Raw genomic sequence first — 57,671 nt, forward strand, 5'->3', positions numbered from 1 at the left:
CGCGGTGCTGACGCGACGGCGACTTGATCAAGCAGACGGTGGCAGACTGACGGCACATCGAAGCTCCGACTGAGAACGGCGACTTGGCAAGGTCACCCGTCTTCAACCGGAGCTTCGTTGCATCCGTCGCGGCCCCCGAACCGATCGTCACACCCCTGTGACCAGGCACACCATAAGATCACCACGACTTTGAATCAGCCCTGGTGTACGGCTGCGTCACCCCGCTCGAAACCAGAGCCCTGACGACCCACGACCTCACGCCCGCAGCGTAACCACCCCCTGTCCAGGATCAGGGGGGAACTTCACAGTAGACCCTCGGGGGCAGCAGGCCCTCCGTGCAGTCCGAAGACCGCTGGCTGCCCCTCTCCGTTGGTCAGCAGCATTCCCGTATCGTCGTCCATCAGCACGATGTCTTGGCTCGACTGGATGGCCGTGAAACTCCGTCCGCCCCAGCCCTCTTGCGCGCAGAGGCCGTCGAAGCCCTCGGCCACTGAATCGACACTGTCCTCGAGCCGCTGCGCGATCTCCTGGTCGAACGTCGTGATCTTGAGCCCGCCGGGTGTGTGGACCGCGTAGCCCTCCCAGACAAGGTTGTTCGGCGCACTCGCGCTGCCCTCCGGCGACAGGTCGAACTCGACCTTCCAGAACGACGTAGCGTATCGCTCGGGCCGCTGGGCAGTGGCAGTCACATGGAAGGTGCCGGACTGAGCGATCTCGGTGTACTGGGCCAATGCCAGATCCAGCAGGTCGTTGGGGCCGGCCGCCATAATGGTCAGGTTGCCGTCGAGCCGCGGTCCGCCGTTCTTGAACCAGCGCTGCGCGACGATGCGGAAGACATCGCTGCGGTCCTGGGGGGTGAACCGACCGTGCTGGAGGGTGCCCCGGACGCCGTTGAGGGTGACGTCCGCGGTCCTGTCACCGGGCAGGAAGGAGTGGACCGTCACGGAGCACTGCCCCAGCTGGGCCTGCCGGACGTGCCGCGATGCCTCGTCGAACATCGTGAGGAAGTGCTCGCGGTTGACATCGTCCACTAGGATCTTGCGGTTGAACTGCTCGGCAAGGTGAACGGTGAACGCCCCGATCGCGGCGGTTTCTCCGACATAGGGAAGGACCTTCGCGGCCGTCGTGGCCTTGACGTTCGAGCGGACCGTTTCGGCCGCGACCCGCCCCGCTCGGGTTACGAACTTGGCGGCTGCCGCCACCCCTTCTTCCGTGTCCTTGCCTGGCGGCTGCTTGGCCGAGTCGTATTCGTAGAACCGTCCGATGTGCTCGCGGACCCTCCGAGGGTCCTTGGACGCCTCGCTCGCCACGGCACGTCGGGCCAGTTCCTGGACCGTCTCGGAGACGACCACCAGGGCTGCGCTCACCGGTGCGGTGATGGGCATGAGGACACCCGTGGTACCAACGGCGGCCAGGCAGATGCGCATGCCGAGGACCAGTCCTTCCATAGCCACTAGCAGCCCGTTGACCACGGGGAAGGCGGAGGCGAAGTTCCCCCGCATCTGGTCCCGTGCATGGCCGCTTGCCCAGGCCTCGCAGTGCCGGGCCGCGCGGACCACAATGTCGGCGAGCGCTGCGTAGGAGTCGACCAATGCCTCCCATGCCTCTTGGACCTGCCGGGTGTGGGGGGCGCTGCCGCCGGCGGGGCGGATCAGCATGCGGAGGGTGCCCTCGGCAGTCAGGACCTTACCGTAGGCCGTCTCCAGCTCCTGCCGAACCTTTTTCACCTCGTGCCATTCGGCCGCCACATCGACCTTGCCACCCTGCGCGGTCGCGTCGCCGAGTGCTCGGTAGAGGTCCATGAATTTCGGTTTCATCTCCTGGGTATGCGCCGCCAGCCAGGCTTCGATCTGGGTCAGGTGGGTCGCCTGGATGTCGCTGCGGACTGCGGTCTTGGTCCTTTCACCGCTCACCCATTCCTCGAACCGCCGGCGCTGCTCGTCGCGACCGCTGCGCCAAGTGCTGCCGGCGGTCTTCTTGGACCGGATCTCTCGGGCTTTCCATTCGGCCTTGGCGTTCTCCAGATCCGTCCGGAACTGGGCGAGGGCCATGGACCAGAAGGAGTCGAGGGACTTGGAGTCGAACCACTGCCCGTAGCCCTTATTACGGCGCTCGGCGGTCAGCGCGAGGTAGCGCTCGGCCCGGTTGGAGTTGTAGCGGTCGAGCATCCAGCTTGCGAACAGCGTCCGCCATTGGGGCTTGGCGGAAGTGGTGAGTTCCTTGAGGGTAGAGGGTGCCCGGTCGGCAAGGGCAGCCGGGGAGGCCATGTCGCGAAGCCATGAGTAGTTGTCGGGCACGGGAGTCCGCCTTTCGCGATGTAGCGCCGGTAGTTGTTCGTAAGAATCAGGCCGGATCCGTGCCGCTTCCCATCCCTTTCGGCCAGCCTGGTGGGTGGAGATCGGAAAGCCGGGGCTCGGGCCACGCTGTTCCCGGCACTCGGATATGTTCCGGGCGGCACTGGGGCGCCGCGGCAGGATCTTCAGCGCGGCGCCCCGGTGGGGCACCCGGTCATGGGAACGGGCCCCGTGCCTACAGGACGCGGACCGCGCCGGTGGGCGGGGACCACTTCATGCTCTGCTTGGCCACGCCGGTGCGGGGGTTCTGCGCTCCGATGAACTCGCCGTTCCCGACGTACACGGCGACGTGGTATGCGTTCCCGGCGGACCCCCAGTACAGGATGTCGCCGGGCCGCAGGTTGCTGAGCGAGACCTGGGTGCCGCGGGTGGACTGGGCGGCCGCCACCCGGGGTAGCGAGACGCCGACCGAGGCGTACGCGCCGCGCACCAGGCCGGAGCAGTCCCAGGAGTACGGTCCCGAGGCACCCAGGACGTAGCTGTCCCCCCTCGCCGCGCTGGCCCGCATAAATGCGACCACGCGTTCGGCCGCCGAACTGTTAGGCGCGGCCACCGGCTTGGCAGACCTGGCACCAGTCGACTTGACTGCGGACGTCTTCATCGCCTGGGCGGCCGACGGCTTGGGGGCGGCCTTGGGCGTCTTCGTCATCTTGGCTGCGGCTCGGTTCTGGGCCTGGGACCGGGCCGCCCGCTGCCGGTCCGCGGCGCGGGATTCCCGCGCCCGTGCCTGCGCGGCCTCGCGTTCGGCCTCCGCCTTGGCCAATTTCGCTTCCTTGGCCGCCAGCATGGCGGACTGCTTCTTCTGCGCCTGCTGCTGGTAACGCAGAGCCATGGTCAGGACGCTGTCCGAGACCTCCAGACCGGCCGGGACCTCTCCCAGCGAGACGGCCGGCATCTCGATGGTGGATTCCTTCCAGGGGGATCCGGCGGCGTGCGCCTCGACGGTGCCGGTCGTGGCCACGGCTCCGAAGAGTGCGGTCGCCGCTCCGGCGCGCAGGGAGGCCAGGGAGCGCTGAGGGCTTCGGGCCTTTCGATGTCGGCGCTGCCGTCCTGTTCCGGCGTACGGGTCGCCGGGGTGGGTCGTCGATGTTGTTGGGGTCGTGGGTGGGTGAAGGGACATCAGGTTCTCCGATGCGGGGTTCGGGCCGGGTGGTGGCCGTCTATTCCTTGCGTCGCCAGGCGCAGAGTGCGACGACTCCGCCGACGCCCAGGAGGGCGAGGGCCATGATGCTGAGGTTGCGTGCCTGTGATCCGGTCTCGGCGAGGGGGCCGGTACCGTTCTCCTCGCCGGACGGCTGGGTCTCCTCGGGTCCGGGGACCGTCACTTCGGGAGCCGGCTCCGTCTGCGGCGGGCTGGACGGGGTGGCGGGGTGGCTTTCGGAGGGCTCGGGTTCGGGGGTGCCCTCCGGGGGTGCCGGGGCGTCGGCGTCGACCTGTACGGCCGCCGACGCGCAGGTTTCGGACGTGCACGGGCTCGGGTCCTTGACCGCGGAGGTCAGCGCGGTGACCGCGAGGACGAGGTCCTTCTTGTCCTTCGGGCCGACAGCGATGTTGAGGTCGCGTGACTCGCCCAGGCGGATGTTTCCGATCTTCCAGGTGCCGGTCCCCTGGTCGAGGGCGCCGTCGGAGTCGTCCGTCGTCTCCTGCGCGTTGCGCGGGAGGGCGAGGACGGCTTCGGCGGCCTGCGCCGTGGAGGGTCCCTTGTTGGTGACGGTCACGGTGAACGTGGTGCGCTCGTCGGGGGCGACGGATCCGGAACGGGCGGTGACGTCCACGTCGAGGTCGGCGCTCTGGGTCACGGCCACGGCTGCGGAGGCCCGGTGGGCCGGGGCCGGGGGCTCCGAGCCCGGGGTGCCGTTCGGGTCCGGGGTGGTGGCACCGGTGAGGGTGGCCGTGTGGACGAGGTCGGGTACGTCCACGGGTGCGATGCCGGTCAGCTTGAGCTCGGCGGTGGTGCCGGGAGGCAGGGATCCGGCCTTCCAGAGGCCCTGCTCGGGGTCGAAGGTGCCGAAGGCCGTCTCGGCCTTCCGCAGGACCGTCCCGTGGGGGAGGTTGCCGGTCACTTCGACGGAATGGGCCGTGGACGGGCCCGCGTTGGATACCGAGACGGTGTAGCTGATGTCGTCGCCCGGCTCGGCGGTGGCCTTGTCCGCGGCGACGCCCACGGTGAGCGCGGCCTTCTGGGTCGTCTTCACCTCCGTGCGCGCCGTGTTGTTGGCGGTGTTCGGGTCGGGGGTGGCCACGGCGGTCACGGCGGCCTGGTGGACGAGCACGTCGCGGTCCACTGGCACGGTGCCGGTCAGGACCAGCTTCACCGAGGTGCCCGAGGCGATCTCGCCGACCTTCCAGAGGCCGTTCGCCTTGTCGTAGTCGCCGGTGTCGGACTGCCCGGAGTCCAGGCGCATGCCCTCGGCCGTGCTGGTGGTGATCTCCACGCCGCGGGCGCGGGTGGGACCGTTGTTGGTCACGGTGACCGTCTGGGTGATCTCGTCCCCGGGCGCGGGGGAGCCGGCCGGGGCGGAGTCCATGGTGACGGCGAGATCGGCGCTGGTGTCGACGCCCGAGGTGAAGGCGGCGTGGTTGTTGGCCGGGGCCGGGTCGTCGGTCTTGGAAGTGACCGCGGCACGTGCCGTGAGGGTGTCCTCGTCCGTGAGGTCCGAGGGCGCCTTGCCCGTGATCTTGACCGTGGCTTCTGCACCCTTGGCCAGCGAGGGGATCGCGCAGCTCAGGGTGGTGCCGGTGGGCGTGGCGGGGCAGGTCCCGCCGGCCGCGGTGACGGTGGGGGCGGTGAGGCCGTCGGGAAGGGTGATGTCGAGGGTGTTGCCGACCGCCGTGTCCGGACCCCGGTTCCCGACGCGCACCGTGAACTCGGTGGGGGCGCCGGCGACGCTGTGCTCCTGTGCGAAGGAGCCGCTGACTTCGAGGTCGGCCGCGGCGAGCGTGATGGCGGCCGATCCGAGTCCGGCCGACCGTGCCATGCCGGGGAGCCAGTCGTAGCCCAGCCGCGGCTGGAACTGGATCTCCGTGCCGGGTGCGGTCCCGTTCTCGACCTTCACCTGGTAGGAGACCGTGGCCTGCGACCCGGACTCCATCCGGCCGCCGGTGGTGCCGGAGGCGCCCGTTCCCAGGCGGACTTCCAGCACGCCGTCCTTGAGGGTGGCCCGGTTGCCGGCGGACGCGGAGTCGACGGTGACGCTGCCGGGCACCAGCGAGGTGCCGTCGGGCACGGCGGCCCGGTAGACGGCGTTCTCCAGGCGGTCGCCGCCCTGGTGCAGCACCGAGCTGGTCAGGGTGACGGCCGCGCCCCGCTGTACGGCCCGGGTGTCGGCGGAGGTCGATCCGCTGACCTTGGGGGCGGGTTCGAAGCTGACGGAGTCCACGAAGTTGCCCGCGGTCGTCCTGCCGGAGGCGGTCCAGATCGGCCGGAGCAGGATCCGGGTGGTGGTCTGCCCGGCGGGGACCACATAGGTGCCGTACCACTCGCCCCAGGCCTTGCCGTCGGCGATGCGCGGGTCGCCGGGGGTCTTGGCGTTCAGCGGGACCTGCAGGTTGAGGTCGCTCACCGAGGCCTTGCCGACCGCGACGTGCATGGTGTCCACGCCCTGCTGGCCGCGGTGCGCCAGGCGCCAGGCCATCGTCTCGCCGGGTTCGGTGACGATGTCCTGGTGGATCATGTTCGAGCCGGACCCGTTGAGTTCCAGGAACTGGTCGCCGCTGTGGGAGGGAACGGCGGGGCCGGGGTCCCCGCCGGTTTCCCCGCTCTTCCAGAATCCGAATTTCGGATTCGAGTCGACGCTGCTCCAGCCCGGTATTTCACCGACGGGAACCAGTCCGGTCCTTCCGGCGGGCTGCTCGAAACCGCCGTTGATGAGGCGGGCGGCAGCCGCCGTGGAGGTGCCTTCCGGGCCGCCGTCCATACTGGCCATGGCGTACTGGAAGGCAAAGGTGGACACCAGAACACCGGCTGCGCCTGCCGCCAGAGCGGCTGTCCGGCGGGATCTGCGATGCACTCTTTTCGCCATAGAGAATCCTCAGCAAGTTTATATGGGAACGAAATAAATACGTCCACATCATGCGAGAATTTCTCTGAACAATCACTGTCCGGGCGGGCAATCATTCGGCCGTAAAGAATGCGGAACGGTCAGCCGCGCATACGTCCGCCCTCGCCGCCCCGGCCTCTGTTCCCCGAGGGCGTGCCGGACTGCTCACCGCCCTGGGACGGGTCCCCAACCAACGGGTCCTCCGGCGGCGGTGCGGGGTCGGACGGCTCGGGATCGCCCGGGTGCGGGGACCGCACCGGAGGGCTCGTACCGGGGTCGGGCTCGGGGTCGGGGCCGGTTGTGGGGTCGGGGCCGGGGGACGGGTCGGTGGTAGGAGGCGGCGGCGGGCTGGACGGCTGGGTGGGGGTGGGCGCCGGGGACCCCTGGGTCTTCGGGGTCTCCTCCTTCTTGGTGTTCCGCTCCTTCACCGGATCGTCACCGGAGCCTTCGGGGGCCTGGAACTTCTCCACGGGCTCCCCCTTGAGGGCGGCGCTCATGTACTCCGTCCAGACCCGGGCCGGGATGTTTCCACCGCTGGCGGGCTTGCCGCCGAGCGTCTCCATCGCCAGCCGGGCGTGGCTGTCGGGGTCCTCCCGGAACACCCGGACCGACGTGGTCAGCTGCGGGGTGTACCCGACGAACCAGACGGCCTTGCGCTCGTTGGTGGTGCCGGTCTTCCCCGCCGCGGGCCGGCCGAGGCGCTTGACCGTGGGCGCGGTGCCCACGGGGTCCTCGATGACGCCCCGCAGGACGTCCGTCACCGTGTCCGCGGTCTGCGCCGTCAGGACCCGCTTCGATTCCCCCTCGGGAAGGGCTCGGGCGTGGCCGCCCTGCTCGGCCTCGGTGACGAGGACGGGGGTGCGCTGGTTGCCGTGGTCGGCCAGCGTCGCGTAGGCGCCCGCCAGGTCCACGGCGCTGGGCGCGGAGACGCCGAGGGGCAGCGCCGGTACGGCGGTGAGCTCCGGGGTGTCCTCCGGCAGGCCAGCGTCGATCATGGTCTGCCGGACGCGTTCCAGTCCGACGTCCTCGGCGAGCTGGGCGTACGCCGTGTTCACCGATCGGGCGGTGGCCTCGCGCAGGGTGATGGAGCCGTAGGACTTGCCGCCCTGGTTGCCGGGCGAGTACCCGCTGCGCTCGACGCGGGCGCCGTTGTTGCCGTCGTAGCGCGATGCGGGAGTGATCTCGCGGCCGCGGCTGTCCTTTGCGTGGTTCTGGAGGGCCGAGGCCAGGACCAGCGGCTTCAGGGTGGATCCGGCCTGGACGTCCCGCCGGGTGGCGTCGTTGACGAACTGCTTGAGGTAGTTGGGCCCCCCGTAGAGGGCCACGACCTTGCCGCTGCTGTTGTCCACCGAGGCGGCACCGGCGCGGACGTGCTGGTCTCCGGACCGGCTGTCGGGGGCTAGGCGGTCGATCAGTTCCTTGTCCACGGCCTTGACCAGTTCCTGCTGCCGGTTCTTGTCGATCGTCGTCCGGATCGTCCAGCCGCCGGAGGCCAGTTCGGCTTCGGTGATCGGGGTGTGCTCGGTCAGGTAGCGGCGGGCGGCGTCGACGAGGTAGCCGGCCTGGCCGCCCAGCCCCTTGGCGGGTACCGGGTCCCGGGGCTCGGGGAAGCTCAGGCCCGCCCGGTCCGCGGGAGTCAGCCAGCCGCAGTCGACCATGCCGTCGAGGACGTAGTTCCAGCGGGCCAGGACCCTCTCCCTGTTCTGGGGGGACTGCTTGACGTCGTAGCGGCCGGGGGCGTTGAGCAGGGTGGCGAGGTAGGCGCCCTGGGCGGCGTCGAGCCGGTCGGCGGGCACCCCGTAGTAGGCCTCCGAGGCCGCCTGGATCCCGTAGGCGCCGCGTCCGTAGTAGTTGGTGTTGAAGTATCCGGTGAGGATCTCGTCCTTGGACATCTTCTGGTTCACCTTGATGGCGATGAAGAGTTCCTTGACCTTGCGGGTGAGCGTCGTGTCCTGGTTGAGGTAGTAGTTCTTCACGTACTGCTGGGTGATCGTCGATCCGCCCTGCCGGGATCCGCCGGTGAGGTTCGCCGTCACGGCCCGTGCGATGCCCGTGGGGGAGACCGCGGAGTCCGTGTAGAAGGTCCGGTCCTCCGCGGCCAGGGTGGCGTACTGGGCAGCCCGTGAGATTCCGCTGAGGGGCACGCTCTGCCGGTGCACCTCCCCGGTCTGGGCGATCGGGGACCCGTCGCTGTAGAGCCATACGTTGCTTTGGGCCACGGCGGTCTTGTTCGGGTCGGGGATGCCGACGAGCAGGTAGCCCGTTCCGAAGGCACCCATCGTCAGCAGTGTTCCGCCGAGCAGGCTGAACAGGACGGTCTTGCGGCTGGGTATTCGGAGCCGGCGGCGCGCGGCGTACACGCCCGGCTCGGCGGAGGGCCCACCGCTGCGGCGGGGGCGACGGTTCACACGGCGAGCAGACATAGATCCGACGGTAGGAGCTTCGGGCCTAACCGGTGGTTTCCCCTGGCCTAGCGGCTGCGGTGCCGGCCGGCGGTTGCTCCGGACCGGTCCAGGCCGCACGGTCGGAGTCACTCCCCCCTCCCGAAAGGCGGACCGATGTACTACTCCAGCTATCCAACCGACTGGTCTCCCCCGGTACCGTCGCCGACCCGCGAGACTGGTACGCCCCTGTACGACGCGCTGCTGGCCGAATGGGCGGCGTTCGGCCGCTACGGACCGGGCGTCGAGGAACTTCCCTGGCACGCGCAGCCGCGGCCGGCCCTCGAAGCATGGGCGCACCCCGTCGATCCAGCTCTGTGGGGAAGTCCTTCGGGACAGACTGCCGACCCTTACGGGCCCGGATACGGGTCCCATCGGGCAGCGTACCGGGGGTTTTAGGGCTCCGGCAGGGCCCAGTCGTCCTCCCGGCAAGCCGTCGGCGGCAGCCGACCGGCCCCTTTCCGCTCCCCCGGACGTCCCTCCGATCGGCTGATCGGCTGATCGGAACCGCTGCGTAGCGTCGGACGTGGGCATGCAGCGCATCGAACGCGTGCATGGGGCACGGACGCCTTCGGCATCGGCGTTGGGGCCACCCGTCGGGCAAGCGGAAGTGGATCGATCATGCGCTCGGACAAAGATCGCGGGCGGAAGCCGGACGCCTCGGCGCCCGTCGGGGCACGCCGGGACCGGTCCGCCGGGAAGGGCAGTGGGAGCGGAGCCGACTGCGGCGATGCCCCGCAGCGCTGGGCGGGCCTACGCCTGGGAAGCATGCGGGTACGTACCCGGCTGTGTGCCGTGATGGCCATTCCGCTGATCGCGGCGACCGTCCTGGGCGGCATGCGGGTCCAGGACGCCCTGGCGGAGGCCCATCAGTACGAGCGGTTCCACGAGACCGCCGGCCTCACCCGCACCGGTACCGAGCTCATCCAGCAGCTCCAGCGCGAGAGCAACCTGGCCGTCGACCCGGGGGCGCGGAAGGACGCGGGCCCGGCGGCCGTCGAGCAGGTCCGCAGGGACACCTCGGCACTGGCCGCCCGGTTCAACCAGGAGGCCGCGCGGGCGCCGCAGTCCGCACGGATGCGGCGGCATATCGAGTTCATCCACGCGGCCCTCGCGAAGCTGCCGGAGATCCGCGCCATGATCGACAAGGGTATGGACGGTCCGAAGGCGGACAGTGCCTACCTGAGCATGATCATGCCGCTCCTCGGGGTGGACAACGAGCTCGACGGCGAGCTCAACCAGGCCCATTCCCAGGGCTGGGCCCTATTCAGCCTCACACTGAGCAACTCGATGCTCTCCAGCGAGCGTTCGCTGATGGCCCAGGCCGTCAAGTCGGGAACGCTCGGGCCGGACCAGAAGGCCGCCCTACTCGCGACGGTCAAGATCCGTGACTTCACGGCCCAGGAATTCCGCATGGCGGCCGCCGGGCCGGAACTCGCCCGCTACGAGCGGATCGCGAAGGAGCCGTCGACCGTCCAGTCCGAGGCCGCCCTTCAGCAGCTACTGAAGGCCCCGGCCGACCTGAGCAAGACGGACGGGCTACCCGCCAACTGGTACGAGGACATCAATGCCCGGATCACCCAGGTGGACCGGCTCTCCATGGACATGTCGGCACGACTGATCGCCGAGAGCCAGACGAACTACGACACCGCGCAGGACCAGGCCCGCACGGACGGCGCGATCACCGCAGCCCTGCTGCTGTCCGCGCTCGGCCTCGCCTTCGCGGTGTCCCGCGGTATCTCCGCAAACCTGCAGCGGCTGCGTGAGTCGGCCACACAGATGGCCGAGGTGCAGCTGCCGAAGCTGATGCACGAGCTCCAGCACAACCGGCCCGACGAAGTCGACCTGAGCCCGGTGCCAACCGGCGTCACCACGGAGGACGAGATCGGCGAGGTCGCCGAGGCCTTCGACGCCGTCTACCGGGAAGCCGTCCGGCTGGCCGGTGAGCAGGCGCGTCTCCGCGAGTCGGTGAGCGCGCTCTTCCGCAACCTCTCGTACCGCAACCAGTCCCTGGTCCAGCGTCAGCTCTCCCTGCTGACAGCACTGGAACAGAGCGAGAACGACTCCGGTCAGCTCCAGCGGCTCTTCGAGCTCGACCACCTGGCCACCCGGATGCGCCGCAACAGCGAGAACCTGCTGGTGCTGGCCGGCGGCCAGCCCGTGTCCCGGCCGACCCGACCGATGCCCCTGCTGGACGTGCTGCGCACAGCGATGTCCGAGGTGGAGCAGTTCGAGCGGGTCGCGCACATGGCGCTGCCGCCGCTCTGCGTCGCCGGCCGCGCCGCGAGCGACGTGGTCCACCTGGTCTCCGAACTGCTGGAGAACGCGCTCATGTTCTCCAGCCCCCGGTCCGAGGTGCAGGTCAGCGCCCAGCAGCTGCCCGACCAGCGGCTCCTGATGGAGATCCGGGACTTCGGCATCGGGATGGAGGAGGCCCGGCTGACCGAGGCCAACGCCCACTTCACCAACGGCAGCGAACTGGCCCCGGACGCCTCGGAGCAGATGGGTCTGTACGTCGTGGGCCTACTGGCCCTGCGGCACGGCATCGAGGTCAAGCTGCGGGCGTCCCAGCCCGGCACGTCGGCGTTGGTCATCCTTCCCGCCGAGCTGGCCCTTCCGCCGGTCGGTCCCGCCTCCGTCGCGACCGCTCCCGCCTTCTCCGGCACCCCTGTGCTGCCCGCAGCCCCGTCGGCGTCCCCGGACCTGGTGTCGACGGACCGGAGCGGCGGTTCCGGCCCCCTGCCGACGCGGCCCGCACCGGCCGTGCCCTCAGCGCCGGCCGCACCTGTCCCGCCGGTCCCGTCGGCTGCTCAGGTCCCGCCGGTCACCCTCCCCGAGAGCGCCCGGGTGGACACAGTCCCCATCCCCCAGCTGATCACCGATGCCGCCGCCGCTCCCGTGGGCGACGAGGCACCCAAGGACACGGAGTTCGGCGAGCCGGGCGCCTGGTCCGCCACGGCCGTGCCGCCCGCACCCGACCTCCCCCTCCGTGTCCCGATGGCCCACCTGCGGCCCGGAAGCGCGGATGCCATGACGGTGTCCGGCGAACCGCAGGGACCGCCCCCGCAGGACAGCCTCCCGTACGGCGCTCGGTACGACCTCCCTCAGCGGGCCATGCAGTCCGGTCCCGGAGTGGGGACGAGCCAGGCCGACCGGATCCGTGACCGCCTCGGTTCCCTGCACCAGGGAATGGCCCGCGGTGGATCCGAGGAACCCGGTTCCACCGGTGAGATGTACATCCCGAACGGAGTGTCCCGATGAATGAACTGACGGGATCCACGGCCGGGTCCCCTGGTGAGCTCGACTGGCTGGTGGCCCGGTTCATGGAGCGTGTGGTGGGCATCCGGTCCGCCGCGGTCGTCTCATCGGACGGTCTCCTCCTGGCCTGCGGCTCCCGGCTCCCCTCCGATGCCCAGCAGCTCGCAGCGGTGAGTAGCGGGATCGTGGCCCTGAGTCAGGGGGGTGCCCAGATTCTGGACCTGGGGACGGTGCGCCGGACGGTCGTGGACATGTGGCACAGCACTCTGGTGGTGATGTCGGTGTCCGACCGGGCCCTGCTGGCGGTGCTCACGGAGGAAAACTGCGACCTGGGTGTCGCCGGTTACCACATGTCGCGTCTGGCCCGGCAAGCCGGCAACGCGCTCACCCCGGACCTGCGGGGTGCGTCGACCGGCCGCGGCGTCGCCGCCGTAGTGGGGGCGTCGCCGCCGGGGGCGTCCGTACCCGATGCGGCGGGGCCGTGACGGCGCCGGCCGCCTGGGCCCAGGACGAGGCGGTGTTCGGTCCCCGTCCGTACACGCTGACCAGGGGCCGGACTCACGCCAGCTGGGATCTGCGCCTGGAGACATTGGTGCATACGACAGCGGCCGCCTCCGGTGGCTGTGTCTCCCCCGTCCCCGAGCACGAGGCGATCTGCGAGCTCGCCCGGTCACCGCGTTCGGTGGCGGAGCTCTCCGCCCTGCTGCGGATCCCCCTCGGCGTGACACGCGTCCTGGTGTCGGACCTCGCTGACAGCAGCCTGGTCTACGTACACGAAGCCCCGGCCGAACGAGCGGCCACAGATCTGCTGGAGCGGGTCCTGCACGGACTCGACCAGATCTGATGTGCTGTGGAAGGAAACAATCGGATGACTGTCAGCACGAAAAGCGTCGCCTCGGCGAAGATCGTCATTGCGGGCGGCTTCGGTGCCGGCAAGACGACGTTCGTCGGCTCGATCTCGGAGATTAAGCCGCTGCGCACGGAGGCCGTGATGACCTCGGCGTCGGAGGGGGTGGACTCCCTCGCTCACACGCCGAACAAGAACACGACCACCGTGGCCATGGACTTCGGGCGCATCACGATGGCGGACGACCTGGTGCTGTTCCTCTTCGGAACGCCGGGGCAGGACCGTTTCTGGTTCATGTGGGACGACCTGGTGCGCGGTGCGGTGGGCGGGGTGGTCATCGCCGACACCCGTCGGCTGGCCGAGTCGTTCGGTGCGGTCGACTACTTCGAGAACTGCGGGCTGCCGTACGCCGTGGCCCTCAACCCGTTCGGCGGGGACCGCACTCATACGTGCGAGGAGGTGCGCGCGGCGCTGAGCCTCGCTGACTCGGTACCGGTGGCCTATGCCGACGCCCGCAACCGGGCCGAGGTACGGAACATGTTGATCGAGGTCGTGCGGGAAGCGATTCGCTGTCGCGACGCCGCACTGCCCGGCACTGTCGAAGGGACCTGAGATGCACGACCGGATCACTGCGGGAACACCCGACCTCGATGCACTGCTCGCCAGGGCTCCCGGCATGATCAAGGCGGTGCTGGCTGCTCCCGACGGGCTGGTGTCCGCCACCACTCACCGGTTGTCGCCCGAGGCCGCCGACCAGCTGGCGGCGCTGGCCACCGGGCTGTCCTCACTGTCGGGCGGTGCCTGCCAGCTGTTCGGCGGGGGCGGTGTGAGCCAGGTGCTGGTGGAGACCGGCGGTGGCCTGCTCTTCGTGGCCCCCACGGCGACCGGCGGGTCGCTCGCCGTCCTGGCGGAGCCGGACTGCGACGTCGGCTCTGTCGGCTTCGAGATCGCGCTGGAGGCCGAGCGGCTCTCGGCGGGCTGAGGAGGCCCGCCGGAGGTCACCCGATCAGGACCTGGTGGGCGCGCAGCGGGGGCTGCACGGTCCCGTTCGCCGTGGGCACGGGATCGCTGCAGGTGAGTACTTTGTCCTGGGCTCGTACCGCAGGCCGCCCGCCGATCAGGACCGATGCGCTCCCCATGGTCGCGGTCCCGGTGTTCGTCGGCGGGATTTGGAAGACGGTGTTGGGCGGGGGGATGTGGGGCGGCTGGATGGCGACGGTGCTGCCGACCGTCGCCGCCGGACTGCCGCCGATCAGGACCTGCGGGCAGCCGCCGCCGGTGATGGCGGCTGTAAAGGGGAATACCATCATCGTGGGCACCGGTCCGGTCGGTGAGGTCACGAGAACGATGTGCCGGTCGGTACCGGCGACCCGGTCGCCGATACGGGCCGCGGGCTTGCCGGGCACGGTGTTTCCCTCTCTCTGGCTGGGTGGTGGGTCGGGCGTCCGGTCAGGAACCGGCGCGGGTGATCTTCCGGGCGGACAGCTGGACGCCCGGCTTGCACGATCCGGTCTCGCTGGAGCGGCAGTCGACCGCGAAGACGATCCGTTCGCCGGCCTGGAACTCCATCGGGTTGATGTAGTGAACCTGCTGGCTCCCCTTGGCAAGGGGGAAGGTGAGGAACATAGAGCCGTTGCGGCGTATCTCCACCTGGCCGGTCTCGCCCTCGGGGACCTGGAGGATGATGTCGCTGACGCTCATCGTCTGGTCCTTGCCCACCGTGTATGAGGTGACCGTGTAGCGCGGCGTGCTGGATTCCTTGATCTTGGCGTCGCCGAGGCGGATGCTCACGGTCTCGATGTCTACTACATCCGCTGTCCCCGGACCGGTGCCGGTGCCACTGCCGTTGCTGGTGCCGTTCCCCTCATCGGTGTTGCCGCCCGCTCCCTTGCCGCCGTCGGTCCCCCCGGCAGAATCGTTGCCGCCAGTGGAGTCGCCCTCGGTGCTCTTGCCGTCACCGGTGTCGCCGCCCGCTCCCTTGCCGCCGTCGGTCCCCCCGGCAGAATCGTTGCCGCCAGTGGAGCCGTCCCCGGCGGTCTTACCGTTGCCGCCGGCGTTCTTGCCCCCGTCCGGTGCCTCTCCCCCGGCCTGGCCGTTCTCGCCCTGCGTGTCCTCCTCCTTGCTCGTCGCGTTCGACTCGGGGGCGGCGTTGAGGATGGTGGGACCGATCACCAGGACGAGGACGACGGCCGCGGTGAGCAGGGTCAGCACCTTGGGCAGCCAGCGTGGCAGCAGCGGCGGCTGCACCAGGACTCCCTGGGTCTGTGTCCGGGTGCCGTCATCGGTCAGAACGGTGATCTCCACCGGATGGGACTTGGCCGCTCCGGTCAGGAAACGCCGCCGCATCCGCATGCGGACCGGTACGAGGCGGGTGGTGCCGCCCTCGACCGTGAGCCGGGCAGGCGTGAACCCGAAGGTGATCTCACCGCTCTCGTCCCCGCCCATGAGCTGCACGGAGACAGGACCGTTGCCGACGTTGTCGATGGCGAGCCGGCTCCGGGCCGATCGCGCGCCGCGGACCGTACGCGGTACGAGCTCCGCTGTGACCTCCGCGTATGTGCCGACCTCCACCGAACCTTCCTGCACGGTGGAGCCTTCGGTGTCCTCCTGCGCCATGACCCGCACGGCGTAGGTCTTGGTGCCGCCGGACACCGCGGCGGATCGGGGCGGGCGGAAGACCACCTGGGCCACCGCGTCCTCCCCGGGAAAGACATTCACCGAAGCGGGCTCGACACTGATCCAGTCCGTGCCGTCCCCGAGGATGTCGAGGGCGAAGGTGTCCACCACCTGGCCAGTGTTGTAGAGGCGCACCTCGCACACAGCGGTGCCACCGGGCTCTACGAAGATCTCTGATTCGTCCAACGACGCGATGACTCCCATGGACGTACTATCGGGGCCCGTTCGGCCGGCACGCCATAATTGGTCGGGCAAGCGAATGGGCACCTCTCCGATTGATGGCCCGGCTCGCCCCCACGGCACGCCTACGGGGCTAATACTGCCGTCATGGACATTAAGCACTCCCCTCCATCCGGATTCACTCCAGACGTCCAGTTCGAGCTGGACATCACCTCCAACGAGGAGGTACGCGGACTGGTCAGGTTCGAAGGCGACGTTCTCGCCTTCCGGGTCGAACCCCGCCCGAACTCAGCGGCGCTGGAGCTACAGGTCGAACTCCGTGAGTCCCTCGACGGCCTCATGGGCGGGACGCTGCTCGGCGGTACCGGGTCGGTCCGGGTAGCGGACAACGAGACGCAGCCGTCGTGGATCTGTTTCAGCGGATTCGGGTGGGAGGACGAGCGCCGTACCCGGCCTATTTCCACCTGCTTCTACAGTCTCTCGATCAGTGGTGACTCAACCGTCCGCATCCATGTCTGGGGGGAAGAGGTCGAATCCTGAACCGATTGGCCGAAGAGACAACCGAACGTCCCTCCAGGGTTAGCCCCTCGTTAGGGCTGAACGGGCCAAAGTGTGCTGTGTGGCCGGAATTATCCGGCAGTTCCACGCAGTATCAGGAGGTATTCCGATGTCCGACCGGGTCCCGGTTCTCGTCAAAGCTCTCGACACCATCTCCGAGATGGGAGTCATCGCTTCGCTCAAGTCGCGTCCAGAAGTGCAGCTGGTGTCCGCAGAGGAGGCGGACAACGGCACCGTCGCGGTCCTCGTCGTCGAGAAGCTTGACGAGGATGCGGCCGCGCTGTCCCGGTCGGTACGAGGTCAGGGCATGAACCGGCTCGTTCTCGTCTCGTCCCAGCTCGACGACGACAGCGTGCTCGCCGCCGCGGAGGCGGGTATCGGGGCCCTGGCCCGGCGCAGCGAACTCACTCCGGAGGGGCTGGTCCGGACCGTGGTGGCAGCCAGTCACGACGAGGGGGTGGTCCCGCAGGATCTGCTCGGCCGGCTGATGAAGCAGGTGTCCAAGATGCACCACCAGGTCGTCACCCCCCGCGGGCTGCGCTTCACGGGCCTCTCCAATCGGGAGGCCGACGTTCTGCGGCTGGTGGCACAGGGCTTCGACACCCACGAGATCGCGAGCGAGCTGTGCTATTCAGAGCGCACTGTGAAGAACACCCTGCATGCCGTCAACACCCGCTTCCACCTGCGCAACCGGCCCCACGCGGTGGCGTACGCGATCCGGGAGGGGCTGATCTGAGGGGGCCTCACGGTGTGCCGAAGCATGGCCGGCCGTGGGGCGGCCGCCCTCAGATCGCCGAGGGTGCAGGTGCGGGTTCCGCCTGTCCGCCGAGCACCAGGGTGATCTGGGCCCCACCGCTCGGAGAGTTGCCGATCTCCATGCGGCCGCCGGACATGACGGCGGTGCGCCGGGCGATGTCGAGGCCCAGTCCGCTCGAACCTCCGGTGCTGTGACCGCGCTCGACGGCACGGTCGTCGGCGAACCCCGGCCCATCGTCCGCCAGCACCAGCAGGGCGCCGCCGTCGGGTTCGCGGGTGACCGTCAGGTGCATGCCGGTGCCTTCGGGAGTGTGCGCGAACACGTTCTCCAGGAGGGCGTCGATCGCCGCCTCCAGTTCGGGCCGCGGGACGTCGACGCGGCAGGGGTGCGGATCGATCGAGAGCTCGCATGCCCGTCCCTGGTCCTCGGCGAGCGCGGACCAGAAGTCGGCACGTTCCCGCACCACCCGGTCCAGCCGCGTGGTCAGGCCGCCCTGCGCCCCGATGGGGTGACGGGCTTGCCGGATGATCCGGCTCACTTCGTTGTTCAGACCGTCGAGGCCTTTCAGAAGGCGCTTGGACTGGTCGGTGTCGCTGATGTTCTCCGCCTGGAGGACCAGCGAGGTGATGGGCGTACGCAGCCGGTGGGAGAGGTCGGCGACGGCTTCCCGCTCGTTGATGATGAGGGCGTTGATCCGGGCGGCCAGCGTGCTGAGAGCCATGCCCAGACGGACCAGCTCGGGGGGACCGCTGGGTGTGCTGCGGGCCTGGAGGTCGCCGCGGCGCAGCCGATCGGCCACGTCGACGAGGTCGGCGCAAGCCCGGACGACACTGCGGCCCAGGCGGTCCGCGACGAGTACGGCGAGGGCCGGCAGGATCACCACCGCGAAGGAGAGGAGGACCAGCACCTGGCGTATCTGCATGCCCACCCGGCTGCCCGCGATTCCCACGTCGATATGTGCCCAGTGGTGCCGGTCGACGCTCACCCTCGCGCTGGCCAGCCGCTCGTTCCCGCAGGTCCAGCGGACGACCGACTCGTCCTTGGGTTGCGGCGGGGTGCAGCTGGGCGCCTTTCCAAGGCGCTGGCCCGACGGGAGCACCACCGAGGCCGTGGTGAGGCTGTGCTGCTCGGCCAGCCAGGCCTGCAGGGAGTCTGTACCGCTGTCGGCGGACTCCCTGGTCAGGCTGGCCAGGGTCTGGGCCTGGTTCAAGGTGATCTGGTCGGTCTGCGCCATGTAGGCGTGCCGGGCGAAGAAGAGCAGCGGGATGCCGAGCAGCAGCACGGTGAGGAGAGTAGTGGTGGCGCTGACGAACGCCAGTCGGCGCCTCACCGGTCCGGGTCAATCAGCTTCACGCCGACACCCCGGACGCTGTGCAGGTAGTACGGGGTCGCGGCGGTCTCTCCCAGGCGGCGTCGCAGCCATGAGAGGTGCACGTCGATGGTCTTCTCGCTGATGCCGTAGGCGTTCTGCCACAGCTTGGTCAGCAGTTCGTCCTTGCTGACCACGCGTCCGGCGTGTTTGGCGAGGTAGGAGAGCAGCTGGAACTCCTTGGGCCGCATCTCCAGGGGCACGCCGTCGTGCGTCACGATGTGGGCCCGCAGGTCGATGACGAGGCCTCCGACGGTGTGGACGGTCTCCTCGCGGAGTTCGCCGCTGCGTCGTAGCACCGCCCGGATCCGGGCGTCCAGTTGCTCCGCCGAGAAGGGCTTGACCACGTAGTCGTCAGCGCCCAGGTTGAGGGCTCGCACGATGTGGCTCTCGTCGTCCCGAGCGGTGGCCACGAGTACGGGGGTCTGTACGGCCGCGCGGAGCATCTTGAGGACGTCGAGTCCGTCGATGTCCGGCAGGCCGAGGTCGAGAACGACCACTCCGTCGGCCCGTGAGGCTGCCACGCTGAGGCCCTGGGCCCCGGATCCGACGGCGGTCACGTCATACTTCAGCCGCCGAAGCGAGGCCGAGAGGAATTCTCGGATCTCTGTGTTGTCCTCGATGAGAGTGACATGTGTCCAGGCCATTTTTTCTCCGCTGCCGCTCCTGAAAAAACCTTTCATTCCAGCGTGCGCGGGAAGACGGCCGCCGATACCCCGCATACGGCTGCATCATCAGGCTGTGCCACCCTCCTCTGACCGGGGGAGGGACGGCTCGCCCGTTCGGCGTCAAGCCCATGATTCCATTGCCGAGATCTCAATGATCACCCTACAGGGGGCCCAGGGTCACATGAACGGACAGGGGGGTTTTAGGGAAGAATTATCATTGCTCTAGGGTTCAGATAATCAGGCGTTCGGGATACGAATGCGGACGCTTGTTCCTCTGCCCACTTCCGATACGATGCGGAATTCACCGCCGACGCTGTTCACCCGGACCCGCTGCGAGGCCACGCCGATGTGCCCCTCGGTCACCCGTTGGGCCAGGACCGCCGGGCTCACGCCTTTACCGTCGTCCGTGATCTCCAGTTCGGTGCACGCGTCGACCCCTCTCAGGGATACCCGCACCACGCTCGCCTGCGCGTGCCGCACCACGTTGTCGAGGAGTTCCCGGGCCACGCCGAAGAGCAGGTTCTGGTGCACCGGAGGTACCGGTTCGACGTCGGTGACCACTTCGAGGCGGCCACGGTCGGCGGCGTCGCGGGCCAGCGTCTGGAGAGCAGCGCAGAGGCCTGCCTCCTCCAGCACCAAGGGGTGCAGTTCGTAGACCGCCGCGCGGATCTGCCGGGCGATCTCGACGACGGTCGTGTCCAGTTCCGTGAGGGCCCCCTCGGCCCGGTCCCCACCGCCGGCTTCCGCCGCCTCCTCGATGAGGTGGCGGGCGGCGAGGATGTTCTGCAGTGCGCCGTCGTGGAGCTGCTCCGCCAGTTTGCTGCGCTCCCGCTCGGCGGCGTCCATCGACTCGCGCAATAGCTGGGACCGGTCCTCCACGAGGCTCTGGATCCGGACGTCTCGGATCCGGTGGACCAGTGACAGGTAGGCGCACGCGGTGCACACGACGAGGAGTGCTCCGAGCCGGATGAGGAACTCCTGCAACTGGACGGCGGCATCATCGTGGTGCAGGGCCAGGTAGTGAAGGGACACCGCAAGGTAGGCGAGGGCCGTGGCGACGGAGACCGTAATCGTGTAAGCCGGGTACTGCGAGAAGGCCGCCACCACGGGGATCGCGAAGAAGGCCTGGAAGACGATGGAGTACGGTCCGCCCGAAATGACGGTCAGACCGACTAGGGTGACGAGATCGATCAGGACCATGGTCACGGCGAAGACCAGCCGCGCACGGTAGGATCTAACCCACATGGCACTGTTGGAGCGGTAGATGATCGAGGCAACCAGCAGACAGAGCGCATACCCGACCAGGATCCGCACATAGAGCGTCGGGTTCTCTCGCTCAACGGGGACGGCGAGTGCCACGGCGAACACCACGAGCATGGCGGTCCGCAACAGCATGCGGAACCCCTCGCGCCGGTCCTTCTCCCACTGCTCCGGCACGGGCTGCCACTGCACGGAACGTCCCTACGCCAGCAGGCCGCGGCGCATGCCCTCCGCGACCGCAGCTGCCCGGTCGGAGACCCCGAGTTTTTCGTAGAGGTGCTGGGCGTGCGTTTTGACGGTACTTGGCGCGATGAAGAGCTGCTGGGCCACCTGGGGAATGCTGAGGCCCTCGGCAAAAAATTTCAGCACTTCCAGCTCGCGATCACTGAAGGCAGGGCCGGCGGTTTGTGCCCGAATGCGGATCTCATCGGCCACACCGCCCGCGAGTCCGGTCGGAATGACTGTTTCCCCGTTCGCGACCCGACGTACGGCTTCGATGATGTCGACTCGCTTCGCATCTTTGAGAAGGTATCCGGAGGCCCCGTTCTCCAGAGCACGGAATACGAACTCACTGTTATTGTAGGCGCTCAGGATAAGGATGCGAGTGGGAATTTGGTCGCGGATCACCGCGTGAGTCAGCTCGATTCCGTCGACGACCGGCATCTTGTGGTCGACGAGTGCGACATCGGGGTTCAGCTCTTTGATCATCGCGAGGGCTTCTCGGCCGTCCCCTGCCTCACCGACGACCTTGATGGAATCACTCCACGCCAGGGCACGCGTGACCCCCTCGCGGTACAGCGGGTGGTCGTCGGCGACGATCACCCGAATCTGCTTCGACATCGACGCATCACCTCGGGACGGGGCGCGCACGAACATCTGTCGGGCGGCTGTCCCACCCAGAATAGTCGCCGTCAGGGCCGTCTGCTCGACGGTGTGCGGCGGACACGCCGACCCGTGGTGCGGCGACGGCCCGCAGCGTTCCAGCCGCGCTCACGCGCTGTGACCCCGCCCCATATACCGAACGGCAGGCCTTCTTTTTCCGCGAATTCCCGGCACGCTCGGCGGACCGGGCATGTCGCGCATATCTTCAGACCCCTCTCCGCGAGGCGTGGATCATTGGGGAAGAAGAGGTCGGTTTCAACCCCGACACAGGCGGCTCTGCTCGCCCACTCCATGGAGAGCGGCGAGGAGAGGTCCCATGTTCTCGGATGGTTATGATCCGCCATTTTTTTCCTCCCGCGCTTCCCGTGTCCTTCCCAGGATCGGACTGCGCGCCCTGCCGGGGCTCCACCGGCCGGTGGCGGACGCGGATGCTTCCGTGTCCACCGACCGGAGGAACGGTGTGGCTTCTTCAGGCCGCGGTTCGTTCGCCGGCCGGTGCCCCGTTCCGGAGCCCCACCGTGTCGTCGGCCGGAGCCAGCCCCAGCATGTCGAGCAGGAGTAGGCGCTCGGAGGTCGAACAGGCGTGCATGTCCACCAGGCGCCGGACCGCTTGCGCCTCGTGCCTGGCCGGCGGCTTGGGCATGAGTTCCTGGTCGAGCCGGAACATGTCGCCCATTACAGACGGACGCCCTTCGAGTTGAGGTAGGCCACCGGGTCGATCGCGGTCCCATACGCGGGGGTCGTGCGCACTTCGAAGTGGAGGTGGGGACCGGTGCTGTTGCCAGTGTTCCCCGAGAGTCCGAGCTGCTGGCCCGCAGTGACGCGGTGACCGGAGGAGACGCTGGTCTGGGAGAGGTGTGCGTAGAGGATGTACCTGCCGTCGTCTGTCTTCACCAGGACCTGGTTCCCGTAGGAGCCGTCGTAGCCGGCCGACACGACGCTGCCGGGACCGACGGAGCGGACCTGGGTCCCCGTAGGCACGGGGAAGTCGACGCCCGTGTGGTGTCCCGCTGCCCACATGCTCCCCTTGATCCCGTAGGCGGCGCTGATGGCAGTGCTGGCGAGCGGTGCGACGGCCCCGGAGTACGTGGACTGCGCGGACTCGTGCGTCGACTGCTGCGGCGGGGTCGAAGGCGCCTTGGGCGCGGACGACGGCTGGGTGGTGCCCGTCTGCTGTCCGCCGGGCAAGGTCAGGTTCTGGCCCGGGTGGATGACGTTCGCGTTGGGCCCGATGACCGCGCGGTTGGCCTCGTACAGCTGCTGCCAGGTACCGGTGGTCTGCTCCGTGGCGATACCGGACAGCGTGTCACCGGACTGGATCGTGTAGGTGCGGTGCTGCTTGCCAGTCTGCTGCTGTCCCTCGGTGGAGCGGTGCTTGCCCTGAGAGTACTTGCCCTTGGAGCTCTTGCCCTTGGTGCTCTGGCTCCGGTCCCCCTCCGAGGAGCGGGAGCTGTTACCCGACGATGCCTGCTTGTTCGGCTCCGCGTCGGACTTCATGAGCCCTGCCTTCGGACCGCAGTGCGGCCAGGCGCCGGGCCCCTGGACGGCCAGCACCTTCTCGGCGATCCGGATCTGCTCCGCCTTGGACGCCTTGCTCGGGTCCCCGGTCCCGCCGAACTCACGCCAGGTGGTGGGAGAGAACTGGAGTCCGCCGTAGTAGCCGTTGCCGGTGGCTATGGACCACCTGCCGCCGGACTCGCACTGGGCGACTTTCTCCCAGGTATCCAGCGCCGCAGCCGACGCGGGAGAACCCGCCAGCAGAGGGAGCGTCATACCGGCCCCGGTGACACCCGCTGCCGTGGCAACGCGCTTGATCTGATTGTTGGTGGGGCGACGATGGCGCCCAGTGCCCGCCGAGAACATACAGGAAAGTCCTTTCTTTGGCCCCCCCTATCTACTCACCGACCCTAGGGAGCCAAGAGTTAAATGCTCCCTGCCGCCAGGACGTAGCTCGGTCAACGACCGCTTCCGCCGTAGGGCGGCAGGGTGCTGAGCCGCACCGCCACGCGCGACAGCTGCCGGGTCGACTTCGACAGGGGGACGAAGCAGTCCGTCTCGTCCACTTCGGGCTGGGCGGCGGGTTCTCCCGTGATCTCCTCGAACACGTCACTGGTGATGACCCTGTTGATGCCCTTGACCACCATGCTCGTCGCGTTCATGAAAGCCCCCGCACCCGAGACGAGTTGACGGACCTCGTCGAGGACCCCCTCGGTGTTACGAAGCCCGGGCGGCTTGCGCAGTTCCGCCTCCAGCGAGGCCAGCGGCACGCCGCCGGGCGAGAGCGCCTCCGGGAGCGCCCGGGACAGGATCAGTCCCACGGCGCGCAGCTCGGCGTTGCACCGGCGGAGGGTCTCGCCCATGTCGGCGAGAACGATGCCCGTGGCCGGGGAGTTCCTAACTGCAATCAGTGCCACGACGTGCTCACGCAGCTGTGCCAGCTCGAAATCCGCCCGGGTCAGCCTCGGGAGTACTCGGGCCGGGAGCGGCCGTGCCTTCTCCCGGTAGCGGACGGAGTGCAGCCACTTGTAGTTCTGGGTCAGGTAGAACTCGTCCAGTCCGCCGCCCAGGTGCTCGTTCACCTTGCCCTGGATGAGAAAAACGTCCTTCTCATAGGAGGACACGAAGTCCATGACGGCGTTGACTGCGGTGTCCTCCAGGGCGCCACGGCGTGCCGCGCGGCTCTCGCGGCCCTTACCGCCGCCGGACGAACGGCCGAAGGAACGCCGCAGCAGGGAGCCAAGGAGGGACCCCGTGGACCCCTCCTTGCGCCTGCTGTGACGCGTCGTGCGGGTGTCCTCGGCGACCGGTGCCGACGCTGGCTTCGCCTTCGCCCCCGGCTTCGGCTCCTGCTTCGGCTTCGGCTTCGGCTTCGGCTTCGGCTTCGGCGGTGCGTCGGCATCGGTGGTGGACGTCGCCGCGAGGCGAGCCGCAGCCGCTGTCCCGGTCGTCGTCCGGCGGGGCGCCGTCGGGCGGGGCGGCGCCATCCAGTTGATCCAGGTAGCCATCTGGTCGGCGTGCTGCTGGACGCTGTACTGGAGCCCTTGATCGGCCGGTGCGGCTCCGGGCACTCTCCCCGCTTCGGACAGCCCCTGTTCCGTGACGGCAAGCAGCCGGTTCCACTCTTCGAACAGCTGCTGGTGCCGGTCGGCCAGGGCGGAGAGGTCTGCACGGAGCGCGTCGCTGTCGCCTTCCGCCACGACCCGGATGCGGACCTTTGCGGAGTACTGCTCCCAGAACTCGGCCTGGGTCAGCCATGGCAGGACTTCGTTCTGCAGCCACACCAGATAGGAGACGAGCGTCTCCTGGAGCTGATGGAACTGGCCGAGCGCAGCCTCGTAGGACGCGTGGTCCGCCGGTTCGGCGCCTTGCCGATACCGTTCGAGCGGCTCCGTGCACCAGGCGAGACCGTCGGACAGCTGGGGAACCGCTGTCGTCGTGAGCCACCCGTAGTCAAGGGGCGGCAGAGCGGTGATGCCGGCCGGGAACTGGGCCAGCTCGTCCAGTGCCCGCCGGAAGTCACCGCCCTCCTGGAAGCTGGCCGCCACCACGGTGTATTGCTCGGCCGCCCGCGCCATCGCGGCGGCCTCCTGTGCGTACGCCATCCGAACCTCCCTGCTCCTGGTTAGGTGTCAAAACTGAACGATGCGAGATCGGCGAAGGCCGTATGCTGCCCGCTGGCGAACACGAGATAGATCTCGTGGACACCGCGGACCGGTGTGATGTCGGTCCGGGCCGCGCCCGCGCGGTCGCCGCTCTGCCCACCGATGGCAATGCGGCCCATCAGTTCTCCGGTCGGCGCTCCAGAACGCACCTCCACGTGGCCGCTGCCGTGTTCGGGCAGCCGGTGGTCGAAGACGGCCACGAAGCGGGTGAGCGGAGTGCGGCCGAAGTCGATCCGGCCGTAGCCGAGCCACATACCGTCGCGCAGCGCGACCCGGTCCAGGCCAGGGCCGGGGATGATCTCGGGGGTGTCCGAAGCACGCCGGTAGTCGACGGCGTGGATCGGGGCGGGTGCTTCGTAGGTGGGTGCCGGTGTGGGTGTCCCTGGCCTCTTGGCCGGCGGAGGCATCGGCGCTGTGGACGTCGGCGTGGGGCGTGCCGGCACGGATGGGGGCACTGGATGGTCGGTGCGCGGCGGCGGACCGGCGGTGGGGCCGGTCCGGTCAGGGGAGGCGGCAGGCGCCGGCTGCGGCCCGCCCTGTGCCTCGGGGCCGGTACCGTGCGGTGCGGCGGCCTTGCCGGTTCCGGACGCCTTAGGCGGGGCCGACTGCGGCTCCGCGCTACCGGGGCCCGTCGAGGAGGTCGTGCCGGGGCGGGGGGTCTCTTCCCCTACTGCTTCGGGGTAGAGGGGGAACTCGTACGACGCGGTCCCGTCCGGTGCTCCGCCTCCCGTGGCCCCGGTGGTCGTGGCGGCGCCGAACGTCCGCGGCAGGACGAGGACCGCGCACACCCCCAGCAGGCACAGGCAGGCCAGTACCGCACGGCACGCGGTCCGCCGGCTCGGGGTCGCGTGCCGCGTGAGCAAGCCTCGGAAGGGGAGTTTCACTGTGGCCTTGCCGAGGTCCGCAGGTCCACTACGTCGACCAGGCGGTCCACTGCCGGTGCGGGGGCCGGCACGAGGTCCACGGTGACCGTCACTTCGAAAGCGGTACGGGGGCCGAGCCCGGCAGCGGACCACAGAGGTCCCAGGTTCGGCGCGTCGGCCTGGGCCGCCGCCAGCCGGGTGGGACGGCCGGCCGTCAGGCAGCCGGAAAGGGTCCACGGGGGCAGACGGTCATGGGCGGCGAACAGGTCGAGGAGCTTGCTGAGCAGGTCGTACTCACCGTTGCTGCCGTCCGGCGACCAGGCCCAGACCAGGTAGGACAAGCGGAACGTACGGGGCGGGGCCTGCCGGGCCACGACCCGTCCGGTGGCGTCGCGCACGCTCCTCGGCTCCCCCACCACTCCGCGGGCCTGTTCCTCGACCCGGTGCAGGAACAGGCCCACGCCCGCGGGCCCCCGGTCGGCGGCGGCCATCACGGACTGCGGTGCGCCGGCCAAGTCGCACTCGTCGCCGTCGAGCACGGAACGCACGAGCAGGCGGAGGGCAGAGGTGGTGTCGGTGAGGAGCATGCGGGCGATTCTCGCCGTCTGCACGGGCCGTGCCACGGGTGGCCGGGGCAGGCTCGGGCGCAGCTGCGGCCGCCCGGGGGACTGACCGTTCGGGCAGCCCCGGGGCACTGCCCGAACAGGGAAGGCGCCAGGGCACCGTCGAGGGTCGGGGGAGCACCTCTGCGGTCCTGCAGAGAATTCTGGGCGGCATGGATAGTGGTTTGTACTTCACACCACCCCACTGGCGGAGGACGAATGCCCACCTATCTCTCTCCTGGCGTTTACGTCGAAGAGGTCTCCTCGGGTTCGAAGCCCATCGAGGGGGTCGGCACCTCGGTGTCCGCCTTCGTTGGCTTCGCTGAGAAGGGGCCCCTGAACCAGCCCACGCTGGTGACCAACTGGACGCAGTACGCGCAGGTCTTCGGTGACTTCATCGAGGGCTCCTACCTGGCCGCCGCTGTATACGGCTACTTCCTCAACGGCGGCGGCAGCGCCTACATCGTCCGCCTGGACCGCCCGGAGGCCGCCCCTGCGGCGACCGCTCCCTCGTATGCGGCGGCGACGCTCACCGACGCCGCGGGCGCCTCTGTCCTCAACGTCCGCGCGGCGCAAGCGGGCCCGGCAGGGGAAGAACTCTCCCTTCTGGTCGAGGCGGCCTCGGAGGCGGGCGAGGACCTTTTCAAGCTGACCGTCGTGCGGAACGGCACACCGGTGGAGAACTTCGACAACCTGTCGCTACGCAAGGGGAACGCCCAGGCGGCGGCCGTGGTGCGCCGCAGGTCGCAGACGATCGTGCTGGAGCAGCCCGCGGGCGCGCCGGTCACGGTGCCCGCCGCTGGTATCACCCCGCTGCTCGGCGCCCCCGCGGCGGCCACGGCGGTGCTGTCCGCCTCGGACTTCATCGGGGACGCGCTGGCGCGGACCGGACTGTCCTCCCTGGAGGCGGTCGACGAGGTGACGATGCTCTGTGTGCCCGACCTGATGGCGGCGCTTGAGCAGGGCCTGATCGACCGGGAGGGTGTCAAGGCAGTTCAGCTCGCCATGACCGCCCACTGCGAGCTCATGGCCGACCGGGTGGCGATTCTTGACACACCGCCCGGTCTCAATGCCCAGCAGGTCCGTGACTGGCGGGTCGACGAGGCCGGCTACGACTCGAAGTACGGCGCGCTGTACTGGCCATGGGTCAAGGTCAACGACCCCCTGTCGGGCAAGGGCCAGTTCATCCCTCCGTCCGGTCACATAGCGGGTATCTGGGCGCGCAGCGACGAGACGCGCGGGGTCCACAAGGCCCCGGCCAACGAGGCGGTGCGGGGTAGCCTGGCTCTGGAGTTGTCCATCACCCGCCGCGAGCACGACCTGCTCAATCCGCTGGGCGTGAACTGCATCCGTGTGTTCCCCGGGCAGGGCATCCGGGTGTGGGGTGCCCGGACGCTGAGCAGCGACCCCGAGTGGCGTTACCTGAACGTCCGGCGCCTCTTCAACTTCGTCGAGGAGTCGATCCTTCAGGGGACGAACTGGGTGGTCTTCGAGCCCAACGACCCCAAGCTCTGGGACTCCGTCAAGCGGACGATCACCATGTTCCTCCGCGGTGTGTGGCGGGACGGCGCCCTGTTCGGCCGGGCTCCTGAGGACGCCTTCTACGTGAAGTGCGACGAGGAAAACAACCCACAGGAAGGCCGGGACCAGGGAGTCCTGGTCGTCGAAGTCGGCATTGCGGCGGTCAAGCCGGCCGAGTTCGTCGTCTTCCGCATCTCGCAGTTCTCCGACGGCGCCTCGCTCGACGAGTAGGAACGGACGACCCGTCCGGGCGAGCCCATTCGAATCCACCTAAGCAAGGAAGGGGCCCAGCGTGTCCGCAGGTCTCGATCAGCATGATGCCCTCACAGCGGCCAGGTTCTCCATCACCATCGACGGATATGAAATAGCGTCCTTCTCGGAGCTTTCGGGCATCACCACCGAGGTCGAGCCCGTCGACTACCTGTCCTCCTCGGACAAGGAGGTCATCTTCAAGAAGCTGCCGGGCAAGGCGAAGCCCCCGACGGTGGTCCTTAAGCGGGGCAAGACTGGCGGCATGGAGCTCTGGGCCTGGCACCAGACGGTCCTCGCGGGCAACATCGGTGGCGCCCGCAAGAGTTGCTCCCTGGTGATGTACAGCTTCGACGGCAAGCCCGTGGCCCGGTACTACCTGTCCCACGCCTGGCCGTCGAAGCTCGAGGTCGGTGCCCTCAAGGCGGGTGCGACCGAGGTCCTGATGGAGACGGTCACCATCGTCTGCGAGCACATCCAGCGGGTGTCGCCGTGACCGCCCCCGCTTCCTCCCTGTGCACCGAATACCCGTTCATCCTGCCGCGCGGCTATGTGGATGAGCACGGTGTGGTGCACCGGCAGGGCGTGATGCGGCTGGCGACGGCGCGGGACGAGATCACCCCGCAGTCCGACGCGCGGGTGCGCGCAAACCCCGCGTTCCTGACGGTCCTGCTGCTGGAGCGGACCGTGGTGTCCCTCGGCGACCTCCCGGAGGTCAGCGGTTACGTGGTGGAGCACCTCTTCGCCTCGGACCTGGCTTTCCTCCAGGACCTCTACCGACGCATCAACCAGCACGGTCACACCGAGGCCGAGGTCTCCTGCCCGTCCTGCGACCACGAGTTCTCGGTGGACGTGTCGGGTGATGCGCCGGGGGAATTCTGACGTACGCGGCGGACCGTCTCTGGGAGGAGACGACATTCGTCGCGTACTACCTGCACTGGCCTTTTGACACGATTCTGGACCTCGCTCACCCGGACCGGGCGAGGGTCATCGAGGAGATCGGGAAGATCAACTCGAAGCTCTCGCAGGACGCCGACTGACCGGTTCGGAGCCGATTAGGAAGAAGAGCGGCACGATCATGAAGTGGCCTTTCCGGAGCCGCCGTCGCGGCGGCCCGCCCGCACCGACCGGGCCCTCGCCCGACTCTCCATCCCGCCCCGCCGAGGCCGCACCCCCTCCCGTGGGCAGGGCCGCGGCCGCACCGAGGGCGTGGGCGGAGCTGCCTCCTCTGGAGCCGGACAACCGCCGTCTTCCCGTACCCCTGACGGCTGCCCCCTCCGGCAGTGGGCTGCGTCCGGCTCCGGACATGCTGGCCACCGGCGGCCGGGGCGGACAGCTAGGGCCGCTCACGGGCTCCGCCCAGCAGGTCGAGCGGCCGACCGGGCAGGTCACCGGCCTGGTCCGGGTCCAGCCTCTGCGGCACCTCCGGCCGCCGGCCGCCCCCACGGGCGGACCGTACGACCCCGCGGCGGCCCACGGCCGGCCCGTGGCCGCCGGCCGGCTCCCTTCCGTGCCCGTGGTGCACGAGCCCGAGCCGTTCGGGGCGGCGGCCGTCGAGAGCCCGCCCGCGCCCGTCCACCCGGTGGTGCGCCGCCGGGCGGTGGAGCGGGCCCCTGAGCCCGCGCCGCAGCTGACCCGGGCCACCGAGGAACACCTCGGCGAGCCACGCCCCGCCACCGAATCCGCCCATATGCCAGCCTGGATGCGCGGCCTGGGCAGCGATGCCCCCGAGCGGCCAGCCGACCTCGCAGCGTTCCTCTTCGGCACCCCGAGCCTCACCCCGCCGCCCGGCCCCGAGAAGAGCCCGGACACCGCTCCCGCCAGGATGCCCGAGGCGCCCCCGACCACGGGGCCGCTGCGCCACCCGGACCGGTCAGGCCGGCGCAACCTCGGTTCCAGCCGCCGGCTCGGACTGGGCACCCCGCTGTCGCACACGACGCCGGACCAGCAGACGGATTCCCTGCCGCACACAGGATCGCGTCCACCGCCGGTACCGACTTCCGGCGCTGAAGACCCCCCCCGCCACGCGGCGCGGCCCGCCCCGCAGCCGTCGGGCGCACTAGGCCCGCTTCCCCACCTCACTTCTCTCCCCCGGGACGTCCGGGCACCGCAGGCACCCGGCATCCCGCCGGAACCCCCCGCCCGGCCCGCCGGAGTACTCGCGGCGCCGAGCACCACCACCGAGCCGCCCACCCCCGCCGATCAGGCATCCCATACGGTCTCCCGCACCCCGGCGCCCCTGCACCACCGGGTCCCCGCACGGGCCGCCGTGGCGCCCTCGGACCTGGCCCGGATGGTGTCCGCCCTGCACGGGGTGGACGTGAGCACGGCCCCCGTGCACCGGGGTCCCGAGGTCACCGCCGCCGCCGGAGCCATATCGGCCCGTGCCTTCACCCGGGACCAGCAGGTGTTCCTGCCCGACTCGGTGGGCTCCGCCGATTCCGCGGACGCCAGGGGGCTGATCGCGCACGAGCTGACGCACGTGGCCCAGCAGAAGCGGTACGGGGGCAGCCTCCCCGCCGAGAACTCTCCCGAGGGTCGCTTCCTCGAAGCCGAGGCCATCGCGGCAGAACGCTACTTCCGCGGGGACCCGGGAGCTCCCACACCCCTGGTGCACCGCAGGCCGGTGACTTCCGGGGTGAACACGGAGGAGATCAGGGACCTGGTCGCCCAGATGCTGCCCGGCGCGACCTCCGAACCCGAAGCCGAGATCTGCGCCGAGGACGCGGGCGGGCACGCGCACGGCGGGCCCTCGGACATGTCGTGGACGCCGTCCGGCGGCCTGGTCGGCGGGCACGGTGTGCAGCGGGCCGGCACCACGCAGAGCCGCGAGCAGATCCTCCAGGAATACCTGGACGAGCTGAACCACATGAACCGGCACCTCCCCAACCCCACCACTCGTACGGCGGCCGACCTGACGCCCGCAGACCGGGAGCGCCTCGACTTCCGGTGGGAGCGCATGATCCGCAAGGGGGAGATGGAGACCCACAAGCAGGAGGATCCACAGGAGCCCCTGGACTGGACCTGGTGGGGCGGTCAGATAGGGCTGGACCTGGCACAGGGCCTGGCATCGCCCTTTCGTACTGGACTCGATGCCGGCGAGCGAGACGGTGTCCGCCGGTTTTTCGGGGGGGCTCGGCCGACGGCCGCGTCCGGCAGCGCCACGGAGGCCGACCCTGGGTCCGCCGGCGCCGCGGCGGCCGCGGGCCCGGCCGCCGCGGCGGCCGGCATCGCGGGGCTTTCCGCAACCACCAGCAAACCCACTGTTAACCAATCAAATCGGAACAATGGAACTGCTTCGTGGCAATGGCTGGGCGAGCAGGCCAGCCACAGCCTGACGGACGGCATCCGGTCGATGTTCGGCATCCAGGAAACCCCAGTGGCCAGACCACCCGCGGTGGAACCGCCCACGACCCAGCCGCAGAAGGCGCAGCCTGCAACCACGAAGCACGAGTGCACGCCCGAGCAGTTCAAGGACGAGCAGCTCGACGCACTCGGCGACCGGCTCTACCTGCGACTGCGCGGTCGGCTGCGTGACGAGCTGCTCATCGACAGGGAGCGGTCAGGACGCCTTCACGACTTCGGTTAGGAAAACACCGTGGGACTCAATGACAACAGCACGCTCGCCCTCGCGAACCGGTTCTCCGTAGTGGTGGACGCGGGCGAGTACGACCTGGGCAGCTGGGCGCAGGTCCAGGGCCTGGACGTGCAGTGGAAGATGTGCGAGTACCGGGCGGGCGATGCCGGCAACGACCGCTGGTTCTTCCCCGGCTTCACCGAGTACACCCCGCTCAAGCTGACCCGGGCCGCGTGCGCCGACTCCACCAAGGTCCAAAAGTGGCTGTCCGGGAACTCGTTCGCCAGCAAGCCGCACAGCGGCTCCATCTCCCTCATGGACCCGTCCAACACTCCCGTGGTGACCTGGGAGATGCGCCGCATCATCCCCGTGAAGTGGTCGATCTCCTCCTTCGAGGCGGGTCAGAGCAAGGTGGCCCTGGAGACGCTGGAGCTTCAGCACCTCGGGTTCCTCAATGACGGCAGCCAGGCGTGACGGGCCGGATAGGAGCTCCACGATGCCAATGAGACACGATTCGATGCTCGGCATGGTCATGCGGTTCACGGTGACCGTGGACGGGATCGACCTGGGCGGCTGGTCCTCGTGCCGGGGACTGGGAGTCCAGTTCGAGCACGAGGAGCTGGAAGTCGGCGCCAACTACGAGTACAACGTGCTGCTTCCCAAAAGGCTCAAGTACTCCTCCATCACTCTCCAGCGCGCCATGAACGCCGAGGACTCGGCGAAGGTCGCAGCGTGGCTGCGCCGGGTGCGGGACGACTGGTACAGCAGCGACTCCGGGGACGGCTTCCCCGGCAGCTCGGCGACGATCATCCTGCTCGACGCGCACAACGACCTCAGCACACCCGTCTACAAGTGGACCCTGGAGCGCGTCTTCCCCAAGTCGTGGAAGGGTCCCGACCTCGACGCGGCCGGAAACGGGATCGCCATCGAATCCCTCGAACTCGCACATGAGGGATTCCTCTAGGAGACACCGTGGTCAACGCTCTGCTCGTCTGCACCTCACCGCCGATGGTCGGTACCGTCCCCTTCGATTTCAATCCCGACAAGATCCAGATCTCCCGGGACGCCCAGTTCCACTCGTACGGCAGCGCCTCCAGCAACTCCGGGACGCCGGCCGGCAGCACCGGAAGCACATTCAAGAAGGCCGAGCCGCTCAAGATCTCCCTGTCGGAGATCGTTTTCAGCGGCCTGGAGACCAAGCCGCTGTGCGACCAGCTGCTCAACTGGATGAGCCCGGGCGCGGGAAGGCTCGGGCAGGCGGTCGGCGGCGCCATGGCGGTGATGTCAGCGGGGAAGCGCAACTACACCAACCACCTGCCGGTCATCACCTTCCAGTGGGGTCCGCCGCAGATGGGCTTCCTGTACCAGGTGATGCTCCAGCACACGCAGATCAGCTATACGCGCTTCAACCGGCACGGGGTTCCGGTCCGGGCACGGGTCTCCATGAACCTTCAGGAACAGCCCAGCCTGCTCGGCACCCTCCCCACCAACCCGACCTCCGGAGGGCTCCCGGGCCGCCGGGGCCACACCGTCACCCAGGGCGACGACCTGGTGTCGCTCTCCCGGACCCACTACGGGACCACCGCGCGGTGGCGGGACGTAGCCGACGCGAACGCGATCGACGACCCGCTCCGCATGCGGCCGGGACGGACGGTCTACCTGCCCAACCCCGACGAGTTCGACTGATCCTCAGCCCCCGGCCGGCTGATCCGGCCCTCAGCCCCAGCATCCAGCCCGACGCGTACGGCTCCCCATGGAAGGAAGTGTTCCGGTGACGGTCCCCGTATCCAGCCCGCCCGCAGTCCGGGCCACGGTCAAGGCCGGCGCCGTCATGCCCGTGGCCCTGCGCCCGGAGGTCGAGCGCAAGATCCTGCGCGTAGTGGTCGACACCCACCTCCACCTCCCCGGCATGTTCGAGATCACGTTGCTCGACCCGGAGGGCACCGCCGTGTCCGAGGCCGCAATGCACATCGGAGCACGGGTGGAGGTGTACGGCGGAGAGGCGTCGAGCGCCACCGCGGTACGGCTGGTCTCCGGTGAGGTCACCTCCGTCGAGGCCATCTGCGAACGCCTGTCGATCCGGACCGTAGTCCGCGGCTACGACAGGGCGCACCGGCTCCAACGGACCCGGCGGACCCGGACCTTCGTGAACATGAAGGACTCGGACGTCGCCCGGCAAATCGCCGTGGAGGCCCGGCTGGAGATCGGGCAGCTGGACGAGAGCCGAACCACGCACGCCCACCTCTCCCAGATGGCTCAGAGCGACTGGGACTTCCTCCAGTCCAGGGCACGGGACATCGGATTCGAGACGGGTGTCTCGGAGGGCAGGTTCTACTTCCGCAAGGTCTCGTCGGCCGGTTCCGGCGGCGGCCTCCTCGGCGGTCCGTCGCGGAGCACGGGCCGACCCGCCGAGCTGCGCTTTGGGACGAACCTGCTGTCCTTCACCCCGCGGATCACCTCCGCCAACCTCACGCCCGCCGTCGAGGTCAGGAGCTGGAACCCGGAGACCGGCTCGGTCACCGTGGGCCACGCCGCGGCACGCTCCGGCACCGCGCGGCTGGACGAGGACCCCGCATCGGTGACGGCCCCCTACTTCCCCGGCGGCGCACTGGCTTCCGCGGCTCTCGCGAAGGTACCCGTGGGCGGTCGTGCGCCCGAGCCCGACCGGCGGGCGCATGTGGTTGTCGACAGGCCCGCAGGAAGCGGTGCGGGCGCATCCGCCACGGCCGACGAGATGGCAGAGGGGCTGGCGGAGAATGTCTCCAGCGCCTTCGCCGAGGCCAACGGCATCGTGCTGGGCAACCCGGCCGTCCAGGCCGGCCGCGGCGTCGAGGTGGACGGGGTGCCGCCGATCTTCGCCGGCACCTGGCTGGTGACCAGCGCGCGGCACGTCTTCTGCGAGGACGAAGGCGGCTATCTCACCCACTTCTGCGTGAGCGGCCGGCAGGACCGCTCCCTGCTGGGGCTCGCCGTCGGCGGAGGCGCCCGCCGCGGGCACCCGGGTCTGCGGGGTCCGGTGTGCGCGATCGTCACCAATGTTGCGGATCCCTCCTTCCGCGGCCGGGTCAAGGTATCTCTGCCTTGGCTGTCACCGGACTACGAGTCCGACTGGGCCCGGGTGATGCAGTTCGGGGCGGGCAAGCACAGCGGCGCCATGTTCCTGCCCGAGGTGGGCGACGAGGTGCTCGTGGTGTTTGAACAGGACGACCCCGACCGGCCGTTCGTGTTGGGCGGCCTCCTCAACCCGCAGAGCGCGTACACGCTGGGCGGCCCGGCCGTGAAGGCCAACGGGGCCGCCGGGTCGGTCGTACGGCGCGGGTTCGTCAGCAGCACCGGAAACAAGCTGCTCTTCGAGGACGAGAGGCCGCCCAGCGGCCGCAATCCCACCCGCTCCACGATCGTCCTCGGCGACGCGGCCGAGGACCTCCGGCTGTGCATAGACGAACGGGCGGGGCAGATCCACCTGACGTGCCGGCCGACCGGCAGGCAGGACGGCGGCAAGGGCACCATCACGATCGCCACCGCTGCCGGCGGGACGGTCAACGTCGACAGCGGAGCGACCGGTTCGGTGAACGTGACCGGCGGCAACATCACTCTCAAGGCGGCCAAGAGCCTCGACCTCTCCAGCGACGGCCCTCTGAACATCTCCGGACGCCGAGTGAAGATCACCGGCACGCCGATCGAGCTCAACTAGGAAGCGACATGACACTGACGACCTCGCACGACTTCATAGGCGCCGGCTGGTCCTTTCCCCTCGGGGTCAATGCCGCCGGGGGCATCAGCCTTGTCCGGCACGAGGCCGAGCTCGAACAGGCCATCTCTCTGATCCTCTCCACCTACCCCGGGGAGCGGCCCATGCGGCCGGGCTTCGGCTGCCGTCTACGCGACTACGTGTTCCGCGACAGCGGCCCCCGGACCACCAGCCAGTTGTCGAACGAGGTGCGCAACGCGCTGCTGGCCTGGGAGCCACGGATCGACGTGCACACCGTGGTGGTCACCCCCAGCCGTGACGAACCGGGGCTGCTGCACATCGACATCGCCTACGCCGTCAAAGCCACCAACGACCGACGCAATCTGGTCTTCCCGTTCTACACGATCCCCGAGGAAGGAGAGGACTACTAATGACCCTGCCCTCGCCAGACCTGGACGACCGGCGCTTCCAGGACCTTGTGGACGACGCGAAGCGGATGGTCATGGAGCGGTGCCCCGAGTGGACCGACCACAACGTCTCCGACCCGGGTGTCACCCTGATCGAGACATTCGCCTTCATGACCGACCAGCTGCTGTTCCGGCTCAACCGGGTCCCCGACCGACTGTACGTCAAGTTCCTCGAACTGCTGGGCACTCGGCTGCTGCCGCCGACGCCCGCCCGGGTACCGGTCACCTTCTGGCTGTCCGCTCCCGCCTCGGCGCCGTTGCGGATTCCCGCGGGCACCGCCGCCGCCACCCTGCGCACCGAGACCTCCCGGTCGGTGGTGTTCGCGACCCTGCGCGACCTCGATCTGCCGGCGGCCTCACTGGCACATGTGATGACCTTGCAGGCCGAGTGCAACACGCTGCTCGCCCGCAACGAACAGCACCGGCTCGGGGTCAGCTTCCCCGCCTTCGGTTCCACCGCCCCGATTCCCGGGGACAGTCTCCTGGTGGGCCTCGAAGAGCCCGCGCCGTCCGCCCTGGTGGGCATCGACCTGAGCTGCCGCATCCGCGGTGTGGGCGTCGACCCCACCGACCCGCCGCTGGTGTGGGAGGCCTGGACCGGTGAGCGCTGGGAAGCCTGTCGGGTCCATTCGGACACGACCGGCGGTCTGAACCGTCCGGGCTCCCTCGTACTTCAGGTCCCGGCCGGCCACAAGGCCAGTGTGCTCGACGGCCGGCGGGCCGGCTGGCTGCGGGGCATGGTCGTCCCGCCGCAGGAGGGGCTGGCCGCCTACAGCGCCTCACCAGTGATCGACTCGATCGAGGCGGGCATCATGGGCGGCACCGTCGAGGCGGTGCACGCCGAGATCGTCGACAACGACGACCTCGGAGTGTCCGACGGCACCGGCAATCAGCACTTCCAGGCCAGCCGCACCCCCGTGCTCACCCGTGGCGTACCGCCCCTGCTCGACGTCGGTACGGACGACGGCTGGACCCGGTGGACGCGGGTTGAGCACTTCGCCGACAGCGGCCCGGACCAGCAGCACTACCTCCTCGACGGCACCCGGGGAGAGGTCCGCTTCGGACCCACCGTGCGCGAAGCGGACGGCACACTCCGCCAGTACGGGGCCGTCCCGGCCAAGGACGCCCTGGTACGGCTCAGTCGGTATGCCGTGGGCGGCGGCCGGCACGGGAACGTGGGCGCGGGTGCCATCCAGACCCTGAAGAGTTCCATCCCCTTCGTCGCGCGGGTGGAGAACCTCGTCCCCGCGACAGGCGGGGTCGACGGGGAGACCATCGAGGAGGTCAAGACGCGAGCCCCCCTGCAACTGCACACCCGCGACCGTGCCGTGACCGCCGAGGATTTCGAGGTCCTCACCCGGGAGGCAGCCCCGGAACTGGCCCGGGTGCGCTGTCTGACGGCGGGCATGGCCGATGTTCCGGGGGGCGTGGTCAAGGTGCTCGTCGTCCCGAACGTACCGGCCGGCGGCACCGTCCGCTTCGCGGACCTCCGGCCGCTCCCCAGCACGCTCCAGGCGGTGGCCGAGAAGCTCGATGCGGCCCGCCTGCTGGGCACCACCGTGCTCGTGGAGCCACCTCTGTACAAGGGCGTCACCGTTGTCGCCCGGCTCAAGGCCCAGCACGGCGCCAATCCGGCACGAGTCACGGAGCGTGCCCATCAGGCACTCTACGACCACATCCACCCCCTCACCGGCGGCCCGGACGGAACCGGCTGGCCCTTCGGCCGCCCCGTCCAGTCCGGTGACCTGTACGCGGTGCTCCAGCGGGTGCAGGGCGTCGGGATCGTCGAGGAGATCCGCCTGTTCGGCGCCGATCCGCTGACAGGGGCGCGCGGCAAGGAATGCGACCGCGTCGAGGTAGGCGCCGACGGACTGGTGTTCTCCTACGAACACCAGGTGCAGGTGGACGGGGGCAACCGGTGAGGGGCACCGTCCGCGGCGTGAACACGCCCTACCCGATCGGCCGCTACCTTCCTGCCGTCTACCAGGAGGACAGCTTCGCTCAGCGCTTCACCGGCGGACTCGACGACGTGCTGGCCCCGGCGATCGCCGTGCTGGACTCCCTCGACGCCTACGTCGACGCGGCGCTCACCCCCGGGGACTTCCTGCCGTGGCTGGCCAGCTGGGTGGGCCTCGCCCTCGACGAGAACCTCCCCGAGGACCGGCAGCGGGAACTGGTCGCCGCGGCTGCCGCCTTGTACACGCGACGCGGCACCCGGGCGGGCCTGCAGGCGCAGCTCAACCTGACCATCGGCCCCGGCGCCGAGATCATCGACAGCGGCCAGGTGATCACCTCGGACACCGCTGGAAGGATCCGGACCGGTCTCGTCGCGCCGCAGGAGTTCCTCGTACGCCTGCCCGCCGGGGCCGCGCACCAGCGAGAGACCGTCGAGGTACTGGTCGCCACCGCAAAGCCCGCACACGTGCTGCACAGCGTGGAGGCGGCGGGCCCATGACTACCTGTCGCAAATGTGGCTTCCACAACGCGGCTTCCGACACCTTCTGCGGTTCCTGCGGCTCGTTCCTGGAATGGACGGGCACCAAGGCCAAGATCGATCTGGCCGACGAACTCAGGCAGGAGGCGGAGCAGGAGGTCAAAGCTCCCCGTCAGACCCTCGGCCGCCGCGTGCAGCGGATGCTCTACACCGATGTAGGCGAGCGTGACCCGCTACCCGCCCGGAGCGGTCCGGCAGGCCGTGGCGCGGGCGGTTTCGGCGGCTCGCCGGGTATGGGCGGCGGACCTCCCGGTTTCGGCGGAACACCGGGCATGGGAGGCGGACCACCGGGACGCGGTGGCCCTCCCGGCTCCGGCGGACCGCCGGGACTCAGTGGCCCACCGCCCGGCTTCGGTATGCCTCCTGGCAACCCGCTGGGGCCCGGCAGGCACCTTGGGCTCGCGGGTTCCACAGCCCCGACGGGCGGGCCGCCCGGCTTCGGGAGGCCGGGCGCGCCCGGCGCGGCCTCTCCCCTCTTCACCCCGGGTGCGGACGAGGAGGTTGAAGAGGACGACGAGGACGACGCCTTCTTCGCCTCCCTCCTGGCCGGCGGCTCCGCGAAGGACAAGAAGAAAGCCGGACCCAAGGACGAGGAGGAGGAGGATGAGGACGCCTGGCTCGCCGAACTCCTCAAGGAGCACGACGACGAGGACGACGAGGACGAGGACGAGAAGGACTCGGATGGCGAGGAAGACGACGAGGAGGACGAGAACGACTTCCTCAAGGCCCTCATCGCCGACCTGCCCGACACCGAGGACGACGAATGGCTCGCCGAACTGGGCCCCGGTGGCGATGACGAGGACGACGAGAGCGACAAGGACAAGGACGACGAGGACGACGAGGACGACGAGGACGACGAGGAAGACTTCCTCAAGAAGCTGCTGGCCGATCTCCCTGAGGACGACGAGGAGGAGAGCTGGCTCGGCGAGCTCGGAAAGGGGGCGGACGGCCCTCTGCCCGGGGAAGACCGCGCAGCGGGTGCGGCGGTCCCCGAGCCTCTGCCGGTCGCTCCGGACGAGCCCGCACCCCGCCGTCCCGTAGCGCAGCGCCAGCGTTCCACCCGTACCGCACAGCCGGGCGATCTTGAGTGTCCGGCCTGCGGGGAGAACAACTCGAACCAGCGCCACTTCTGTTCCCGCTGCGGCAGCACCCTCGAAGAGGCCCACGAGGCCAGGCCTTCCTGGCCGAGCAGGCTACGGGCGCGACTCCGCCGTGACCCCGTGGTGCTGGAGGCCGGGACCCGGCCGGGTCAGCCAGGAGTGAAGGAGAAAAACAGGCGCTTGACCATGGCGTCCTTGGTAGGTCCGCTGCGGCTGGTCCTCAGTGTGGCCGCGCTGAGCGTCACGACCCTGTACGCCATCCACCCGCCCTTCAAGGCGGATGTAAACCGACGTGCGACCGAGGTCCGTGAGCGCGTGGAGGCCACGATCAACCCGAAGCTGATTCCGGTGAACCCTGTCACGGTGTCAGGCGGCGGGCTCCCGGAGCACGGTGCCGCCTTGATGTTCGACGGGTTCGACAACACCTATTGGGCCACGCCCACCACAAAGGACGTTCCCGAGGTGCGGGTCACGTTCGCCGAGGTGACCGATGTCAGCCATCTCTTGGTGCGGAACGGCGACAGCGAAGACTACCGGGCACGGAACCGACCCAAAACGGTCGAGGTCGGCTATTCAGACGGGCACAAGGAGAAGGTCACACTGAGGGACCTGCCGGACGTGCAGTCCGTCAAGCTTGCCCGTGGCGGTAAGACGAAGTGGCTCACGTTCCGCTTCGAGGACAACTATCTCTCTCCTCGCGCGGACACAACCGCCGTCACCGAGATCGAGATCTACACCATGATTCGCGGGTACCTGCAATGACGCCGCATTACCCCGCGGTGCGCAGCCTCGCGGGCTGCTCCGCGCCCCATCACACCGACCTAACCCCTTTCGCCGAAGGAGACTGCCCTGTGGCAACCAGAACCCCGCATGCCGCGGGCCGCCCCACCCCTCACTCATCGACGCGCCGGCACCGGATCGCAATGCTCCACGCCCGCCGTGCCCTCTGGCAGATGGTGGGACGGCAATGAGCCGAAGGACGACGAACACACCCGGTTCCCGCCGCGAGGCGCGGTTGCGGCGGCGCCGCAAACGACGCATCAGGACCGCCCTGCTGACCTGCGCGCTGACTGTAGGCGCGGGTGGGGCAACGGCATACGCGCTGTACAGCCGGATCGACGCGAACATCACCACGGTCGACGTGTCCTCGCGGCTAGGTCCGGAAAGACCCACTAACGACGGAAAGGGCACCAACATCGCCCTGATCGGCTCCGACACCCGGTCAGGGGCCAACGGCTCCTACGGCAAGGGGCTGACCGGAGCGCAGTCCGACAGCCTGCTGGTCTTGCATCTGTCGGAGAACCGCGAATGGGCAAGCGTGGTGTCCTTCCCCAGGGACTCCTGGATCCGAATACCGTCCTGCGACCTGGACGGGGGCAAGACCTCGAAACCCCAGTCCGGAAAAATCAACAAGGCGTACGCCCTCGGGAACTCCGCGGGCGGGGCAGCGGGCGGAGCAGCTTGCGCCATCAAGACCCTGGAGCACAACACCGGTCTGTACATAGACCACTTTATCGATGTCGATTTCAACGGGTTCAAGGAGGTCGTGAACGCCGTCGGAGGGGTCCGGATGTGTCTTCCCGAGGCGGTAAAGGACGTCAAGGCCCGTGTCTCGCTGCCCGCCGGCTGCCAGAGCATGGACGGCGAGTCGGCTTTGGGCTACGCACGGGCGCGCTACAGCCTCGGCGACGGCAGCGACATCGGCCGCATCGGTCGTCAGCAGCAGCTCATGAAGGCACTCGTATCGGCCGTCCAGAACAAGAAGTTCGATGCTACGGCCATGTACCGGCTGGCCGATTCGTTGACGTCCTCGCTCACCGTCGACCCGGGGCTGGGTGGCATCGGACCGCTCGCCAAGCTGGGGCAGTCCGTGAGTTCCCTGCCGGCCGACCGGCTGTCGTTCATCACCGTGCCCAACTATCCACGGGAGCTGGACGTGCCGTCGGACAAAGCCAACGTGGTGTGGAAGAAGTCCGCGTCCCAAGAGCTCTTCGCCGCACTTAAGGAGGACAACGAGCCCGAGCGGTCCGGCTCGGACGGTGCCGGGTGATAGGCCGCCGGCTGGTCAGATCGCGAAACAGAAGCGGGCGTAGACGGCCTTACCCGTGCGCCCGCTCCTGGTTTCGCAGACGCCCCAGCCGTCGGTGAGCGCTTCGACCAGCTGGCAGCCAAACCCGCCGCCCTCGCCCTTTTGCGCGTCCTCGGGCTCGCAGGGGTGCCGCGGTGAACCGTCCTCGACCTCGACGCGCAATTCGTCGCCCTGCCAGCCGACCCGTACCTCGACCGCGCCCCCTGCGTGCAGGTAGGCGTTGGTGACGAGTTCAGACACGACGAGCAGCACGTCTTGCGCGCGGTCCTCCGCCACGACGCGGCGGCTGTTGCCAGGGTTGGATTCCAGCATTCCTCTGACCAGGTCGCGCGAATGCCGTATGGCTCCGTGCGGGTGTCCGTCCGGCAGCCGGCGGCTTGCGGTTTCGTATGAGGCGTCCATGTCGTTCCTCTGCTCGTCCTGCACCGACACTTCCATCTCACCGCGTACGGATCCGTCGGGGATCGGACGGCCCGCCCCCACGGCAGGGGAACCGCGGCCCCCCGATCGGCCCATGCGGGGCACTTGCGTCCCGGTCACTCGCAGGTCTGGCAGGGCCGTGCGCCGGTTTCCGCCGCGCGCTGGGCGGCAGCTTCGGCGCGTACCAGTTGAAAGGAGAGGTCGAATACCTCCCGGCGCAGCTCAGCGTTGGCTTGGGTGAGTTCGTGGATCTTCCAGGCCATGCGCGAACGGCTCATATGTGCGGTGCCCGGCGGTCGGCGGGCCCGTTCCGTATGCGCTCTGAAGTCCCGCAGGAGCTCTCTGTGCTCGGGACGGTAGATCACATGGCGACCCAGTCCGGATTCAAGAATGAGCTCGGTGATCGTTATGGTGCCGCTGGTGGAGACTTCCGGGCGACCCTCCAGGAGCCGCTCCGCGGCTGCGCGGATCGCCGCCGCGTCGGCACCGGTGTTCCGGGGAGATCTGGGCATCACGGACCGCCCGTTCCCGCCGGAACCGGCATCCCCCGCTTGACACTGTTACTCGCCGACATGCGTCGCCTCCTTCGCACTGCCCTATCCGGGCAGGGGTCGCCGCTGGTCCGGTGGCTCCGGTGACCGAGCGGTGAACAAATCCTCTCGGCCGGTGGGCGGTGCGCGCATGGGACGATCGGTGGATCCGGCCAGAGGATTCCGGTGCCCCCGATCCGGGAGCCGGTGGTGACCGGCCACCTGCCACCGGCTCGGCCCTGCGGTCTGCGGCGGTCGGCTTCTCGGAGGTCACCCCCCTGGATCTGCTCCCGTCTCGTCTCCGCCCTCCGGCGAACAATCACGACGGCCTGCGCCGCGGGTACCGGTCATGTGGCAAATCCTGCCGACGGCCCGGCCAGTACCTGCTGAGGCCTACCGGACTGAGCAGGCAATGTCAGCGCGCCGCGTATCCGTCAGAGACCTGACCGGCGAGGAGGCCTGGGCGGTGCGCCGACCGAAGCCGTCGACGAGTTGCCGCGGTTGGACGGCGGCGCCCGCCACAGGCCTGTCGGCTCCTGATATCCAGTGTCGGCGCACCAGCGGCGAACCCGGTCAGGACTTCCGGGCGCGTAGGATCTTCTTCTGTGAAATGAGCTTGAAAGCGGCCTCGAACTCATGAAACGCCTTGTCGTTGGGGCAGCCGTGCAGAACGACGGAACCGGGGTTGCCGAGGAATCCCTTCGCCCTCACCTCGATCTCGCCCCGCCATCCGAACTGCTCCACGATGGTGGCGAGGCCCCCATCGCCGGCCGAGTCGATGACCAGAACGTCGCCATACCAGTAGCAAGGCACCCTCGTCTTCACTTCACTCTCGTGAAGTGTCTGCTTGCCAGCCTCGATGAGCGCCATCTTCTCCACGGCCAGCCGGGGGTCAGCGCCTGGTTCATAGGCGACAGACTCCGCTTTGCCGTCGGCCAGGGTACGTGCACGCGCCCGGACCAGCATCGGGTTCTTCCTGGGCGTCTTCGAATATAGGATCACCATCACCCGGTCGTCGCCGCTGCTCATGCTGGGCTTGCGGGAGAGGTCCTTGAGGTTCCGCCGCGCCTCCTTCTTCTTCAGCGCGCCCTTGCGCTCCGAGGAGACGTCCATCACGAAGTTACTGATCACCCGGGGGAGTTCGGTCAGCTTTCGCTCCCGCTCCTCCTTGAGCTTCTTCTGCTCGGCGAACGTGTAGTTACAGCCGATCGAGGCGACGGTGAGGTGAGCCGTCTTCTTCTGGAAGTCATCCACCCCTACGCAGAACAGCGCGTAGCAGGAGTAGATCTGGCCGTACACCGGCTGGAGCGCCTGCTTGACGAGATAGAGCTGCTCGTCACCCCAGGCGTACTTGGCACCGTTCTCCAGGCCTTCCATCCACCGACCCCAGAGCTGACCGATGAAGGCATCGTCCACATGCCAGCCGTCGTGGAACTCTTCCATATCCAAGCCGCCCGTGCACGTGAAGACCTTGAGCCATTCCTCAGGCTTCTGCAGAATGTCGTCCTTGAGTGCCAGGAATATTGCTCCAGCTTCCAATTCTGCGGAATTTACCAGCCGATAGAGGGAATTCTGAAACTTTGCCGACTCCCTCTCGAAGGCAATCTCCACATACGGGGCGAATTCAGCGAATCCGTCCGCAATGAGAAATTTTGTGAAAATTTCCCTCTGGGTCTGACCAAGAAACTCGCCAGTCTTTTCATAGCCATGCGAGTGGTCCCGGACGATCTTGATTGAACGGAGATTCACGATCCGCTTGGCCTCACCCGTTTCCTCATCCACCACTCGCGTGAAGGAATCCACCACAGCGGTCTCAACGTCTAGCCAGTAACCCATCTTGATCCTTTTCATTGAGGGCTCGAGAAGCGACCTTATCCGGGCCCCGTTTTTCGGAGTGCTAAAATTTGGACAACAGATTTCAAATGAACACAACGATAAAATCACACCCCCATGCGACGACATCGGTCACGATCTCAGAATCCCCAGGAACGCCTTGCCTCGATCCAGCCGGCGCCGGGATCGTCGCAGGCGCGAAGACCTTCAGTCGACCGCCTTCAGCGACACCCCGAACACCACCGCCGCCGCGTCCTCACGGTCCCGCCCCGCCACCAACGCGGCCACCGCCCGCAGCCGCAGGGCCTCCTGCGCCGACGGCGACAGATGCCGCGCGTCCCCCACCAGATCACTCACACACCACCAACGACCCAGAACCCAAACCGCTTCGGATCGATACCTGCGTCCGGCTCGGGCGTCCGGTCCTGACCGATCGCGCCTACCGTAGGCGCGCAACCGTGGAACGGCGGCCAGCTTCGATTTTTTCGGCCGATGTGCCGGAAGGTCCGATTTCCATTACGCGACTGATGCCATGTAGTCGAGCTTCCCAATTCGGAGCGGCCGCGTTGCGCCGCAACCCGTGGGAATCCGTCTCAGGATAGCGGCCGACGAGCAGAGCGATTTCATGTACGCCCTTCCCCTAGTGTGATGCGCCAGAAATCCTGATGGTTATTTACTACCCTGTTGTCATGTCGCATTCGGGCCCTTCTGCTGTGGAGATCACGCTGTCCGAAGACGAGCGCGCCGATTTGGTGCGCCGGACGGGTATGCCGCGTTGACGCTCGCCGAGAAGGCCCGAATCATCCTGGCGTGCGCTGATGGCATGTCAAACGCGGGTGTCGCACGGATCGTCGGTGTCCAGGCCAAGACGGTGGGCAAGTGGCGTCGGGCTTACGCCGCAGAGCGGATCGCCGGTCTTGAGGACGCCGGCTGGATCGGGCGGCCGAAGGCCGACCTCGTCCTGGAGGAGGCTGGGCGGAGGCAGCTGACGCAGTGGCGCGGCGGGCGAAGACCGCCCGGTTCCTCGCATTCGGGCCAAGATCGTGCTGCGTTGCGCGGAGGGAGGGACGAATCAGCGGGCCGCGGCCGACCTCGGCATCGACCAGTCGACCGTGGATCGGTGGCGGGCCCGGTTCATCGCCAAACGCCTCGACGGCCTGCATGACGAACCCCGCTCGGGCCGGCCGCCCTCGATCCTCCTCGACCTGGTCGAGGAGGTCATCGTGGTAACCCTGGAGTCGACCGCGGGCAAAGACACGCACTGGTCACGAGCCTCGATAGCCCAGCGCACCGGCCTGTCGAAGTCGACCATCGGCCGGATCTGGAAGAAGTTCGATCTCAAGCCCCACCTGCAGGATTCCTTCAAACTGTCCACCGACCCACAGTTATCGCCAAGGTCGTCGACGTCGTCGGCCTGTACCACCACCCGCCCGTAAGGCGGTAGTGCTCTGCATTGACGAGAAGTCCCAGATCCAGGCTCTGGACCGATCCCAGCCCGTCTTGCCGATGATGCCGGGCATGCCCGAACGCCGGACCCACGACTATCTCCGGCACGGCATCACCAGCGTGTTCGCCGCCTTCAACATCTCGGACGGCCGAGATCAAGACGTGGCTCGGAGAGCACCCGCGTTTCCACGTCCACTTCACGCCGACCGGTTCCTCCTGGATGAACCAGGTCGAACGATTGTTCGACCTGCTGACCGACAAAATCATCCGCTGCGGCGTCCACCGGTCCGTGGATGCCCTGGAGGACGACATCGCCGCGTGGATCGACACCTGGAACCAGAATCCACGGCCCTTCACCTGGACCAAGACAGCCGACGAGATCCTCAACTCCCTCGCCGACTACCTCACCAACGTCGGACCCGCCAACCAGCAAACCAAGCAGAAATAACCATCAGGATTTCTGGCGCATTACACTAGTGGAGGAGCGCAAACTCCTCCCGCTCAGAGAATGACAGCTATCTGCCCAAATGTGGCTTCGGATCGAACGGCCGAATAACGCCAAATCTCCGAAACCAGCGCGCGGCCACCGCCGACGTTACACCTATAACCCCATGCTTCCTCCGCGAAGAGGTTCTCGGCTACTGTGATTCATCAAGAACGCCCCTTATACGGGAAGCTGGCACTACGGGTGACATCACACTCTCAGGACTGGGAGAGGACTGGCCCTCACACTACCTCGATCTTGATACCTGGCCTGGAGTTGATCGCGGCCAGCATCGTCTTCGCGAGATGCGGCGCGCAGCCAGCCAAGCGAATTTTGTATGACCGGACGCCCTGGTCGACGCTGATTGACTCCATCAAGAACCGGCCTTTTACCAGGTCCGTTCGTGAATTGATGAACCGGATTACGGGACGATAGTCGATATCTCCGCTGGCATCACTTCCGAGCCAGTAGTACATGCCATAATCGGCGAAGAGGAAGACCTCCCTCTGCCCGACCTTCATTTGACGCAACGACGCCTCGACGTGATTATCTACGGATTTTACGACGCGACCCCAATCCAACGTAACCGGTTCGTTGACATCTTTGCTCACATACCAATCTCGGACCTTCTGGCGAAAATTCAGGAGGTGATCTGGTCCGTATCCACGCCCCTCCATCTCCCTCCACATTTCACCGGCACTGTCAAGGTCGCCGGAATTGATCGCATTTTCGAGATGACTCATCATCTTTCGGCAGCGCGTATAGTCTCCACCCATTAGCCAATCCGCAAACTTTTTGACGTTTTCGCTTTCTGACCTAACGATCCCGTAGATCGAAAACGCAGGATCTTTCTTCCAGAATCGACGTCGAATTTCTCGCATGGTGAGGTACTGGTCTATGAAAACAGGGCTCTGTGCTCTAATGTACACCTGCTTCGGCAAGCTGAATGCACTAAATTTCTCATAGAAGCTATCCGTGCCGTTCCTGATGTCCTCTGCCCAGAGGTCCTTAAGGGCGTCACACTCACTGGCGAGACTGGTTGTTATGTTTTTATATGGGAATATGTCCAACTTTTTCTTCAGGCCTTGGACGGAACTCTTGGCTCGATCGAATCCTTCTTTGGTCTGCTCGTGTACTGACATCGTCCATTCGGCCTCTTCTGCGGCGTCGATCTCATATCGACAACAGACCAATCGGAGCTGCCCACTAAACTTTCCAAGGATTCCATCGCATTGATGAGTCCCTTCACTGCAACTGCCCGTGCACATCAGAGTCTCCGAGGCGATTTCGTCGAACCCCACGTAGGAAATGTCAGGCCCTACCGCCAATTGTTCAGCATGCCTTGCCAGCCACATCTCCTCTGGCTTGAAAGCTGCAAGCATATAGTTGTCGACGTAAGTAGGGCCGCTCGCCTCTTCGACGTAAATATCCGGATCATCCATGCTCAGGGCAGCCATGGCATTAACCAGGTGTCCTTTCTCGCCGCGCTTGACGATGAAATGGACAGTAACCCCCTCGGGAACGAATACCTGATATCCGTCGCGGTAAACCCCGTGCCCAACAATAGTTTTCATATATGCACCCCAATTTTTAGTCAAGGGTGCCACTATCGGCACCCCATTCGCTACTCTTTCAGTTATTCGGCGGATCATTCGGTACGCCAGCTGGAGTCGATACCGAAAACTCGCAATTTCTTCTATCGCATATTAATGAGCACCGGTAGCATCTCAACGTTGATGCACTGCCCCCAGGAAGGTCAACGCAGTGTCGGTCAACCTAAGGGGCATTCCGGGTCTTCACAGTGGACCGGCCAGGAGGTTTACGCAGGCTCGGCGGGTGGTGACGAGGGGTCTGCCGCACGCTCGGGTGACAGACGGATTCGGGCGAATACTTCGGTGAATCGGGGTGCGTCGCCCTGGCCGGGGGTGATCAGAAGTGAACCGTTCCGGGTTTGATCGAGACTCCAGGTCGTGACTGTGACCTGGGGTTTCGTGGTTTCGCGGTAGTAGTTGGCTTCATATTCGACCGGTGGGATTGCCATCTCTCACCGTGGAGTGGAAGGCCCGCTACGCGGTCCGCTCCGGAGTAGACGGAGCATTCAACGAGTTCGCCCACGGCTACGGCATGCGCCGCTACCGAGGCCAGGACAAGGTCGCAATAGGGCGCCCGGCCTCCGGAGTCGGCATGACTGTCTCCCCCTGTCGATCCCATGTATTGGGGGGTGGTGTCACCGGCTCCGGAGGCATCGACAGACCGCTGATTAGGGGCATGACCACCGACCTCTCCGCAGGTCGGGAGGCTCTTCATAATGTGGATGTGGCGATCGGTGCCGTAGGACGGCCGGGCGCAGAGGACGACCGGAGGACGCACGTGATCGACATCAGCGGCATCGGCGCCTTCCTCGGCCTGGACGTCGGCAAGGGCGAACACCACGCCACAGCCGTCACCCCGGCCGGGAAGAAGGCCTTCGACAAACGGCTGCCGAACAGCGAGCCCAAGCTCCGCGAGGTCTTCGGGAAACTGCAGGCCAAGCACGGGACGATCCTGGTCGTGGTCGACCAGCACGGCCTCGATCGGTGCCCTCGCCGCTGGCGGTGGCCAGGGACATGGGCTGCCCGGTCGCCTACCTGCCCGGACTGACGATGCGGCGGATCGCCGATCTCTATCCCGGCGAGGCCAAGACCGACGCCCGCGACGCATTCGTCATCGCGGACGCGGCCCGCGTCATGCCGCACACACTCCGCTCGGTCGACCTCGAGGACGAGACCATCGCAGAGCTGGAGATGACCGTCAGCTTCGATGACGACCTGGCCGGCGAGGCCACCCGCATCAGCAACCGCCTGCGCGGCCTGCGGACCCAGATCCACCCGTCGCTGGAACGGGCCCTGGGCCCGAGAGTGCAGCACCCGGCCGTGCTCAAACTCCTCGACCAGTTCGGCTCTCCGGCCCGGATCCGCAAGGCAGGACGCTGCAGACTGGTGACGCTGATACGTCCCAAAGCGCCGCGGATGGCCGAGCGGCTGGTCGAGGACATCTTGACCGCGCTGGACGAGCAGACCGTCGTCGTTCCTGGCACGGATGCGGCGGCATTGATCGTCCCCAGCCTCGCCGGCTCGCTCCAGGCAGCGCTTGACCAGCGGAAACTCCTCGCCGCCCGAATCGAGGAACTGCTGGAGGACCACCCTCTTTCCAAGGTCCTGACGTCCATGCCGGGGATCGGCGTCAGGACCGGAGCCCGCATCCTCATCGACATCGGCGTCGGCACCTCGTTCCCGTCCGCTGCCCACCTCGCCGCCTACGCCGGCCTCGCCCGGCAACCCACAGCTCGGGCTCGTCGATCCGGGGCGAACAGCCATCCCGGAGAGGAACAAGCAGCTCAAACGGGCCATCGCCCAGGGAAAGCACCACACCCAGCCCCTCTGACGGCGGTCAGTAGATACGGTTCTGATCCACTTCTTGTGGGACGGTGTCGGAGGGTGACGGTGCTCAGTCTGCGAGGAGGATTTGGCGTCGGAGGAGGTCGAATCCGGCCCGGCCGTATCCGTCCCTCTTGATCCGCTTCACTCTGTTGACGTTGCCCTCGACCTTGCCTGAGCTCCACTCCAGGGTGAGGCCAGCGGTGACGGCGTCGAAGTCCTGCCGCAGGCCACGGGCCAGGCTCCGTAGCGGCTTCAGCCCCGTGTTCTCGGCGCGGGCGAGCCAGTCGTCGAGTTCGCCGCCTCGGCGCTCGGTCATCATGCGGGCGAAGTCGCGCACGCAGTCGGCGACAGCATCCAACTCCTGGCAGCGGGAAAGTAGTTGCTTGCACTTGAGTGCGTTGCTCTCGTCGATCTTGTCGGGGTGCGCGGTGATCAGCCAGGTGGCTTTCCGGACGGTCAGCTCCTTGGGCTTCTCGGGTGCGGGCTTGCCGCTGGCGCGGATCTGTTCCAGGTGACGGCGGACAGTCCGCTTGCTACCGAGGTAGCCGAGCTCGGTGATCTCCGCGTGAAGCCGTGCCGCGTCCGTGCAGCCCTCGTTCCACCGGCGGTACAGATAGGACGAATAGGCGTGGATCTGGCCGTAGCGGCGGGACCCGGTCCCAAGGGATGCGTCCTCGGGGGTGGCGGCGTGCGCGTAGCGGCGCACGGTCTTGCGGTCGAGCCCAACGTCACCGACGCCACCGAACAAGGCATCCACCGCATAGACACCAACCCCCACCTCCCTGGTCCTTGCTCGCCCACACCGGCCTCACCATCCACCCACCGAACTTACGAAAAGATCAGGTAAGGCCGCGGCCGCCGGCGTCACTCGATCGGTGGCCACTCTGAAAACGCGCACTGGTACTCTGTGGAGGACGGGCATCCCGTCGGCGTCCGCCCGTCGCCGGTGACGGTGGCTCAGGAGGGTTTGGGCCGTAGGTGCGTCGGGGTCAGACCGGGGACGTGGGCGGGTTGCCGGAAGCGAAGTCCAGGAGGCGGAACCGCCGCCCGTCCCAGCTCTGCGGGGAGACGGTGGCGATCACCGCCCCGTGCGGCCGGTCTGGGGTCGGCCGGGCAGCGTACCCGCTGTGGGCGGAAGCCCAGGTCCAGCCCTCGGACAAGGCGAGGACGGCGGGCGGGGCAAGGTCCAGGACGGTGATCGCGGGCAGCCCAGCCACCTGCCGAGCGGTTCCCGAACAAGCCCGCTCCGCCTCGGTCAGGGCGCAGACCGGGGCGTACAGGAACCAGTCGTGCCGTATGTGGGCGCGCTGGATCAGCCTGGCGGCCAGGGCATTGCCCCGGCCGACGGCGGTCAACATGGTCTCGTCGAGAATGACGTGCCGGTCGTCGCCGGGAGCCGGTGCGCCCGGATCTGCCGCCATGAGCTGGTCGATCTCGGCGTCGAGGGCGCGCTCCTCGGCAGGCAGCGGAGCCTGCCCGCTCCAGGCTTTAAGCACTGCTTCGGCCTTCCGGGCCCGCTGGGCGCGCTCGTCCGGGGTCAGCATCGCCTGGGTCACATGCGCCAGATAGCCGCGCAGAGACATGCATTCTTCTGCGGCGATCGCGGTGAGGAGGCTCCGGGCTCGGTAGGCGACGGACGGGTTGACATTACACATTCTGGCGTTCTCCTCCCGTGACGGCGGAATCCGGGGCGGGCTCTGGAAGACCCATTCGCGCCGCCCCCCAGCAGGCCGGCCTGTGGGTGCGCCGCACCGAGCGAAGGGTCCTTCCCGCGGTACGAGGTGTCGCGTGGCGTCAAGGCCCGGCCGTCATGGACGCGGAGAGGCGTACCGCCGGCGGCCGGGCACGGGCCGTCTACCGCGTGGTCAGCACTTGCCAGCGGGCCGGCTGCGGACGACGAGGTCGGTGTATCCGGTGGTCGCGTCGATCCAGGCGACCTGCTGACCGGTACCGGCCGCCGGGTAGATCTGCTCTCCGCGGTTGCAGGAGACGCGCTCCTTGCGTGCGCCGTCGGTCGTCAGCTGCCACAGCTTGGGCAGGGACTCGTTGCGGTACTCGGTGTCCCAGGTCTGGCCGACGACCGTCAGCGCCGTCTCGGAGACGGTCAGGTCGGAGGCGATGAGCGCACCCGGCTTGTGCTCACTGCTGACCATGTACGCACCCGTCCCATCTAGGGCGGTGCTCATGATCGTGAGCTGGCCGTCGTCGGACTCGTCGGTGTCGCTCAGCCAGAACACGTTCTTACCGTTGACCCCGGTCTGACCGAGGCTCATCGGCTCGTCGAGCTGCTGGGCCATGGTGGACTTGCCGGACACCAGGTCGAAGATTTCCACCCCGAGCCGGTAGGAGGCGTCCTGTGTGTACAGCTTGGCGTAGACGAGCTTGTTGTCCTTGACGGAGGGCAGCGCCGTCAGTACATCCAGGTCCTGGCCGTCCACGAAGACGGGTGCCCTGTCGGCGGGGCGCTGGTAGCCGACGTGACGGCCGCCGAAGATGTCGTACTCCTCGAAGACCACGATGCCCTTGTCGATCCTCAGGCCCGACACGCCGGTCGTCGAGCTGTAGAGCTTCTTGACCGGCCCGCCGGCGATCGGACGCGAGAGGACGTCGACGGAGGTGGGGCCGTAGGCCGTCCACACCACCGTCTTGCCGTCGGTGGCCGGTGACGTGTGGAACCGCCCGTCGTTGGGACTGATAACCTTCGGCGCGCCCTTCGCGTCCAGGCGTCCGGCGTAGACCGAGTAGGGCTCGGCCCCGTCGTCGTCGGACTTTGAGACGGTCCACCAGCCGCCGCCAGCGCCGACGCCCGTGTCGGTGGTGTTGAGCTTGCCGAACAGGCTGTCGCTGTCGACGCCGAGGGAGTGCTCCCAACCGGGCACGATGCCGTGGGCGTTGAAGGAGCGCTTGACGGTGTTCTGTTGGGAGCCGGTGACCCCCATGGCCTTTGCCGCGGCGAGTATCGCGTTGCGGGCTTCGGTGAAGCCGTCGACGGGGGTCATGTATTCGGTCAGGGCCTTGTAGACGATCTTGTCGGCGAGGGTGCCGCCGAGGTCCTGGCGCATGTCCCACAGGGCGCCGGAAAAGATAGTCGAGTTCAGGTGGACGCCACCGTTGTCGGTGGCGAAGGACACGCCCATGAAGTCCTTGGAGGTGGTGGCGCCGTCGTTGAGGTCGCGCAGCGCACACTCGGCAGCGGGCATGGTGCGGCAGAGGTCCTCGCCGATCAGTCCGGCGGCGGGGTCGCTCATGGGCGTCCCCTCGGCGGTCACCTCGATGGCGTTGCCGAAGTAGTCGGCCAGGGCCTCGTTGAGGGCGCCGGGCTGTCCCGCGTAGATGAGGTTGGCGGAGTGTTCGATGACTCCGTGCGTCATTTCGTGGCCGACCACGTCGGTGGCCGCGGAGAGCGGCTTGTACTCCTTGTCGCCGTTGCCGTACACCATCTTGGTGCCGTCCCAGAAGGCGTTGACGTACGGCAGACCGTAGTAGGTGACGCCCACCAGTGAGTTGATGGTAATCCCCGCGCCGTCCAGGCTGTCACGACCGTGGACGTTCTTGTAGTAGTCGTAGACCTGTCCAGCGTTCCAGTGGGCGTCGACCGCACCCGAGTCCGTAGCGGCGGTCCCGTACGCGGGTGTGGCGGAGGAGAACATCTTGAGATTCTTAGGCCAAACGCCGGACGCCTCGGAGACCGACCGGCCCCGGGCGTCCCAGGTGGCCAGAAGGTTGCCGGTCGAGCCCTTCATCCGGACGGCGTCCGCGAGGACGTAGGCCGCTGCCGTCTGGTCGAAGGCGACGTTCAGGGCGGTCGAGCCGCCCCCCAGCCGGATGCCCGAGCCGGTCTCTGGGAAGAGGCCGCTGGCTGCAGCTGGGGCGGCTGTGGCGGTGTCGGTCGTGGTGTCGGCGGCGGGCTGCTCGGCAGGGGCCGCCATGGTCTTGAGCGCGCTGTACTGGAGTACGGGATAGCCGGACCGGGCATCGACGTACACCTCGCGCACCACCGGTTCGCCGGTGCCGGGCGTGGTGCCGCGCACGGTGACGCGGTGGGCGAGGACGCCGGATCCCTTGGGCAGGACGACCAGCCCCCGTGCCTCACCGGACACGGGCGGGGTCCCCACGCGGGCAGCCTGGCCGGGGCGCGGTTCCAGGTTCTTGTGGAGTGCCGACCCTCCCAGCTGGCGTTCGGTGGCGACGACCGCGCGCTGCACGGCGAGTTCCGCGCCGACCTCAGGCGTGACATCGGCGGTGAGTCCGGTGTAGTAGTGGCCGGAGGTGCCGGTGACGACGCGCTTGCCGTTCTGCTTCTGCATCCGTACGACGTACTGGCCGCCGAGGACCTCGACCCCGCGGTGCTTCTGCAGGAAGCGGACCGTTTCGTCCGCGCCACTGTGCAGAGTGGATACCGGGCTGAGGGTGCTGCCGGCCTGGGGGATCCGGTACCGGCCTTCCTTGGCTGCGAGGTACCGCCGTGCGGCATCGGCCGGAGTCGCCTTGGCGTCCACCGGTTCGCGTATGCCCTCGACCAGGACCGGAGTCTGTGTGTCACGTCCCGGAACGACGTCCGCTGCTCCGTGCCCGGGGTCGGCGCCCCACGCGGGCGACACCGAGAGCGTCAGCGCGGCGACCAACAAGGCCGTGACTCCGCCGCCGGAACGGAATGGAACAAGCCATCCCCTGTTCGCAGCTGCGATTCGTGCCGGAGGTGATATGGGCTTGCGCAAGTCTTCTCCTCGACCGTTGACTTTCCCTTGACCATTGCGGTCGGACACGCCATGCAAGCCCAGGACCCGCCCGCCTGGACAGGCTTGAGGCCCCCTCAGAAATGGCCATGCCCAGTTGTGAGGAAAATGTGCGGCCGTCAGAATCCCGTCATGATCCATTTCGAACACGGGACAGAGTGTGACGCCCCGGACGAAGCGGCCTGCCGGGCGCTTCTCTTCGCGGGTGTCAGCGATGCGGCACAGCTCTCGGAACTGCTCGGTGTCAGCCGGCGGGAACTCGCTCGGACACTGGCGAACATCGCTCGGGAGGGCGTCTCCCCTGCAACCCGGGAGATCGGTCCGGACGGGCACGCCCCGCTTGCCCCGACGCCCGCCGCGGCGCTACGGGCACTCGTGCACCGCCGCCAGGCGCTCATCCACCAGGAATCCGCCGAGCTGGAACGTCTGCGCGGCTACGCCGACCAGCTGGCGCACCGTCTCCACAACGGTGCCGGAGGGGACCCTCTGGAAGGTGTCGAGATCCTGACAGGGGAGAAGAACATTGGCATCCGCGCTGACAGCATGCTCTCGGCTGCTCGTCAGGAAGTCCTGATCCTGGACCGGCCCCCCTATATCAAGGAACTCCCCGACACCACGGACGGGGAGCGGACCGGCCTCGCCGTTCGGGATCTGCTGGAGCGAGGCGTCACCGTGCGCAGCGTCATGGACCGCACAGGTGTGGAGCACCCCGGCAAGGTCAAGGCGTTGACCATGCTGGCCGAACAGGGCCTGCAGGCGAGGGTGAGCGCATACCTGCCCACGAAGCTCATCGTCGTGGACAGGCACACCTGCCTGCTGCCGCCCTCCGATTCCAGCGACCCTACCGAAACCGCACTCGTCCTCGGTAATTCCTTGCTGCGCAATGTTGTTCTCCCGCTCTTCGAATCGTTGTGGGAGCGTGCTACTCCACTGGGCCACGCCGACAGTCCGCTGACGGCAAGTCGGCGGCAGCTGCTCTTGCTCCTTGCCTCAGGCCTGAAGGACGAGGCGATTGCCCGTCGCCTGGGTGTCCATGTGCACACGGTCCGGCGGCGGATCAGCCAGATGCTCGACGACCTCCACGCGACCACCAGGTTCCAGGCCGGCGCACAAGCGGTGCTTCGCGGGTGGCTCCATGACGATGCGATGACCTGATATTCCCCACGGGAAGAACAGCAATGCCGTGGGTGGTTCAATTGCCAATCAAAACGCGGGTAATGCACTCACCACCCATTTGCCAAATATCTTGATCACTGGCATGGTCGAGTCCGCCGAAGTGCAGCAGACCGATATATGACAACACCGGTCAGAAGATTCGCCTACGTTCCGCACGTTGAAGCAAGGGGACTTCATGGATATGTCGCGTGCAGCGGCGGCCGTACAGGGCACTACCGTGGCCGGTGCCGGCTTGACTGCGGTGGCCTCGGGCCCCCGCCGTGCAGCTGAGCGGTCTTCGGGCAGCCCTGGAGGAGTTTCCCTGAGCAGTACCGGGACACGGAACGCCGGCCTCTACGAGGCCGTGTGGCTTGCCGAGGTCTACAGGGAAACCGATGCCGGCTCGGCGATAGCAGCCTTGATCTTCAAGGGAGATGTGGTGACCGGTGCGGCCGGAACGGTTGCCGGATCCGATGGTGACATCTACCGCCTGGTCTGGGTAAGGGACCGCCGCACTGGGCTTCAGGCCACCGGATACACCTCGACGCAATCTCTGTCACCGATCAAATAGAAGCTTCCAGATCCGGTTGCGGCCCAGCCAACTCACCGTTGCCGCCGTCCGGCCCACCACCGGGATCGTCACACCCTGTCGTCCTCCTCGGGCTGGTCGTCCCACTCGAGGAGGTCGCCCATCTCCCCGAAGGCTTCCGCGGCAAACACCCCGCCTGCGAGTCCGCCCAGCCGCGCAGCAGCGGCACCCATGCCCGCTCCGGAGCCACGGTGCCCCCCTCGGCCCAGGCCTCCCGATTCAATCGAGGGCGGGACGTCGTACCCGTCGGAGCCGTGTGGGTCGAACGGTGCGCCATGCCGCAGGAGGTGCCGCAGCCAGCCGTCGGCCTCCACCGTCCAGTCCCGGCGGGACACGTCCGCATGGCTCACGGAGTAACAGTCGGCCGGTACATGCGTATACGGGTCGGATCCCGGACGCCTAGCGGCGCCGATGATGACCTCTGCACCGTCCGGCCCGGCGATGAAGGACACCTCGATCATGCCGACCCGGTAGGGGCACGCGGGGGCAGGCTTCAGCTCGATCTTCTGGTGGAATGGCAGCTGCTGACCGGTTACAGCGCTGTGCTCCAGCTCCAGCAGGCGGGCCGCTCCAGTCCGGAAGCCGAGCCGCCCGAAGCCATCCAGGACCACCTCGTGCACAGGCAGCGGGCGAATGGCGAGCGGACCGGCATCGCCCTTGCCCTTGACCTCGGCCGCACCCAGATCGGTGTGCACCTCCAGCACACCACCAAGCGGCTGTCCGTGCAGCTCGGTGAACGGGGTCTCGTAGGGCAGGTTCAGCGCGAAAGGCACGATGTGCTGCTCCCCTCTGGAGAGACGGAAGCCGCTGGCGACGGTGAAGCTCTCGAAGACGACCATACTGGGGGGTTCATCCTGCCTGGCACCGCTTGCCACCCGCGCGACCAGTTCCAAGGTGATGTGGTCGACCGTACAGTCGATGTAACCGCCCTTCAGACGTACATGGCCGCTCAGCGTGCCACCGGGCAGGCCGGTGATTGGGTCCAGAACCGTCGCCGCGGAGGGGCCGCCCACGCCGAACGCTCCGAGCAGTCGTTTGAATACCATCGTGACGTCGCTCCATTTCCTTTGCATCCTTGGGATGTGTGATGGCCTGATGACCCATTGACCTACGGACCCCCGAGCCGCGGGAGATGCCGGCCGGGGTCATGTCGACCTCACGACCGGCATCGGACAGAACGTCCGTGGGGCGGTCCGGGTCGGTGCGAATGACGGCCCGGCGTCAGTGCTGGGCGCCCACCCTGAGTGGGTGGTCCCCTTGCTCGCTCGCGCAGGAGCTCGTGAGCGCCCCGGCCCGAGGCGGCACCGATCCCGACGGGGACCTGACCTGCCATGGATCGGAAGTCACCGGCCCGCCCCGGCCGGGTAAGCCAGTTCCCGCGCCCGACCGAAGATCGCCTTCGAGAATCTACATGAATGTAGTTGTTGGGGTGGTCGGGGAACGGGAAGGGTCTG

48 protein-coding genes and 3 pseudogenes are annotated in these 57,671 nt (G+C 68.0%); 26 read left to right on the forward strand and 25 right to left on the reverse strand.

Annotated elements, in window-relative coordinates; all coding sequences use genetic code 11:
• Window positions 1-302 precede the first annotated feature (302 nt).
• From ACZ50K_RS33885 to ACZ50K_RS33900, 4 genes are all read right to left on the reverse strand, one after another.
• On the reverse strand, window positions 303-2,297 hold the full coding sequence (locus ACZ50K_RS33885; protein ID WP_468910457.1) for a hypothetical protein: 1,995 nt from the start codon (window positions 2,295-2,297) through the stop codon (window positions 303-305).
• Between the two features lie 232 nt (window positions 2,298-2,529).
• A complete protein-coding gene (locus tag ACZ50K_RS33890) occupies window positions 2,530-3,315 on the reverse strand; it encodes a C40 family peptidase (RefSeq protein ID WP_468910460.1) in 786 nt (261 codons plus the stop codon).
• Window positions 3,316-3,514: 199 nt separating this feature from the next.
• Window positions 3,515-6,307: a COG1361 S-layer family protein gene (locus tag ACZ50K_RS33895; RefSeq protein WP_468910462.1), complete on the reverse strand. Its 2,793-nt coding sequence runs from the start codon at window positions 6,305-6,307 to the stop codon at window positions 3,515-3,517.
• A 188-nt stretch (window positions 6,308-6,495) separates the two neighbouring features.
• Window positions 6,496-8,817: a transglycosylase domain-containing protein gene (locus tag ACZ50K_RS33900; protein WP_468910464.1), complete on the reverse strand. Its 2,322-nt coding sequence runs from the start codon at window positions 8,815-8,817 to the stop codon at window positions 6,496-6,498.
• Between the two features lie 786 nt (window positions 8,818-9,603).
• Between ACZ50K_RS33900 and ACZ50K_RS33905 the strand changes: the two genes are divergently transcribed.
• The 5 genes from ACZ50K_RS33905 to ACZ50K_RS33925 are packed head-to-tail and all read left to right on the forward strand — an operon-like array spanning window position 9,604 to window position 13,922.
• Window positions 9,604-12,096, forward strand: a complete 2,493-nt coding sequence (locus ACZ50K_RS33905; RefSeq protein WP_468910467.1) for a sensor histidine kinase — start codon at window positions 9,604-9,606, stop codon at window positions 12,094-12,096.
• Entirely contained in the window at window positions 12,093-12,578 is a 486-nt protein-coding gene (locus ACZ50K_RS33910) for a roadblock/LC7 domain-containing protein (protein WP_468910469.1), read from the forward strand. Before ACZ50K_RS33905 ends, ACZ50K_RS33910 begins: the two co-directional genes overlap by 4 nt.
• A gap of 32 nt (window positions 12,579-12,610) precedes the next feature.
• A complete protein-coding gene (locus ACZ50K_RS33915) occupies window positions 12,611-12,937 on the forward strand; it encodes a DUF742 domain-containing protein (protein WP_468910583.1) in 327 nt (108 codons plus the stop codon).
• Window positions 12,938-12,961: 24 nt separating this feature from the next.
• Window positions 12,962-13,552 carry a GTP-binding protein gene (locus tag ACZ50K_RS33920; RefSeq protein WP_468910472.1) on the forward strand — a complete coding sequence of 197 codons (591 nt, stop codon included), beginning with the start codon at window positions 12,962-12,964 and terminating at the stop codon, window positions 13,550-13,552.
• 1 nt (window position 13,553) lies between these two features.
• Window positions 13,554-13,922: a roadblock/LC7 domain-containing protein gene (locus tag ACZ50K_RS33925; RefSeq protein ID WP_468910474.1), complete on the forward strand. Its 369-nt coding sequence runs from the start codon at window positions 13,554-13,556 to the stop codon at window positions 13,920-13,922.
• A gap of 16 nt (window positions 13,923-13,938) precedes the next feature.
• On the opposite strand, the gene ACZ50K_RS33930 is transcribed toward ACZ50K_RS33925, so the two are convergent.
• On the reverse strand, window positions 13,939-14,346 hold the full coding sequence (locus ACZ50K_RS33930; protein WP_468910476.1) for a PAAR domain-containing protein: 408 nt from the start codon (window positions 14,344-14,346) through the stop codon (window positions 13,939-13,941).
• 43 nt (window positions 14,347-14,389) lie between these two features.
• Window positions 14,390-15,820 (reverse strand): COG1470 family protein, encoded by a 1,431-nt coding sequence (locus tag ACZ50K_RS33935; protein ID WP_468910479.1) that lies wholly within the window; start codon window positions 15,818-15,820, stop codon window positions 14,390-14,392.
• 123 nt (window positions 15,821-15,943) lie between these two features.
• Here ACZ50K_RS33935 and ACZ50K_RS33940 point away from each other — a divergent pair, with 123 nt between their 5' ends.
• Both ACZ50K_RS33940 and ACZ50K_RS33945 read left to right on the forward strand, forming a co-directional pair.
• Window positions 15,944-16,336, forward strand: coding sequence for a hypothetical protein (locus tag ACZ50K_RS33940; protein WP_468910481.1), 393 nt, complete (start codon window positions 15,944-15,946; stop codon window positions 16,334-16,336).
• A 127-nt stretch (window positions 16,337-16,463) separates the two neighbouring features.
• Entirely contained in the window at window positions 16,464-17,090 is a 627-nt protein-coding gene (locus tag ACZ50K_RS33945) for a helix-turn-helix transcriptional regulator (RefSeq protein WP_468910484.1), read from the forward strand.
• A 49-nt stretch (window positions 17,091-17,139) separates the two neighbouring features.
• Here the strand turns inward: ACZ50K_RS33945 and ACZ50K_RS33950 are convergent, their stop codons facing one another.
• The 10 genes from ACZ50K_RS33950 to ACZ50K_RS33995 form a co-directional block, all read right to left on the reverse strand.
• Window positions 17,140-18,441, reverse strand: a complete 1,302-nt coding sequence (locus tag ACZ50K_RS33950) for a sensor histidine kinase (protein WP_468910487.1) — start codon at window positions 18,439-18,441, stop codon at window positions 17,140-17,142.
• Window positions 18,438-19,163, reverse strand: a complete 726-nt coding sequence (locus ACZ50K_RS33955; protein ID WP_468910490.1) for a response regulator transcription factor — start codon at window positions 19,161-19,163, stop codon at window positions 18,438-18,440. The genes ACZ50K_RS33950 and ACZ50K_RS33955 overlap by 4 nt, the downstream gene beginning before the upstream one ends.
• Before the next feature lie 222 nt (window positions 19,164-19,385).
• Complete coding sequence (locus tag ACZ50K_RS33960) at window positions 19,386-20,600, reverse strand: sensor histidine kinase (RefSeq protein WP_468910493.1); 1,215 nt, start codon at window positions 20,598-20,600, stop codon at window positions 19,386-19,388.
• Window positions 20,601-20,609: 9 nt separating this feature from the next.
• Window positions 20,610-21,248, reverse strand: coding sequence for a response regulator (locus tag ACZ50K_RS33965; protein WP_468910496.1), 639 nt, complete (start codon window positions 21,246-21,248; stop codon window positions 20,610-20,612).
• Between the two features lie 71 nt (window positions 21,249-21,319).
• Window positions 21,320-21,634 (reverse strand): WhiB family transcriptional regulator, encoded by a 315-nt coding sequence (locus tag ACZ50K_RS33970; protein ID WP_468910499.1) that lies wholly within the window; start codon window positions 21,632-21,634, stop codon window positions 21,320-21,322.
• Window positions 21,635-21,759: 125 nt separating this feature from the next.
• A complete protein-coding gene (locus tag ACZ50K_RS33975; protein WP_468910502.1) occupies window positions 21,760-21,966 on the reverse strand; it encodes a hypothetical protein in 207 nt (68 codons plus the stop codon).
• Window positions 21,966-23,063 (reverse strand): transglycosylase family protein, encoded by a 1,098-nt coding sequence (locus ACZ50K_RS33980; RefSeq protein WP_468910505.1) that lies wholly within the window; start codon window positions 23,061-23,063, stop codon window positions 21,966-21,968. Before ACZ50K_RS33980 ends, ACZ50K_RS33975 begins: the two co-directional genes overlap by 1 nt.
• Window positions 23,064-23,245: 182 nt before the next feature.
• Window positions 23,246-24,892: a hypothetical protein gene (locus tag ACZ50K_RS33985; protein ID WP_468910507.1), complete on the reverse strand. Its 1,647-nt coding sequence runs from the start codon at window positions 24,890-24,892 to the stop codon at window positions 23,246-23,248.
• A 20-nt stretch (window positions 24,893-24,912) separates the two neighbouring features.
• A complete protein-coding gene (locus ACZ50K_RS33990) occupies window positions 24,913-25,359 on the reverse strand; it encodes a carbohydrate-binding protein (protein WP_468910509.1) in 447 nt (148 codons plus the stop codon).
• Between the two features lie 473 nt (window positions 25,360-25,832).
• The gene (locus ACZ50K_RS33995) at window positions 25,833-26,402 is read right to left on the reverse strand and encodes a Pvc16 family protein (protein WP_468910512.1); all 570 of its coding nucleotides are present in this window, start codon (window positions 26,400-26,402) and stop codon (window positions 25,833-25,835) included.
• Window positions 26,403-26,636: 234 nt separating this feature from the next.
• On the opposite strand from ACZ50K_RS33995, the gene ACZ50K_RS34000 reads away from it, so the two are divergent.
• The 14 genes from ACZ50K_RS34000 (at window position 26,637) to ACZ50K_RS34065 (ending at window position 41,566) form a co-directional block, all read left to right on the forward strand.
• A complete protein-coding gene (locus ACZ50K_RS34000) occupies window positions 26,637-28,169 on the forward strand; it encodes a phage tail sheath family protein (protein ID WP_468910515.1) in 1,533 nt (510 codons plus the stop codon).
• 61 nt (window positions 28,170-28,230) lie between these two features.
• On the forward strand, window positions 28,231-28,683 hold the full coding sequence (locus ACZ50K_RS34005) for a phage tail protein (RefSeq protein WP_468910516.1): 453 nt from the start codon (window positions 28,231-28,233) through the stop codon (window positions 28,681-28,683).
• Window positions 28,680-29,069 carry a hypothetical protein gene (locus ACZ50K_RS34010; protein ID WP_468910519.1) on the forward strand — a complete coding sequence of 130 codons (390 nt, stop codon included), beginning with the start codon at window positions 28,680-28,682 and terminating at the stop codon, window positions 29,067-29,069. The genes ACZ50K_RS34005 and ACZ50K_RS34010 overlap by 4 nt, the downstream gene beginning before the upstream one ends.
• Window positions 29,066-29,227, forward strand: coding sequence for a DUF6760 family protein (locus ACZ50K_RS34015; protein WP_468910586.1), 162 nt, complete (start codon window positions 29,066-29,068; stop codon window positions 29,225-29,227). Before ACZ50K_RS34010 ends, ACZ50K_RS34015 begins: the two co-directional genes overlap by 4 nt.
• 266 nt (window positions 29,228-29,493) lie before the next feature.
• A complete protein-coding gene (locus ACZ50K_RS34020) occupies window positions 29,494-31,776 on the forward strand; it encodes an eCIS core domain-containing protein (RefSeq protein ID WP_468910522.1) in 2,283 nt (760 codons plus the stop codon).
• A 9-nt stretch (window positions 31,777-31,785) separates the two neighbouring features.
• Entirely contained in the window at window positions 31,786-32,238 is a 453-nt protein-coding gene (locus tag ACZ50K_RS34025; RefSeq protein WP_468910524.1) for a phage tail protein, read from the forward strand.
• A 28-nt stretch (window positions 32,239-32,266) separates the two neighbouring features.
• Entirely contained in the window at window positions 32,267-32,728 is a 462-nt protein-coding gene (locus ACZ50K_RS34030; RefSeq protein ID WP_468910527.1) for a phage tail protein, read from the forward strand.
• A gap of 8 nt (window positions 32,729-32,736) precedes the next feature.
• The gene (locus ACZ50K_RS34035; protein WP_468910530.1) at window positions 32,737-33,450 is read left to right on the forward strand and encodes a CIS tube protein; all 714 of its coding nucleotides are present in this window, start codon (window positions 32,737-32,739) and stop codon (window positions 33,448-33,450) included.
• Window positions 33,451-33,535: 85 nt separating this feature from the next.
• A complete protein-coding gene (locus ACZ50K_RS34040) occupies window positions 33,536-35,458 on the forward strand; it encodes a phage baseplate assembly protein V (RefSeq protein WP_468910533.1) in 1,923 nt (640 codons plus the stop codon).
• An 8-nt stretch (window positions 35,459-35,466) separates the two neighbouring features.
• Window positions 35,467-35,886, forward strand: a complete 420-nt coding sequence (locus tag ACZ50K_RS34045; protein ID WP_468910536.1) for a GPW/gp25 family protein — start codon at window positions 35,467-35,469, stop codon at window positions 35,884-35,886.
• Window positions 35,886-37,844 (forward strand): putative baseplate assembly protein, encoded by a 1,959-nt coding sequence (locus ACZ50K_RS34050; RefSeq protein ID WP_468910539.1) that lies wholly within the window; start codon window positions 35,886-35,888, stop codon window positions 37,842-37,844. Before ACZ50K_RS34045 ends, ACZ50K_RS34050 begins: the two co-directional genes overlap by 1 nt.
• A 17-nt stretch (window positions 37,845-37,861) precedes the next feature.
• Complete coding sequence (locus ACZ50K_RS34055) at window positions 37,862-38,377, forward strand: phage tail protein (RefSeq protein ID WP_468910542.1); 516 nt, start codon at window positions 37,862-37,864, stop codon at window positions 38,375-38,377.
• The gene (locus ACZ50K_RS34060) at window positions 38,374-40,278 is read left to right on the forward strand and encodes an NADase-type glycan-binding domain-containing protein (protein WP_468910545.1); all 1,905 of its coding nucleotides are present in this window, start codon (window positions 38,374-38,376) and stop codon (window positions 40,276-40,278) included. The genes ACZ50K_RS34055 and ACZ50K_RS34060 overlap by 4 nt, the downstream gene beginning before the upstream one ends.
• A 205-nt stretch (window positions 40,279-40,483) precedes the next feature.
• Complete coding sequence (locus ACZ50K_RS34065) at window positions 40,484-41,566, forward strand: LCP family protein (protein ID WP_468910547.1); 1,083 nt, start codon at window positions 40,484-40,486, stop codon at window positions 41,564-41,566.
• A 15-nt stretch (window positions 41,567-41,581) separates the two neighbouring features.
• Here ACZ50K_RS34065 and ACZ50K_RS34070 read toward each other — a convergent pair whose 3' ends face one another.
• The 4 genes from ACZ50K_RS34070 to ACZ50K_RS34085 form a co-directional block, all read right to left on the reverse strand.
• Window positions 41,582-42,031, reverse strand: a complete 450-nt coding sequence (locus tag ACZ50K_RS34070; RefSeq protein WP_468910549.1) for an ATP-binding protein — start codon at window positions 42,029-42,031, stop codon at window positions 41,582-41,584.
• A gap of 110 nt (window positions 42,032-42,141) precedes the next feature.
• Window positions 42,142-42,540 carry a hypothetical protein gene (locus ACZ50K_RS34075; RefSeq protein ID WP_468910552.1) on the reverse strand — a complete coding sequence of 133 codons (399 nt, stop codon included), beginning with the start codon at window positions 42,538-42,540 and terminating at the stop codon, window positions 42,142-42,144.
• Window positions 42,541-43,128: 588 nt separating this feature from the next.
• Window positions 43,129-44,391: a hypothetical protein gene (locus ACZ50K_RS34080; RefSeq protein ID WP_468910554.1), complete on the reverse strand. Its 1,263-nt coding sequence runs from the start codon at window positions 44,389-44,391 to the stop codon at window positions 43,129-43,131.
• A gap of 204 nt (window positions 44,392-44,595) precedes the next feature.
• Window positions 44,596-44,745 (reverse strand): hypothetical protein, encoded by a 150-nt coding sequence (locus tag ACZ50K_RS34085; protein WP_468910557.1) that lies wholly within the window; start codon window positions 44,743-44,745, stop codon window positions 44,596-44,598.
• Between the two features lie 466 nt (window positions 44,746-45,211).
• Here ACZ50K_RS34085 and ACZ50K_RS34090 point away from each other — a divergent pair.
• Window positions 45,212-45,280: pseudogene (locus tag ACZ50K_RS34090) on the forward strand (hypothetical protein); the annotation flags it as partial.
• A gap of 15 nt (window positions 45,281-45,295) precedes the next feature.
• Window positions 45,296-46,282, forward strand: a pseudogene (locus ACZ50K_RS34095) (IS630 family transposase).
• 278 nt (window positions 46,283-46,560) lie between these two features.
• On the opposite strand, the gene ACZ50K_RS34100 reads toward ACZ50K_RS34095, so the two are convergent.
• Window positions 46,561-47,892: a hypothetical protein gene (locus tag ACZ50K_RS34100; protein ID WP_468910560.1), complete on the reverse strand. Its 1,332-nt coding sequence runs from the start codon at window positions 47,890-47,892 to the stop codon at window positions 46,561-46,563.
• 796 nt (window positions 47,893-48,688) lie between these two features.
• Here ACZ50K_RS34100 and ACZ50K_RS34105 point away from each other — a divergent pair.
• Window positions 48,689-49,738: pseudogene (locus ACZ50K_RS34105) on the forward strand (IS110 family RNA-guided transposase); the annotation flags it as partial.
• Window positions 49,739-49,804: 66 nt separating this feature from the next.
• Here the strand turns inward: ACZ50K_RS34105 and ACZ50K_RS34110 are convergent.
• The 3 genes from ACZ50K_RS34110 to ACZ50K_RS34120 form a co-directional block, all read right to left on the reverse strand.
• Window positions 49,805-50,515 carry an ISL3 family transposase gene (locus ACZ50K_RS34110; RefSeq protein WP_468910563.1) on the reverse strand — a complete coding sequence of 237 codons (711 nt, stop codon included), beginning with the start codon at window positions 50,513-50,515 and terminating at the stop codon, window positions 49,805-49,807.
• A gap of 211 nt (window positions 50,516-50,726) precedes the next feature.
• Window positions 50,727-51,320, reverse strand: a complete 594-nt coding sequence (locus ACZ50K_RS34115; protein ID WP_468910566.1) for a hypothetical protein — start codon at window positions 51,318-51,320, stop codon at window positions 50,727-50,729.
• Between the two features lie 282 nt (window positions 51,321-51,602).
• A complete protein-coding gene (locus ACZ50K_RS34120) occupies window positions 51,603-54,236 on the reverse strand; it encodes a M4 family metallopeptidase (protein ID WP_468910569.1) in 2,634 nt (877 codons plus the stop codon).
• 369 nt (window positions 54,237-54,605) lie between these two features.
• On the opposite strand from ACZ50K_RS34120, the gene ACZ50K_RS34125 reads away from it, so the two are divergent.
• Window positions 54,606-55,628: a helix-turn-helix domain-containing protein gene (locus ACZ50K_RS34125; RefSeq protein ID WP_468910572.1), complete on the forward strand. Its 1,023-nt coding sequence runs from the start codon at window positions 54,606-54,608 to the stop codon at window positions 55,626-55,628.
• Between the two features lie 178 nt (window positions 55,629-55,806).
• On the forward strand, window positions 55,807-56,199 hold the full coding sequence (locus tag ACZ50K_RS34130) for a hypothetical protein (RefSeq protein WP_468910574.1): 393 nt from the start codon (window positions 55,807-55,809) through the stop codon (window positions 56,197-56,199).
• A gap of 68 nt (window positions 56,200-56,267) precedes the next feature.
• Here the strand turns inward: ACZ50K_RS34130 and ACZ50K_RS34135 are convergent, their stop codons facing one another.
• Window positions 56,268-57,263 carry a sporulation protein gene (locus tag ACZ50K_RS34135; RefSeq protein WP_468910577.1) on the reverse strand — a complete coding sequence of 332 codons (996 nt, stop codon included), beginning with the start codon at window positions 57,261-57,263 and terminating at the stop codon, window positions 56,268-56,270.
• Window positions 57,264-57,671 lie beyond the last annotated feature (408 nt).

The organism is Streptomyces sp. NPDC033845 (assembly GCF_055576225.1).

Excerpts from the sequence above, each read along its gene's own strand:
- ACZ50K_RS33900 (WP_468910464.1), bottom strand. The coding sequence starts at position 8,817 with ATGTCTGCTCGCCGTGTGAACCGTCGCCCCCGCCGCAGCGGTGGGCCC.
- ACZ50K_RS33905 (WP_468910467.1), top strand. The coding sequence starts at position 9,604 with ATGCGGGTACGTACCCGGCTGTGTGCCGTGATGGCCATTCCGCTGATC.
- ACZ50K_RS33910 (WP_468910469.1), top strand. The coding sequence starts at position 12,093 with ATGAATGAACTGACGGGATCCACGGCCGGGTCCCCTGGTGAGCTCGAC.
- ACZ50K_RS33920 (WP_468910472.1), top strand. The coding sequence starts at position 12,962 with ATGACTGTCAGCACGAAAAGCGTCGCCTCGGCGAAGATCGTCATTGCG.
- ACZ50K_RS33925 (WP_468910474.1), top strand. The coding sequence starts at position 13,554 with ATGCACGACCGGATCACTGCGGGAACACCCGACCTCGATGCACTGCTC.
- ACZ50K_RS33935 (WP_468910479.1), bottom strand. The coding sequence starts at position 15,820 with ATGGGAGTCATCGCGTCGTTGGACGAATCAGAGATCTTCGTAGAGCCC.
- ACZ50K_RS33940 (WP_468910481.1), top strand. The coding sequence starts at position 15,944 with ATGGACATTAAGCACTCCCCTCCATCCGGATTCACTCCAGACGTCCAG.
- ACZ50K_RS33945 (WP_468910484.1), top strand. The coding sequence starts at position 16,464 with ATGTCCGACCGGGTCCCGGTTCTCGTCAAAGCTCTCGACACCATCTCC.
- ACZ50K_RS33955 (WP_468910490.1), bottom strand. The coding sequence starts at position 19,163 with ATGAAAGGTTTTTTCAGGAGCGGCAGCGGAGAAAAAATGGCCTGGACA.
- ACZ50K_RS33965 (WP_468910496.1), bottom strand. The coding sequence starts at position 21,248 with ATGTCGAAGCAGATTCGGGTGATCGTCGCCGACGACCACCCGCTGTAC.
- ACZ50K_RS33970 (WP_468910499.1), bottom strand. The coding sequence starts at position 21,634 with ATGGCGGATCATAACCATCCGAGAACATGGGACCTCTCCTCGCCGCTC.
- ACZ50K_RS33975 (WP_468910502.1), bottom strand. The coding sequence starts at position 21,966 with ATGGGCGACATGTTCCGGCTCGACCAGGAACTCATGCCCAAGCCGCCG.
- ACZ50K_RS33980 (WP_468910505.1), bottom strand. The coding sequence starts at position 23,063 with ATGACGCTCCCTCTGCTGGCGGGTTCTCCCGCGTCGGCTGCGGCGCTG.
- ACZ50K_RS33985 (WP_468910507.1), bottom strand. The coding sequence starts at position 24,892 with ATGGCGTACGCACAGGAGGCCGCCGCGATGGCGCGGGCGGCCGAGCAA.
- ACZ50K_RS33990 (WP_468910509.1), bottom strand. The coding sequence starts at position 25,359 with ATGCCTCCGCCGGCCAAGAGGCCAGGGACACCCACACCGGCACCCACC.
- ACZ50K_RS33995 (WP_468910512.1), bottom strand. The coding sequence starts at position 26,402 with ATGCTCCTCACCGACACCACCTCTGCCCTCCGCCTGCTCGTGCGTTCC.
- ACZ50K_RS34000 (WP_468910515.1), top strand. The coding sequence starts at position 26,637 with ATGCCCACCTATCTCTCTCCTGGCGTTTACGTCGAAGAGGTCTCCTCG.
- ACZ50K_RS34020 (WP_468910522.1), top strand. The coding sequence starts at position 29,494 with ATGCTGGCCACCGGCGGCCGGGGCGGACAGCTAGGGCCGCTCACGGGC.
- ACZ50K_RS34030 (WP_468910527.1), top strand. The coding sequence starts at position 32,267 with ATGAGACACGATTCGATGCTCGGCATGGTCATGCGGTTCACGGTGACC.
- ACZ50K_RS34045 (WP_468910536.1), top strand. The coding sequence starts at position 35,467 with ATGACACTGACGACCTCGCACGACTTCATAGGCGCCGGCTGGTCCTTT.
- ACZ50K_RS34050 (WP_468910539.1), top strand. The coding sequence starts at position 35,886 with ATGACCCTGCCCTCGCCAGACCTGGACGACCGGCGCTTCCAGGACCTT.
- ACZ50K_RS34060 (WP_468910545.1), top strand. The coding sequence starts at position 38,374 with ATGACTACCTGTCGCAAATGTGGCTTCCACAACGCGGCTTCCGACACC.
- ACZ50K_RS34065 (WP_468910547.1), top strand. The coding sequence starts at position 40,484 with ATGAGCCGAAGGACGACGAACACACCCGGTTCCCGCCGCGAGGCGCGG.
- ACZ50K_RS34080 (WP_468910554.1), bottom strand. The coding sequence starts at position 44,391 with ATGGGTTACTGGCTAGACGTTGAGACCGCTGTGGTGGATTCCTTCACG.
- ACZ50K_RS34100 (WP_468910560.1), bottom strand. The coding sequence starts at position 47,892 with ATGAAAACTATTGTTGGGCACGGGGTTTACCGCGACGGATATCAGGTA.
- ACZ50K_RS34115 (WP_468910566.1), bottom strand. The coding sequence starts at position 51,320 with ATGTCTCTGCGCGGCTATCTGGCGCATGTGACCCAGGCGATGCTGACC.
- ACZ50K_RS34125 (WP_468910572.1), top strand. The coding sequence starts at position 54,606 with ATGATCCATTTCGAACACGGGACAGAGTGTGACGCCCCGGACGAAGCG.
- ACZ50K_RS34135 (WP_468910577.1), bottom strand. The coding sequence starts at position 57,263 with ATGGTATTCAAACGACTGCTCGGAGCGTTCGGCGTGGGCGGCCCCTCC.